Origin of the sequence: Methylobacterium planeticum (assembly GCF_008806345.1) — a bacterium.
GTDB classification, from domain to species: Bacteria; Pseudomonadota; Alphaproteobacteria; order Rhizobiales; family Beijerinckiaceae; genus Methylobacterium; species Methylobacterium planeticum.
This window is the reverse complement of the sequence record NZ_VZZJ01000001.1, coordinates 1-56,359: the sequence shown is the minus strand read 5'-3', so window position 1 is coordinate 56,359 and position 56,359 is coordinate 1. Positions and strand designations below refer to the sequence as shown.

General features: G+C 71.5%; 51 protein-coding genes and 1 tRNA gene (1 of these 52 cut by a window edge). 25 read left to right on the top strand and 27 right to left on the bottom strand.

Features of this window, described 5'->3' with window-relative positions:
- The 4 genes from F6X51_RS00265 to F6X51_RS00250 form a co-directional block, all read left to right on the top strand.
- Positions 1–833: the 3' portion of a hypothetical protein gene (locus tag F6X51_RS00265; protein ID WP_150960837.1), read on the top strand. Its footprint begins 343 nt before the window's first position; 833 of the gene's 1,176 nt are visible here — the last part of the coding sequence; the start codon falls outside the window, past its left edge; its stop codon occupies positions 831–833.
- 49 nt (positions 834–882) lie between these two features.
- Positions 883–1,194 (top strand): cupin domain-containing protein, encoded by a 312-nt coding sequence (locus tag F6X51_RS00260; RefSeq protein WP_150960835.1) that lies wholly within the window; start codon positions 883–885, stop codon positions 1,192–1,194.
- 227 nt (positions 1,195–1,421) lie between these two features.
- The gene (locus F6X51_RS00255) at positions 1,422–1,664 is read left to right on the top strand and encodes a type II toxin-antitoxin system Phd/YefM family antitoxin (protein ID WP_150960833.1); all 243 of its coding nucleotides are present in this window, start codon (positions 1,422–1,424) and stop codon (positions 1,662–1,664) included.
- Entirely contained in the window at positions 1,664–2,089 is a 426-nt protein-coding gene (locus tag F6X51_RS00250; protein WP_150960831.1) for a type II toxin-antitoxin system VapC family toxin, read from the top strand. Before F6X51_RS00255 ends, F6X51_RS00250 begins: the two co-directional genes overlap by 1 nt.
- A gap of 429 nt (positions 2,090–2,518) precedes the next feature.
- On the opposite strand, the gene guaA is transcribed toward F6X51_RS00250, so the two are convergent.
- Positions 2,519–4,075, bottom strand: coding sequence for a glutamine-hydrolyzing GMP synthase (gene guaA / locus F6X51_RS00240; RefSeq protein WP_150960827.1), 1,557 nt, complete (start codon positions 4,073–4,075; stop codon positions 2,519–2,521).
- 149 nt (positions 4,076–4,224) lie between these two features.
- Positions 4,225–5,526 carry an RsmB/NOP family class I SAM-dependent RNA methyltransferase gene (locus tag F6X51_RS00235; RefSeq protein ID WP_150960825.1) on the bottom strand — a complete coding sequence of 434 codons (1,302 nt, stop codon included), beginning with the start codon at positions 5,524–5,526 and terminating at the stop codon, positions 4,225–4,227.
- Between the two features lie 148 nt (positions 5,527–5,674).
- Between F6X51_RS00235 and F6X51_RS27630 the strand changes: the two genes are divergently transcribed.
- Positions 5,675–5,848, top strand: coding sequence for a hypothetical protein (locus F6X51_RS27630; RefSeq protein WP_191969964.1), 174 nt, complete (start codon positions 5,675–5,677; stop codon positions 5,846–5,848).
- Positions 5,849–5,861: 13 nt separating this feature from the next.
- Here F6X51_RS27630 and panE read toward each other — a convergent pair whose 3' ends face one another.
- The 6 genes from panE to F6X51_RS00205 form a co-directional block, all read right to left on the bottom strand.
- Entirely contained in the window at positions 5,862–6,812 is a 951-nt protein-coding gene (panE, locus tag F6X51_RS00230; protein ID WP_150961423.1) for a 2-dehydropantoate 2-reductase, read from the bottom strand.
- 76 nt (positions 6,813–6,888) lie between these two features.
- Positions 6,889–7,320, bottom strand: a complete 432-nt coding sequence (locus tag F6X51_RS00225) for an MAPEG family protein (protein ID WP_150960823.1) — start codon at positions 7,318–7,320, stop codon at positions 6,889–6,891.
- Entirely contained in the window at positions 7,317–7,745 is a 429-nt protein-coding gene (locus F6X51_RS00220; protein WP_191969963.1) for a type II toxin-antitoxin system VapC family toxin, read from the bottom strand. Before F6X51_RS00220 ends, F6X51_RS00225 begins: the two co-directional genes overlap by 4 nt.
- A complete protein-coding gene (locus F6X51_RS00215; RefSeq protein WP_150960820.1) occupies positions 7,745–7,990 on the bottom strand; it encodes a hypothetical protein in 246 nt (81 codons plus the stop codon). The genes F6X51_RS00220 and F6X51_RS00215 overlap by 1 nt, the downstream gene beginning before the upstream one ends.
- 110 nt (positions 7,991–8,100) lie before the next feature.
- Positions 8,101–9,594, bottom strand: a complete 1,494-nt coding sequence (guaB, locus tag F6X51_RS00210; RefSeq protein ID WP_150960817.1) for an IMP dehydrogenase — start codon at positions 9,592–9,594, stop codon at positions 8,101–8,103.
- 175 nt (positions 9,595–9,769) lie between these two features.
- Positions 9,770–10,654, bottom strand: a complete 885-nt coding sequence (locus tag F6X51_RS00205; RefSeq protein ID WP_150960815.1) for a DUF3313 domain-containing protein — start codon at positions 10,652–10,654, stop codon at positions 9,770–9,772.
- A gap of 271 nt (positions 10,655–10,925) precedes the next feature.
- Between F6X51_RS00205 and F6X51_RS00200 the strand changes: the two genes are divergently transcribed.
- On the top strand, positions 10,926–12,347 hold the full coding sequence (locus F6X51_RS00200) for an MDR family MFS transporter (protein WP_150960813.1): 1,422 nt from the start codon (positions 10,926–10,928) through the stop codon (positions 12,345–12,347).
- Between the two features lie 38 nt (positions 12,348–12,385).
- Here F6X51_RS00200 and F6X51_RS00195 read toward each other — a convergent pair whose 3' ends face one another.
- On the bottom strand, positions 12,386–12,895 hold the full coding sequence (locus F6X51_RS00195; RefSeq protein WP_150960811.1) for a DoxX family protein: 510 nt from the start codon (positions 12,893–12,895) through the stop codon (positions 12,386–12,388).
- Between the two features lie 80 nt (positions 12,896–12,975).
- A complete protein-coding gene (locus tag F6X51_RS00190) occupies positions 12,976–14,142 on the bottom strand; it encodes a multidrug effflux MFS transporter (RefSeq protein WP_150961421.1) in 1,167 nt (388 codons plus the stop codon).
- 286 nt (positions 14,143–14,428) lie between these two features.
- On the opposite strand from F6X51_RS00190, the gene F6X51_RS00185 reads away from it, so the two are divergent.
- The 3 genes from F6X51_RS00185 (at position 14,429) to F6X51_RS00175 (ending at position 18,262) form a co-directional block, all read left to right on the top strand.
- On the top strand, positions 14,429–15,826 hold the full coding sequence (locus F6X51_RS00185; RefSeq protein WP_150960809.1) for a serine hydrolase: 1,398 nt from the start codon (positions 14,429–14,431) through the stop codon (positions 15,824–15,826).
- A gap of 267 nt (positions 15,827–16,093) precedes the next feature.
- Positions 16,094–17,614: an aldehyde dehydrogenase gene (adh, locus tag F6X51_RS00180; protein WP_150960807.1), complete on the top strand. Its 1,521-nt coding sequence runs from the start codon at positions 16,094–16,096 to the stop codon at positions 17,612–17,614.
- A 222-nt stretch (positions 17,615–17,836) separates the two neighbouring features.
- A complete protein-coding gene (locus F6X51_RS00175; protein ID WP_150960805.1) occupies positions 17,837–18,262 on the top strand; it encodes a DUF779 domain-containing protein in 426 nt (141 codons plus the stop codon).
- A 15-nt stretch (positions 18,263–18,277) separates the two neighbouring features.
- Here the strand turns inward: F6X51_RS00175 and F6X51_RS00170 are convergent, their stop codons facing one another.
- From F6X51_RS00170 to F6X51_RS00160, 3 genes are all read right to left on the bottom strand, one after another.
- The gene (locus F6X51_RS00170; protein WP_150960803.1) at positions 18,278–18,994 is read right to left on the bottom strand and encodes an RlmE family RNA methyltransferase; all 717 of its coding nucleotides are present in this window, start codon (positions 18,992–18,994) and stop codon (positions 18,278–18,280) included.
- The gene (locus F6X51_RS00165) at positions 18,991–20,121 is read right to left on the bottom strand and encodes a Ppx/GppA phosphatase family protein (protein ID WP_150960801.1); all 1,131 of its coding nucleotides are present in this window, start codon (positions 20,119–20,121) and stop codon (positions 18,991–18,993) included. The genes F6X51_RS00170 and F6X51_RS00165 overlap by 4 nt, the downstream gene beginning before the upstream one ends.
- 127 nt (positions 20,122–20,248) lie before the next feature.
- Complete coding sequence (locus tag F6X51_RS00160; RefSeq protein ID WP_150960799.1) at positions 20,249–20,722, bottom strand: response regulator; 474 nt, start codon at positions 20,720–20,722, stop codon at positions 20,249–20,251.
- Between the two features lie 384 nt (positions 20,723–21,106).
- Between F6X51_RS00160 and F6X51_RS28830 the strand changes: the two genes are divergently transcribed.
- The 3 genes from F6X51_RS28830 (at position 21,107) to F6X51_RS00145 (ending at position 23,653) form a co-directional block, all read left to right on the top strand.
- Entirely contained in the window at positions 21,107–21,874 is a 768-nt protein-coding gene (locus F6X51_RS28830) for a cold-shock protein (RefSeq protein ID WP_150960797.1), read from the top strand.
- 109 nt (positions 21,875–21,983) lie between these two features.
- A complete protein-coding gene (locus tag F6X51_RS00150) occupies positions 21,984–22,244 on the top strand; it encodes a hypothetical protein (RefSeq protein ID WP_150960795.1) in 261 nt (86 codons plus the stop codon).
- A 479-nt stretch (positions 22,245–22,723) separates the two neighbouring features.
- On the top strand, positions 22,724–23,653 hold the full coding sequence (locus F6X51_RS00145; RefSeq protein ID WP_150960793.1) for an AEC family transporter: 930 nt from the start codon (positions 22,724–22,726) through the stop codon (positions 23,651–23,653).
- A gap of 22 nt (positions 23,654–23,675) precedes the next feature.
- Here F6X51_RS00145 and F6X51_RS00140 read toward each other — a convergent pair whose 3' ends face one another.
- On the bottom strand, positions 23,676–23,891 hold the full coding sequence (locus tag F6X51_RS00140) for a DUF6894 family protein (RefSeq protein WP_150960791.1): 216 nt from the start codon (positions 23,889–23,891) through the stop codon (positions 23,676–23,678).
- Positions 23,892–24,388: 497 nt separating this feature from the next.
- Between F6X51_RS00140 and F6X51_RS00135 the strand changes: the two genes are divergently transcribed.
- Positions 24,389–25,093, top strand: a complete 705-nt coding sequence (locus F6X51_RS00135; RefSeq protein WP_150960789.1) for a LuxR C-terminal-related transcriptional regulator — start codon at positions 24,389–24,391, stop codon at positions 25,091–25,093.
- Between the two features lie 787 nt (positions 25,094–25,880).
- Entirely contained in the window at positions 25,881–26,276 is a 396-nt protein-coding gene (locus tag F6X51_RS00130; RefSeq protein ID WP_150960787.1) for a hypothetical protein, read from the top strand.
- 64 nt (positions 26,277–26,340) lie between these two features.
- Here F6X51_RS00130 and F6X51_RS00125 read toward each other — a convergent pair whose 3' ends face one another.
- Positions 26,341–27,480 carry an HPP family protein gene (locus F6X51_RS00125; protein WP_150960785.1) on the bottom strand — a complete coding sequence of 380 codons (1,140 nt, stop codon included), beginning with the start codon at positions 27,478–27,480 and terminating at the stop codon, positions 26,341–26,343.
- A 563-nt stretch (positions 27,481–28,043) separates the two neighbouring features.
- Here F6X51_RS00125 and F6X51_RS00120 point away from each other — a divergent pair.
- On the top strand, positions 28,044–28,442 hold the full coding sequence (locus F6X51_RS00120; RefSeq protein ID WP_150960783.1) for a hypothetical protein: 399 nt from the start codon (positions 28,044–28,046) through the stop codon (positions 28,440–28,442).
- Positions 28,443–28,848: 406 nt separating this feature from the next.
- Here the strand turns inward: F6X51_RS00120 and F6X51_RS00115 are convergent.
- The 8 genes from F6X51_RS00115 to F6X51_RS00080 all read right to left on the bottom strand — a co-directional run bounded on the left by F6X51_RS00115 (position 28,849) and on the right by F6X51_RS00080 (position 40,219).
- A tRNA-Ser gene (locus F6X51_RS00115) sits at positions 28,849–28,938 on the bottom strand.
- A 50-nt stretch (positions 28,939–28,988) separates the two neighbouring features.
- The gene (locus F6X51_RS00110) at positions 28,989–30,053 is read right to left on the bottom strand and encodes a glycosyltransferase family 4 protein (protein ID WP_150960782.1); all 1,065 of its coding nucleotides are present in this window, start codon (positions 30,051–30,053) and stop codon (positions 28,989–28,991) included.
- A gap of 112 nt (positions 30,054–30,165) precedes the next feature.
- Positions 30,166–32,028 (bottom strand): molecular chaperone HtpG, encoded by a 1,863-nt coding sequence (htpG, locus tag F6X51_RS00105; protein WP_150960780.1) that lies wholly within the window; start codon positions 32,026–32,028, stop codon positions 30,166–30,168.
- A 245-nt stretch (positions 32,029–32,273) separates the two neighbouring features.
- The gene (locus F6X51_RS27625; protein WP_191969962.1) at positions 32,274–35,318 is read right to left on the bottom strand and encodes a hypothetical protein; all 3,045 of its coding nucleotides are present in this window, start codon (positions 35,316–35,318) and stop codon (positions 32,274–32,276) included.
- Between the two features lie 200 nt (positions 35,319–35,518).
- Positions 35,519–36,823, bottom strand: a complete 1,305-nt coding sequence (locus F6X51_RS00095) for an HlyD family type I secretion periplasmic adaptor subunit (RefSeq protein WP_407658402.1) — start codon at positions 36,821–36,823, stop codon at positions 35,519–35,521.
- A gap of 123 nt (positions 36,824–36,946) precedes the next feature.
- Positions 36,947–38,722 carry a type I secretion system permease/ATPase gene (locus tag F6X51_RS00090; protein ID WP_150960776.1) on the bottom strand — a complete coding sequence of 592 codons (1,776 nt, stop codon included), beginning with the start codon at positions 38,720–38,722 and terminating at the stop codon, positions 36,947–36,949.
- Between the two features lie 486 nt (positions 38,723–39,208).
- Positions 39,209–39,481: a YiaA/YiaB family inner membrane protein gene (locus tag F6X51_RS00085; RefSeq protein WP_150960774.1), complete on the bottom strand. Its 273-nt coding sequence runs from the start codon at positions 39,479–39,481 to the stop codon at positions 39,209–39,211.
- A 48-nt stretch (positions 39,482–39,529) separates the two neighbouring features.
- Entirely contained in the window at positions 39,530–40,219 is a 690-nt protein-coding gene (locus F6X51_RS00080; protein ID WP_150960772.1) for a PspA/IM30 family protein, read from the bottom strand.
- 108 nt (positions 40,220–40,327) lie between these two features.
- Between F6X51_RS00080 and F6X51_RS00075 the strand changes: the two genes are divergently transcribed.
- The 3 genes from F6X51_RS00075 to F6X51_RS00065 all read left to right on the top strand — a co-directional run bounded on the left by F6X51_RS00075 (position 40,328) and on the right by F6X51_RS00065 (position 42,256).
- Positions 40,328–40,960 (top strand): TetR-like C-terminal domain-containing protein, encoded by a 633-nt coding sequence (locus F6X51_RS00075; RefSeq protein ID WP_150960770.1) that lies wholly within the window; start codon positions 40,328–40,330, stop codon positions 40,958–40,960.
- A 183-nt stretch (positions 40,961–41,143) separates the two neighbouring features.
- Positions 41,144–41,419 (top strand): ArsR/SmtB family transcription factor, encoded by a 276-nt coding sequence (locus tag F6X51_RS00070; RefSeq protein ID WP_150960767.1) that lies wholly within the window; start codon positions 41,144–41,146, stop codon positions 41,417–41,419.
- A gap of 87 nt (positions 41,420–41,506) precedes the next feature.
- Positions 41,507–42,256 (top strand): glucose 1-dehydrogenase, encoded by a 750-nt coding sequence (locus F6X51_RS00065; protein ID WP_150960765.1) that lies wholly within the window; start codon positions 41,507–41,509, stop codon positions 42,254–42,256.
- A gap of 115 nt (positions 42,257–42,371) precedes the next feature.
- Here F6X51_RS00065 and F6X51_RS00060 read toward each other — a convergent pair whose 3' ends face one another.
- Together F6X51_RS00060 and F6X51_RS00055 are read right to left on the bottom strand one after the other, a co-directional pair.
- Positions 42,372–42,653, bottom strand: coding sequence for a hypothetical protein (locus tag F6X51_RS00060; protein ID WP_150961419.1), 282 nt, complete (start codon positions 42,651–42,653; stop codon positions 42,372–42,374).
- A complete protein-coding gene (locus tag F6X51_RS00055) occupies positions 42,653–42,982 on the bottom strand; it encodes a hypothetical protein (RefSeq protein ID WP_150960763.1) in 330 nt (109 codons plus the stop codon). Before F6X51_RS00055 ends, F6X51_RS00060 begins: the two co-directional genes overlap by 1 nt.
- A 317-nt stretch (positions 42,983–43,299) precedes the next feature.
- Between F6X51_RS00055 and F6X51_RS00050 the strand changes: the two genes are divergently transcribed.
- Complete coding sequence (locus tag F6X51_RS00050) at positions 43,300–44,094, top strand: lytic transglycosylase domain-containing protein (protein WP_246696544.1); 795 nt, start codon at positions 43,300–43,302, stop codon at positions 44,092–44,094.
- A 603-nt stretch (positions 44,095–44,697) separates the two neighbouring features.
- On the opposite strand, the gene F6X51_RS00040 is transcribed toward F6X51_RS00050, so the two are convergent.
- Positions 44,698–45,405, bottom strand: a complete 708-nt coding sequence (locus F6X51_RS00040) for a carbonic anhydrase (RefSeq protein WP_150960759.1) — start codon at positions 45,403–45,405, stop codon at positions 44,698–44,700.
- Positions 45,406–45,575: 170 nt separating this feature from the next.
- On the opposite strand from F6X51_RS00040, the gene F6X51_RS28420 reads away from it, so the two are divergent.
- The 3 genes from F6X51_RS28420 to F6X51_RS00025 all read left to right on the top strand — a co-directional run bounded on the left by F6X51_RS28420 (position 45,576) and on the right by F6X51_RS00025 (position 47,734).
- Positions 45,576–45,938: a hypothetical protein gene (locus F6X51_RS28420; RefSeq protein WP_246696543.1), complete on the top strand. Its 363-nt coding sequence runs from the start codon at positions 45,576–45,578 to the stop codon at positions 45,936–45,938.
- Positions 45,939–46,059: 121 nt separating this feature from the next.
- Complete coding sequence (locus F6X51_RS00030) at positions 46,060–46,485, top strand: hypothetical protein (protein WP_150960757.1); 426 nt, start codon at positions 46,060–46,062, stop codon at positions 46,483–46,485.
- A 253-nt stretch (positions 46,486–46,738) separates the two neighbouring features.
- Positions 46,739–47,734, top strand: coding sequence for a hypothetical protein (locus F6X51_RS00025; protein WP_246696542.1), 996 nt, complete (start codon positions 46,739–46,741; stop codon positions 47,732–47,734).
- A 107-nt stretch (positions 47,735–47,841) separates the two neighbouring features.
- On the opposite strand, the gene F6X51_RS00020 is transcribed toward F6X51_RS00025, so the two are convergent.
- Positions 47,842–49,179, bottom strand: a complete 1,338-nt coding sequence (locus F6X51_RS00020) for a dicarboxylate/amino acid:cation symporter (RefSeq protein ID WP_150960754.1) — start codon at positions 49,177–49,179, stop codon at positions 47,842–47,844.
- 322 nt (positions 49,180–49,501) lie between these two features.
- Between F6X51_RS00020 and F6X51_RS00015 the strand changes: the two genes are divergently transcribed.
- The 3 genes from F6X51_RS00015 to F6X51_RS00005 all read left to right on the top strand — a co-directional run bounded on the left by F6X51_RS00015 (position 49,502) and on the right by F6X51_RS00005 (position 55,983).
- Positions 49,502–51,394, top strand: a complete 1,893-nt coding sequence (locus F6X51_RS00015; RefSeq protein WP_150960752.1) for a sensor histidine kinase — start codon at positions 49,502–49,504, stop codon at positions 51,392–51,394.
- Entirely contained in the window at positions 51,391–52,752 is a 1,362-nt protein-coding gene (locus F6X51_RS00010) for a sigma-54-dependent transcriptional regulator (protein ID WP_150960750.1), read from the top strand. Before F6X51_RS00015 ends, F6X51_RS00010 begins: the two co-directional genes overlap by 4 nt.
- A gap of 216 nt (positions 52,753–52,968) precedes the next feature.
- Positions 52,969–55,983, top strand: coding sequence for a PAS domain-containing protein (locus tag F6X51_RS00005; RefSeq protein WP_150960748.1), 3,015 nt, complete (start codon positions 52,969–52,971; stop codon positions 55,981–55,983).
- Positions 55,984–56,359: the final 376 nt, after the last annotated feature.

Below are 56,359 nucleotides of genomic sequence, written 5' to 3'. Positions count from 1 at the left end.
CCTGGACCGAGGACGGGCGGGCGGTGGCCGCCCTCCTGCACCACGAGTACCAGGCGAACGAGCACCCGGGCCGCTGCCGGGCCAAGACCTACATGGCGTGCTGGTACAACACGCTGACGGCCGCGGCCTCGGCGGATGGCGGCCGCAGCTTCACCCGGGCGAGCCCGCCCGCCGTGATGGCGGCCGCGCCGTTCCGGCAGGAGGTCGACCAGGGCCGGCACCGGGGCTTCTTCAACCCCTCGAACATCGTGGCGCAGGGGCGCTACCGCTACGTGCTCGCCTCGACCACGGGCTGGGAGCGGCCGGGCAGCGACCAGGCGGGCGGCGTCTGCCTGTTCCGCACCGAGACCCCGGCCGACCCGACGAGCTGGCGGGCCTGGACCGGCACCGGCTTCACCGCGGCCTTCCCCGACCCTTACCGGGCGGGCGCCCCGCGCCCCGCCACCTGCAAGCCGGTGGCCCCCTTCCCCACCCCGGTCGGGGCGGTGGTGCGCCACCGGGGCAGCGGCGCCTTCATCGCGGTGTTCATGGCCAAGGCCGCCGACGCCTTCCCGCAACCGGGCTTCTACTGGACGAGCTCGCGCGACCTCCTGACCTGGGACACGCCGCGGCTCCTGCTCGCGGGGCCGACGCTCTACGACGATCCCTGCGGCGCGGCCGGCGGCCTGATCGCCTACCCGTCCCTCCTCGACCCCGCCGCCGAGGGCCGGAACTTCGACGACGTGGGCGACCGTGCCCTCCTGACCTACGTCACCCTGCGCAACGAGGGCTGCGACATCACCTCCGATCGCGACCTCGTGCGCCGGCCCCTGGCGATCCGGGTCTGGCCCTAGATCGACGCCGGGCCGCCGCAACGGCCTCTGGAGCCGGGAGAATCTCAGCATGAACCCGCACTGCATCGCCTGGGACGACCTGCCGGAGACGAGGGCGCCGAGCGGCGTCGCCAAGCGCGCGCTCGCGGGCGCGGGCGCCGGCCTCGTGCGCGTCGTGGTCCCGGCCGGCACGTCCGCCCCCCGGCACAGCCACGCCCACGAGCAGTTCGTGCAGGTCCTGTCCGGCACCGGCACCCTGGAGACCGGAGCGGGCCGGACCGCCTTCGGCCCCGGCAGCCTGTTCCACTTCCCGCCGGAGACCTGGCACGCGGCCGAGTTCGAGACCGAGACCGTGCTGGTCGAGACGAATTGTCGGCCCTGAGGGATGCGCTTCGATGCGCCCGGCGCACCGCTCCCTGACCAGGCACGATCGCCGACGGGCCCCGAGCGTTGCGGCACGGAAGCGGGCGATCGGGACGTGCAGGTCGAACATAAAAAATGATGTCTCGTGACTGCCTTCGGTCTTGATGAAGGACGACGTCGGGAAGCAATGCTGGGATTCTCGAGCCGGGTGGACTATATGACCATCTATATGGTCAGGAGCGCGGCATGGATGTGATCAACCTAGCGGATGCCAAGGCTCATCTGAGCGAGTTGGTCGACCGGGTCGAAGCCGGCGATTCGATCGACATCAGCCGCCGCGGCAAGCCCGTCGCGCGGCTCACCGCGGTGGCCGGGCCGCGCAAGCCGATCGATGTCGCGCAACTCCGATCGCTCACGGCGGCGATGTCGCCCCAATCCCGGAGCGCCGCCGACCTCGTGCGGTCGATGCGCGATGCCGACCGCTACTGATGCTCTATCTCGACACGTCGCTGATCGTCGCGGCGCTCTCCAACGAAGCGATGACGCCGCGTGTTCAGGCCTGGCTGGCGGAGCAGGAACCGGCGCAGCTTCTGATCAGCGACTGGACCGTCACCGAGATGTCATCGGCCGCGGCGATCAAGCTGCGGACCGGCCAGATTACGCTCGAGCAGCGCGCGGCAGTCCTCGCCATGTTCAACAAGCTCATCGCCGAGACCTTCACCGTGCTGAGCGTCAGGGGCGGGCATTTCCGGGTGGCGGCGAGATTTGCCGATCAGCATGCCCTCGGGCTCCGTGCGGGAGACGCGCTGCATCTGGCCATCGCATCGGAGCAGGGCGCCACGTTGCACACGCTCGACCAGCGACTGGCGGAGGCCGGCCCAGCGCTCGGTGTTCCGGCACGGTTGCTGGCATGATCCGGGCCTTCTCACAGCCGCTCGGATGGCAATGGGTCTGCCGCGATCAGCGCTTCGGGAGGAAGCGATGCTGTGGATCGGCCCATCGCGAATGCACAGCAATGCGCCGCACGGGCATGGGCCAAACGGCGGCGTCGCCGATCCGGCGCGCCTTCGGTCTGCGCCCGCACACTGATCCGGCCTTCATCGAGAAGATGCGCGATGTCCCGCTCCTGGCGCGGCCCGACCTATGTGCACACACTTCAACGCTACAGCTCTCACATCCTCCGGGGTCGCTTTACCGAGCTTGGGAATCGGACCCAGATCGGATGAGCACGTTGCGAGAGGGAGACCAACGCCGCTCAACGGACGTCAGCGACAGACCGAGCGGTGACGGTCCGGAACCGAGAACCACCGCCGAAACGATGCTGTTGCCGCCGCTCGTATCCGTCACTCCCACTCGATCGTGCCCGGGGGCTTCGAGGTGATGTCGTAGGTGACCCGGTTGATGCCCTTGACCTCGTTGATGATGCGCGTCGCCACGCGGCCCAGGAAGGCCATGTCGAAGGGGTAGAAGTCCGCCGTCATGCCGTCGACCGAGGTGACGGCGCGCAGCGCGCAGACGTGGTCGTAGGTGCGCCCGTCGCCCATCACGCCGACCGTCTTCACCGGCAGGATCACCGCGAAGGCCTGCCAGATGGTGTCGTAGAGGCCGGCCTTGCGGATCTCCTCGAGGTAGATCGCGTCGGCCTTGCGCAGGGCGTCGAGCTTCTCGGCCGTGATCGTGCCGGGGCAGCGGATCGCGAGGCCGGGGCCCGGGAAGGGATGGCGGCCGACGAAGGCCTCGGGCAGGCCGAGCTCCTTGCCGAGGACCCGGACCTCGTCCTTGAACAACTCGCGCAGGGGCTCGACGAGCTGCATGTTCATGCGCTCGGGCAGCCCCCCGACATTGTGGTGGCTCTTGATCGTCACCGAGGGGCCGCCCGTGAAGGACACGCTCTCGATCACGTCCGGGTAGAGGGTGCCCTGCGCCAGGAAGGCGGCGCCGCCGATCGTCTTCGATTCGGCCTCGAACACGTCGATGAACAGGCGCCCGATGGTCTTGCGCTTCTGCTCGGGGTCGCTGACGCCCTCGAGCTCGCCGAGGAACAGGTCCTGCGCCTCCACGTGGACGAGGGGGATGTTGTAGTGGTCGCGGAACAGGCGCACGACCTCCTCGGCCTCGCCGGCGCGCAGCAGCCCGTGATCGACGAAGACGCAGGTGAGCTGCTCGCCGATCGCCTCGTGGATCAGCACCGCGGCCACCGCCGAATCGACGCCGCCGGACAGCCCGCAGATCACCCGCTCGCCGCCGACCTGGGCCCGGATCTTGGCGATCGCCTCCTCGCGGTAGGCCCCCATGGTCCAGTCGCCGGTGCAGCCCGCGATGTCGCGCACGAAGTTGCGGATCAGGAGGGCGCCGTGGGGCGTGTGCGCCACCTCCGGGTGGAACTGCACCGCGTAGTAGCTGCGCGACTCGTCGGCCACCGCCGCGAAGGGCGCGTTCCGCGAGATCGCCACGGTGGTGAAGCCGTCCGGCAGCTTAGTGACGCGGTCGCCGTGGCTCATCCAGACCGGGTAGTGCTCGCCCACGTGCCAGACGCCCTTGAACAGCGGGCAATCGGCCAGGATCTCGATCTCGGCGCGGCCGAACTCGGCGTGGTGGCCGCCCTCGACCTCGCCTCCGAGCTGGGCCGCCATGGTCTGCTGGCCGTAGCAGATGCCGAAGACCGGGACGCCCGAATCGAACACCACCTGGGGCGTGCGCGGGGAGGCCTCGGTCGTCACCGATTCCGGCCCGCCCGAGAGGATGACGCCCTTCGGCTTCGTCTCCGAGAAGGCCTCGGCGGCCTTGGTGAAGGGCACGATCTCGCAGTAGACGCCCTCCTCGCGCACGCGCCGCGCGATGAGCTGCGTCACCTGACTGCCGAAATCGACGATGAGGATCTTGTCGTGGTCGGTATTCATGGCGTGGAGTTAGACGAGCGCCCGCGCGCGTGCAACGCGCATGACCCGCAAGGCTGGCCCTCCGCACGGGGAGGAGCCGGGCGCCGCCGCGGGCCGATGGGCCGCCTCATCCCGGTGCGCGAGCGCCGCCGATTCTCAGGGCGGCCGCGTCAGCCGCGCCGTTCGAGGGTCGCGACGTAGAACCCGTCCGTGCCCGTCAGGCCCGGGCTCATCTGCAGGCCGGACCGGGTCAGGCGCACCAGAGGCGCGAGCGCCGGGCTGAACTCCGCCACGACGCGCTCCGCCGGGATGACCCTGAAAGCCGCGCCCACCCGCCCGAGCAGCCCCGCGACCGCCGCGTCGTTCTCCTCGGGCAGCAGCGAGCAGGTAATGTAGGTGATGCGCCCGCCCGGCCGCGCCAGCCGGGCCGCCCGGTCGAGGACGATCGCCTGCTCGGTGAGCCGCGTCGCCAGGCTCCCGGGCCGCAGGCGCCACTTGGCGTCGGGGTTGCGCCGCCACGTCCCCGTGCCGGTGCAGGGGGCGTCGACCACCACCCGGTCCACCGTCCCGTCGAGGTCGGTCAGGACGTCGACCCGGGCCCGGCCGGCGCGCGGGGTGCGCACCTCGGCCTCCGCCCCGGCGCGGCGCAGGCGCTCGTGGATCGGCGCGAGGCGGCGGGGATCGCCGTCCGTGGCGATCAGGCGCCCGGCATTGCCCATCAGGGCCGCGAGCGCCAGGGTCTTGCCGCCGCCGCCCGCGCAGAGGTCGACGATGGTCTCGCCGGGCCTCGCCCCGCTGAGGCGGCTCGCGAGCTGCGAGCCCTCGTCCTGGATCTCGTACCAGCCGTCCAGGAACTCGGGCTCGACATGGAGCGCCGGTCCGCGCCCGTCGGCGCCGATCGGGATGCGCAGGCCGTCGGGCGCGTGCGGCGTCGGCTCGGCGTTCAGGTGCCCGAGGGCCGCAAGCGCTTCGTCGCGGGTCCGCTTCAGCGTGTTGATGCGGATGTCGAGGGGGGCGCGGCGCGCCAGGACGCGCAGCTCCGGCAGGAGGTCGTCGCCGAGGATCGCCGCGAGGGAGGGCAGCACCCAGTCCGGTGCGTCGCCGGCGATCTCGGGGGGCGCGCCGGCGAGCGACCCCTCGGCGAGGCGGGCCTGCTCGCCCGGGCTCAGCGGGTCCGGGGCGAAGCGGTCGCCCGTGAACAGGGCCGCGATGGTCGGGGCGGCGAGCCCCTGCTGCAGGCGCAGCGACCCGATCAGGATCGCCCGCGGGCTGTCCTCGCCCATGATCCAGGCGGAGGAGGCGCGGCGGCGCAGGGCGTCGTAGACGAGGCTCGCGATGGCGGCGCGGTCGCCCGAGCCCGCGAAGCGGTGGCCGAGGCCCCAATCCTTGAGGGCGTCGGCCGCCGGACGGCGGCGCTCGGCGATGTCGGACAGCACCTCGATGGCGGCGGAACAGCGGGCGGCGGGGGTCAGATCACTCTCCTGGATTTCGAGAACGGTGCCGCGATGCGGCCACGCTTCCTGCGCATGCGGGCCACATTACGGCCGAGCTTCCGGCGGGATCGGGCGTCAGAACGGCCTGCGCCGAACCCCGTCAACGTCCTAGGCTTCGAGAGACCCCATGTCCCCCGTCATCCATCTCGCCCTCGCGGGTCTCCTGACGCTCTGCGTCGCCGCCTGCTCGACGGCGCCGGCCGCCCCCGACCTGACGCCCCCGCCGCGCCGGCCGGTCGACGCCAAGACGCAGCTCGAATACGGCAACCCGCCCCCGCCGCCGCCCGGCCAGCGCTACTGAGGCCGCGGGCCGCTCACGCCGCCTCGCGGGCACGCCGCCGCTCGTAGGCCTTGAGATGGGTGTAGGCCCGCTCGAGGCCGGGGCGCCGCGAACCGGGCGCCAGCGCGTCCCCCCGCGCGATCAGGTCGCCCACCACGTGGTCCGCCTCGATCCGGGCCCTGGCCTCGATGTCGCGCAGCATCGAGGCCGTGGTCGGAGCCCCCTCCTGGGTCAGCATGGCGCGCGCCTGGGCCGCCGCCTTCTCGCGCGGCGCGTAGCCCGCCGCGGCCGCCACCGCCACGCACTCGGCGTAGAGGTCCTCGACGGCCTCGCGCCCGCCCGGCGCTCCGACGATGTCGCCGACGCTGGCCCGCATCAGGCAGGTGATCCCCGCGAGCGTCGCCAGGAACACCCACTTCTCCCACATCTCCAGGACGATCGCGGGGCTGAGCTTCGGCTGGAAGCGGGCGTCGCGCATCAGCGCCTCGATCGCCTCGACGCGGGGCATGCGGCTGCCGTCGCGCTCGCCGTAGGTCAGGGTGGCGAACTCGCTCATGTGGCGGATCTCGCCGCCGGGCCCGACCGTCGCCATGATGCCGCAGGAGCCGCCGAGCACGCGCTCCGCCCCGAAGCGGGCGTCGAGGACGTCGAGGTGGCGCATGCCGTTGAGGATCGGCAGCACGATGGTGCCGGCCCGTACGGCCGGCGCGAGATCCGCCACGGCGGCGTCGAGATCGTAGGCCTTGCAGGACAGGAGCACGAGGTCGAAGGCGCCGCCCTGCCCGGCCGCGAGGGCGTCGGCCGTGATGGTCATGGGTGCCCGCAGGTGGAGGTCGCCGAGCGGGCTCTTCACCGAGAGGCCGTCCGCCGCGAGCTTTTCGGCCCGGGCCGGCCGGACCAGGAAGGTGACGTCACGGCCGGCCTCGGCGAGGCGCGCCCCGTAATAGCCGCCGGTCGCCCCCGCCCCCACCACGAGAACCCGCATCACGTCTCTCCCCTGCCCGAATCCGGACGGGCCCTCCATGCGCGCGATGGCGCCGCGATGCAACGCGGCCGTCCGGTCAGAGCGCGAGCGGCGTCAGCAGGATGCGCCAGGCGAAGATGAGCCACATCACCCCGAGGATGACGATGCCCGCCATGAACAGGCGGAAGCGCGTCGGCACGTGGTTCGAGGTGACGAAGATGTAGGCGTGGGCCGCCCGGGTCGCCACGAAGAGCCAGGCCAGCACCACGAACAGCAGGTCCGCCTTGCGCGTGTAGAGCGCGAGCGGCACCAGGGCGAAGAACAGCAGCGGGATCTCGAACTGGTTCGAGAACGCGTTGGCGGCGGCCTGGACCTTCGGCGGCCAGTTGCGCTCGCCCAGGGCGATCTCGCCGATGCGGACCCGCCCGGCCCCGATCTCGGCGAAGCGCCGGCGCCCGAGGAAGATCAGCAACCCGAAGGTGAGGAACACCTGCACGAAGACGGGGGCGAGGATGGCTTGGATGGTCATGGCGAGCTTTGCTTGTCCCAATCCGAGAGCGCGACGACATTGCGTGCCCAGGGACTCGCGGCACAGGACCGGATGAGACGCAGATCCGCCGTTACGAGCGTCGCATTCCACTGCCCGGCCGCCGCGACATAGAGCGCATCGTAGAACGAGGCACCCGTGTCCAGCGCGAACCGCGCCGCGTCCCTGTGCAGGTCGGCGAGCGGGATCATCACGACAGATCGTGCGAGCCCCGTCAGAGCGTCCTCCATCTCGGCGAGCGGCAGAAGGTTCTCGCGGACGCGACGCGCCAGAACCTGCCCCAGTTCGGCGGAAGCGTGGGCGGGGGCCGCCAGGAGTCGGTCCTGGCCGAGAAGCGTCCGGGCCTGCTCCGAGTACGCCTCGGGATAGAACCACTTCGCCATGACGCTCGCATCGACGATGAGCATCATTCTCCGTCGCGCAGACGGCGGATCAGGATCGTGCTGTCCTCGAAAGGCTGTCCGTCGGCTGGCGGACGGGCAGCCGCCCGGATCCTGTCCGCATGCGCGAGGCGCTCGGCGGGCGACCGCATCAGTCCCCGCAGCATGGCTTCCTTGGCCACGTCTTCCGGCGACCGGCCCGTTTCCGATGCCCGCTCCATCAACAGGGTCATCAGCAACCCGCCGGTGTCGTGCAGGGTCAGATCGCCCACGGCTCCCTCCAGATCGGCGCGCCCAGACGGCACGATGCTACGTGAAGCTCGCGCCGCGGCCAAGCAAGCGCCGCGACTGAGACGAGCCGCGGGATCCTGTCCGAACGGCCTCAAGTGCGCGAGGGGTAGTTCGGGCTCTCGCGCGTGATCGTCACGTCGTGGACGTGGCTCTCGCGCAGGCCCGCATTGGTGATGCGGATGAACTGCGCCCGCTCCTGGAACTCCGGCACGGTGGCGGCGCCGACATAGCCCATGGCGGCGCGAAGGCCCCCCGCGAGCTGGTGCAGCACCGCCGCGACCGGGCCCTTGTAGGGCACCTGCCCCTCGATGCCCTCGGGAACGAGCTTGTGGGTGTCGTTGACCTCGGCCTGGAAGTAGCGGTCGGCGGAGCCGCGGGCCATGGCGCCGACGGAGCCCATGCCGCGGTAGCTCTTGTAGGAGCGGCCCTGGTAGAGGAACACCTCGCCCGGAGCCTCGTCGGTGCCGGCCAGCAGCGAGCCGAGCATCGCCACCGAGGCGCCGGCCGCGATGGCCTTGGCGAGGTCGCCCGAATACTTGATGCCGCCGTCGGCGATCACCGGCACGCCGGCGTCGTAGGACGCCTCGACGGCCTCCATCAGGGCGGTGAGCTGGGGCACGCCGACGCCCGCGACGATGCGGGTGGTGCAGATCGAGCCCGGGCCGATGCCGACCTTGATGGCGTCCGCCCCCGCATCGATCAGCGCCTGCGCGCCCTCGCGGGTGGCGACGTTGCCGGCGATGACCTGCACGGCGTTCGAGAGCTGCTTCACGCGCTTGACGCTCTCGAGCACCTTGATCGAGTGCCCGTGCGCCGTGTCGACCACGATGACGTCGCAGCCCGCGTCGATCAGGCGCTCGGCCCGCTCGAAGCCGCTGTCGCCCGTGGTGGTGGCGGCCGCGACCCTGAGGCGCCCCTGCTCGTCCTTGACGGCGTGCGGGTAGGCGACGCGCTTCTCGATGTCCTTGACGGTGATCAGGCCGATGCAGCGGTAATGGTCGTCGACGACGAGCAGCTTCTCGATGCGGAACTGGTGCAGCAGGCGCTTGGCCTCGTCCTGCGTCACGCCCTCGCGGACCGTGATGAGGCGGTCGCGGGTCATCAGCTCGGCGACGGGCTGGCCCGGATTCGTGGCGAAGCGGACGTCGCGGTTCGTCAGGATGCCGACGAGCTTGCCGCGGGAGCCATTGGGCCCACGCTCCACAACCGGGATGCCGGAGATGCGGTTGGACTTCATCACCTCGAAGGCGTCGGCCAGGGTCTCGTCGGGGTGGATGGTGATGGGGTTGAGCACCATCCCGGACTCGTACTTCTTGACGAGGCGCACCTGCTCGGCCTGCTCCGGCGGCTCGAGGTTGCGGTGGATCACCCCCATGCCGCCGTTCTGCGCCATGGCGATGGCCATCGGCGCCTCCGTGACCGTGTCCATGGCGGAGGCGAGGATCGGCAGGTTGAGGGCGATGGAGCGGGTCAGCCGGGTCGCGACGTTGACCTGGGTCGGCATCACCGAGGAGGCCGCCGGCCGCAGGAGGACATCGTCGAAGGTCAGGCCCTCGATGATGGAATCGGACGTGATGCGGGCCATGTGCCAACTTTCTTGCTGGGCGGGTGCAGGCCCGAAAAGGGCTTGCCGCGAGAGCGGGTTGGCACGGGCCAGTAACACGCGGAGGAGGCCCGCGCAAAGCGGCTGCGGGGGCCTCGCCCCAGCTTTTCCCCGCAGGGCCGCCCTGCGCCGCGCGCCGGGGACGAGCCCCCGGGGCTCAGTTGACGCGGGGCGACGCGCCCTTGTCGCCGAACTCGGGCGGCAGGCCGATATAGTCGCCGAGGATGCCGTCGACGCCCGGGGCGCGGCCGAACGCCTCGCAATCCGGGTCGAGGGGCGCCTCGCCCAGTACCGTGATGCGCAGGCGATCGTAGGTCGGCAGGGTCAGGGGCGCCTTGAACGGGTCCTGCCCGGTAGCGAGGTAGAAGCCGAAATCCTGCCCGAACTCGCCCGCGAGGTCGTAGGCGTCGCTGATCGGCGAGAAGCGCGGCTGGCTGGTGAAGGAGTTCGCCGCCCCGCCCCAGATCATCGCGGCGCGCTGCTCGTGGCGGCGGTCGAGGGCCTCGGCCTCCACCGTCAGGCTGCCGAGGCCGATCGGCACCCGCGGCACCGGGATGCGCCCGACCGCGTCCGCGAAGCCGACGCCGAGCTGCGACGCGATGGTGATCGCGCCCGACGCCGCGATCGTGGCGCCGGCGCCGGGCAGGCCGGTCAGCTCGACGCGGGTCACCGCCGCCCGCACGGTCAGGTCGGCGTCGCGCCCCGAGACCACGTCGTAGCGCAGCGACAGCTCGTAGCAGAGGGCCCGGTCGGCGGCGTTCGCCACGAGCTTGCGCTGCTTGGCGGTGATGCCGGGCCCTGAGATCGATTCCGGGAAGGCGGTCGGGATGATGCGGACGGTGCGGCTGCGCGCGAGGGCGGAGGGGTCGGCGTAGAGGCGGGCCGTGGTGGTGGCCTCGTCGCTGGTCTTGAGGCGGTCGTAGCGGGTGAGGGAGCCGGTCTGGTTCAGCAGAACGGTGCCGCAGGCCGCCACGCTCAGGCAGAGCGCGAGCCCGGCGGAGAGCCGGGTCATCGAGCGGGTCTTGGTCAGCCGAAGGCGCATCCTGTCACTTTCACGCAGCGGACATCGGGCGCGGTCGGGCGGTGCGCCGGCCGCGCCGCGGCCGCAGGATGGCGGCCGTCCCGACGCATGCCGAGCGCGCGGCAGGCCGCGGCGGTGCGGAAAGCTTAAGGGTGAGGCCCCGGGCGGGGAAGGGATCGCCCCCCGCGGGCGGGCGATCGTTGCTGCGTGTGTCCGGGGGGACACGACGCCCGCCCGGGGCCGGGCGACGAGCCGATGCAACCGAGTGCGGCGTCGGGGTTTGTCAAACCCGATGCGCCCGTCCCGAATCGTCCCCCTCGTCGTCGCCACCGCCCTGTTCATGGAGAACACCGATTCCACGGTGATCGCCACGGCGCTGCCGACGATCGCCCACAGCCTCGGGGAGGATCCGATCGCCCTGAAGCTCGCGCTGACCGCCTACCTCGTCAGCCTCGCGATCTTCATCCCGATCAGCGGCTGGATGGCCGACCGATACGGGGCGCGCACGATCTTCCGGGCGGCGCTCGTGGTGTTCATGGCAGGCTCCCTCGCCTGCGCCTTCTCGACCGGCCTGACGAGCTTCGTCGCCGCCCGCTTCCTCCAGGGGATGGGGGGCGCCATGATGGTGCCGGTCGGCCGCCTCGTCATCCTGCGCAGCGTGCCGAAGGCCGAGCTCGTCTCGGCGCTGGCCTACCTGACGATCCCGGCCCTGATCGGACCGATCATGGGCCCGCCCCTCGGCGGCCTCATCACCACCTGGCTCGACTGGCGCTGGATCTTCTTCATCAACATCCCGATCGGGATCGTCGGCATCGTGCTGGCGAGCCTCTACATCGCCGATATCCGCGAGCCCGAGCGGCCGCCCCTCGACGTCGTCGGCTTCGGGCTCCTCGGCCTCGGCCTCGCCACGCTGATGCTCGGCCTCGCCTCGACCGGCCGCCACCTCCTGCCGGACTGGCTCTCCTGGGGCTGCCTCGGCGGCGGCGCGGCGCTGCTCGCGTTGTATCTCCGCCACTCGCGCGCGGTGCGATACCCGGTGCTACGCCTCGACCTCCTGCGTTATCCGACCTTCCGGGCCGCCGTGACCGGGGGCAGCCTGTTCCGCATCGGCACCGGCGCGATCCCGTTCCTGCTGCCGCTGATGCTGCAGATCGGGTTCGGGCTCGACCCGCTGCAATCGGGGCTGATCACCTTCGCGGCGGCGGCCGGCGCCATGTTGGTGAAGATCGTCGGCCCGCGCATCCTGCGCAGCTTCGGCTTCCGCCCCGTGATGGTGACGAACGCCGTGCTGGCGGCGGGCTTCCTGGCCGTGAACGGCCTGTTCACGGCGCAGACCCCGCACTGGCTCATCGTCGGGCTTCTCTTCGTCGGCGGCTGCCTGCGCTCGCTCCAGTTCACCTGCGTCAACGCGATCGCGTATGCGGAGCTCGAATCCCGCGACATGAGCGCGGGCACGAGCCTCGCGAGCGTGGCGCAGCAGATCTCGCTCAGCCTCGGGGTGAGCGTCGGGGCGCTGGCCCTCGAAGGGGCCGCGGGCTGGCACGGGCGCGACGCGATCCTGGCCGCGGATTTCGCGCCAGCCTTCATCGCCGTGGCGCTGATCTCGGGCCTGTCCGTCTTTGCCTTCCGGCGCCTCGCGCCCGATGCCGGCGCGGAGGTGTCCGGCCGGCGCCTCGCCCCGGCGCCGCCGGCCGGGGCGCCGGGGCGGACCTAGGAGGGTTCGTACCGCGGGCGGGGGCTCGGGACGTCGCCTCAGGCCGCCGCGCGGACGGGGGCGCGGCCGGCGGCGCGCTTTGCCGGCGCGCCCGGGCGCGGCGCGGCCTTGCCGGCGGGCTTCGCCGGCTGGCGGGACGGGGCGGCGCGCCAGCCCTGCCAGCTCCAGGCGCCGGGGCCGGTCAGGGCGTAGAGCAGGAAGCCCCCGGCGAGGCCGAGATCGGCGAGGAACAGCGTGCGCTCGGCGACCGCGGCCGGGCCGGCATAGTGCCAGAACGGGTGGAGCAGCACCGCCATCGCCGCCGCGAAGGCCGCGAGGGCGAGGCCGGTGAGGCGCGGCAGCACCCCGAGAAGGAGCGCCAGCGGCCCGAAGACCTGCACGATCACGGCCGCGGTCGCGACGGCGTTCGGGGCCGGCAGGCCGGTGCCCGCGAGGGTCAGGGCGAAGCCCGAGACGTTGAGCGCCCGGGCGATGCCGGTGGGCAGCAGCGCCGCGGCGAGGAGCAGGCGCGACGAGAGAAGCAATCCGTCCTGGGCGCGGGCGATCACGGTTCGGCTCCGGTTGAGACGCGGGGACAGCCCCCACCCTCGCGGGCCCGCCTGAAGACGGGGTTAAGCGCGCCGGGTTCTCAACCGGAGATGCCGCCCCGGAACAGGCGCCCGCGCTCGGTCCAGGCGACCACCAGCAGCGCGAGGCCGCCGAGGCCCGCGTAGCCGGCCCCGATCGGCAGCGTGGTCCCGTCGAAGGCGTGCCCGATCAGGAAGCCGCAGAAGGCCCCGAGGATCGTGGTGTAGAAGCCGAGGAAGGAGGAGGCGGTGCCGGCGATCTCGCCCAATGGCTGCAGCGCCAGGGCGTTGAAGTTCGGCATGGCGAAACTGATCAGGAACTGGTTGGCGGCGAGCACCGTCAGGAACAGCGCCAGGGGCGGGTGGCCCTGGTAGGCGAGCCCGACCCCGACCTGCACCAGCGCCACCGCCACGAAGGCGGCGAGCCCCGCATGCGAGAGCGTGCGCATGCCGAGGCGCCGGACCACGCGGGCGTTGACGAGGGTCGCGGCGCCCATCGCCCCCGCCACGAGCCCGAAGGCGAGCGGGAACAGGGCGCCGAGATGGTAGAGCCCCGTGTCGAAGACCTGCTGGGCCGAGCCGACATAGCCCATGATGCAGCCGGTGAGCAGACCGAGGGCGGTGGCGTAGCCGAGGGCGACGCGGGTGCGCAGCGTCAGGCGGAGCGCCTGCCCGATCGAGGGCAGCGACAGAGGCCGGCGGTAGGCGGGATGCAGGGTCTCGGGCATCCGGGCGCCGAACCAGACCACCAGGATGCCGGCAAGCACCAGCATCGAGACGAAGACGTAGTGCCAGGAGCCGAGCGCCAGCATCATCCCGCCGATGGCCGGCGCGATCATGGGCACGATCAGGAAGACCATCATGATCAGCGACATCACGCTCGCCATCTCGCGCCCGGCGAAGCGGTCGCGCACGATCGCGGTCGAGAGCACGCGCCCGCCCGCCGCCCCGAGCCCCTGGATCACCCGGGCCGCGAGCAGCCAGCCGAAGGACGGCGCCGCCATCGCCAGGAGGCAGCCCGCCCCGTAGACCGCGAGGCTGATCAGCAGCACCGGGCGGCGCCCGAACCGGTCCGAGACCGGCCCGTAGACGATCTGCGCGAGGCCGAAGCCGATCATGTAGACGTAGACGAGGAGCTGCAGGCTGTTCGGGTCGGCGATGCCGAAGCGGGCCTGGATCACCGGGAAGGCCGGGAGCAGGTTGTCGATCGAGATCGCCGTGACGCCCATCATCAGGGCGACGATCGCCACGAATTCGGCGAAGCCCGGTCCGGTCCAGGCCGGTGCCTCGCGGGTGGCCGCGCCCAGGGTCGAGCCCGGCCGGATCGGTGCTGTCACGGGGGATGCCTTCGGAGGAACGGGCGCGGTCCTCGGGGAAACGCGCCGGGGTCTCATCGGTACCCTTCAAGGCAGAGGTGTGACGGGGCGCATGACGGGAAGGCAGGGCCGCCGCGCGACGCGCTTCGGCCGCAAATCCGGTCTAGCTCGGCCGCGGCTCCCCGAGCGGAGGATCGCCATGCCTGCCCGTCCCGTCACCGTCCTCGCCCTCCTCGGCCTCGCGGCCCTCTGCGCGCCGGAGGCTCGGGCACAGGCTCAGGCCCAGCCGGCCCTGCAGCCTCCCGCCCAGACGCGGGCGGGCTTCGCCCAGCGCGCCGACGCGCTGGTCAAGCCCTATCTCGACGCCAAGCTGTTCTCCGGCGCGGTCCTCGTCGCGCATCGCGGCCGCCCCGTGTTCCGGCGCGCCTACGGCCTCGCCAACCGGGAATGGGGCGTGCCGAACACCCCCGAGACCCGCTTCCGCGTCGGCTCGATCACCAAGCAGTTCACCGCCGCCGCGATCCTCAAGCTCGCCGAAGCGGGCCGGCTCAACCTCGACGATCCGATCCGCCGCTTCTACCCCCAGGCCCCGGCGGCCTGGGAGCGCGTCACCCTCCGGACGCTCCTGACCCACAGCTCCGGCATCCCGAGCTACACCAACCTGCCGGACTACTACGCCCGCATCCAGCGCCTCGAGATGACACCGCGCGAGATCGTGGCGCTGACGGCGGACAAGCCGCTCCTGTTCGAGCCCGGCAAGGGCTTCGACTACGACAATACCGGCTACATCCTGCTCGGCCTCGTGGTCGAGGCCGCCTCGGGCCAGCCCTACGACCGCTACCTGCGCGAGGCGATCTTCGATCCCCTCGGCCTGAAGGACACGGGCTACGACGACGCGACCGCGATCCTGCCGCGCCGGGCCTCCGGCTACCGCCTCGGCAACGGCCAGCTGCGCAACGCCATGCCGATCGCCTCCAGCATCCCGTACGCGGCGGGCGCCCACTACTCCACCGTCGACGACCTGCTCGCCTGGGACCGGGCCCTGTTCTCGGGGCGCGTCCTGTCCGACCTGTCGCGGCGCGCGATGTTCGCGGATGCGGGCTACGGCTACGGCTTCGGCTGGTATATCGGACAGTCGCACGGGCACCGGCTCTGGTCGCATGGCGGGGGCATCAACGGCTTCCTGACCATCAAGGACACCTACCCGGACGACGAGCTCACCGTGCTGGTGCTCGCCAACACCGAGACCGCCCCGGTCCAGGCCATGGCGCGGGAGATCGCGGCCCTCTGGTTCCGCATCCCCGATCCCGGAACCGAGATCGTGCTCGAGCCCGAGATCATGGACCGCTACGCCGGGCGCTACCGCCTCGCCCCCGGCCGGCTCCTGACGCTCGCCCGCGAGGGCGACCACCTCGTGGCGCAGATCACCGGGGAAGCCGCCCTGCCCTTTCTCCCCGAGGGGGACCGGACCTTCGTGTCGAAGGCCCGCAACGCCCGCATCACCCTCGACACCGAGCCGGACGGGCGCCCGACCGGCCTGATGCTCTATCGCGACGGGACCGACCGGGCCGCGCCGCGCATCGAGGTCACGCAATAGCGTCCAGTCTCGAACAGTTCCGGATTGGCTCCGGGATGCCCTCGGAGGTCGCCACCTCCCGCGATTGCGGGTACTATGGGCCCGGCCACCAAGTTGCAGTGCCACAATGACCCGCCGCGACGCTCCGAAACATTGCGGATCAGCCCTGCGGGACGAGCAATTTCCTGCACTGCATCATCGCTTTGGCCAAAAGTCCAACTTGATTTGGCGGGCCATCTGCCATTGGCTGCGGCCGAGCGGACAAAGAGCCACCCTGAGGAGACGCCAATGAACAAGCCGGAATTTCTGGGCTCCAGCACGAAGTCGCCGTTCTCGGCGCGCTACGAGAATTTCATCGGCGGCAAGTGGGTTCCCCCGGTCGCCGGGCGCTACTTCGAGAACACCTCGCCGATCACCGGCAAGGTCGTCTGCGAGGTCGCCCGCTCCGACGCGCAGGACATCGACAAGGCCCTCGACGCCGCGCACGCCGCCAAGGACGCCTGGGGCCGCACCGCGCCGGCCGAGCGCGCCCGCATCCTCAACCAGATGGCCGACCGGATGGAGGAGAACCTCGATCTGATCGCCCTGGCCGAGACCTGGGACAACGGCAAGCCGATCCGCGAGACGACCCACGCGGACATCCCGCTGGCCATCGACCATTTCCGCTACTTCGCGGGCTGCGTCCGCGCGCAGGAAGGCTCGATCTCCGAGATCGACCACGACACGGTGGCCTACCATTTCCACGAGCCCCTCGGCGTCGTCGGCCAGATCATCCCGTGGAACTTCCCCATCCTGATGGCGGTGTGGAAGCTCGCCCCGGCGCTCGCGGCCGGCAACTGCGTCGTGCTCAAGCCCGCCGAGCAGACCCCGGCCTCGATCCTGGTGGTCCTCGAGATCATCGGCGACCTGCTGCCGCCGGGCGTGCTCAACGTCGTCAACGGCTTCGGCCTCGAGGCCGGCAAGCCGCTGGCCTCCTCGCCCCGCATCGCCAAGATCGCCTTCACGGGCGAGACGACGACGGGCCGGCTGATCATGCAGTACGCCTCGCAGAACCTGATCCCGGTGACGCTGGAGCTCGGCGGCAAGTCGCCGAACATCTTCTTCGCGGACGTGGCGAACGAGGACGACGACTTCTTCGACAAGGCGCTCGAGGGCTTCACGATGTTCGCCCTCAACCAGGGCGAGGTCTGCACCTGTCCGAGCCGCGCCCTCGTGCACGAATCGATCTACGACCGCTTCATGGAGCGGGCGATCAAGCGCGTCGAGGCGATCACCCAGGGCTCGCCCCTCGACCCGACCACGATGATCGGCGCGCAGGCCTCCTCCGAGCAGCTCGAGAAGATCCTGTCCTACGTCGATATCGGCCGCCAGGAGGGCGCCGAATGCCTCACAGGCGGTGAGCGCGGCACCCGCGAGGGCGACCTCGCCGAGGGCTTCTACATGAAGCCGACGGTGTTCAAGGGCCACAACAAGATGCGGATCTTCCAGGAGGAGATCTTCGGCCCCGTCCTCTCGGTCACGACCTTCAAGGACGACGCCGACGCGCTCGCGATCGCGAACGACACCCTCTACGGCCTCGGCGCCGGCGTCTGGACCCGCGACGGGACCCGCGCCTACCGCTTCGGCCGGGAGATCCAGGCGGGCCGCGTCTGGACGAACTGCTACCACGCCTACCCGGCCCACGCGGCCTTCGGCGGCTACAAGCAGTCCGGCATCGGGCGCGAGACCCACAAGATGATGCTCGACCACTACCAGCAGACCAAGAACATGCTCGTGAGCTACTCCTCGAAGAAGCTCGGCTTCTTCTAGGCGAGCCGCCCCGAGACCCGCGACGAGATCCGCGCCCCGGCCCCTCCGGCCGGGGCGTTCTCGTCTCGGCACCGCGCCCCGGCGGGCCCGGCATCCCGGCGGCGTCGGACGGGCGCGGAGCGGTCCCGGACCCCCGCCCGGCCGCCGCCCCCTGCTTTTCCGGCGCCGGCGCGCCAGATTCCCCCGAACGCCCCAGACCGAAGCACCCGGAGATTCCGCGCCATGTCCGAGACCGCGCTCCCCGAAGCCACCACCGCCGAGCAGGCGGGCGTCGACGGCACGCCCCTGCGCGTCACCGCGACCCCGGCCGCCCTCGCGCTCATCGAGGAATTGCGGGCCGAGCACGGCCCGGTCATGTTCCACCAGTCCGGCGGCTGCTGCGACGGCTCGTCCCCGATGTGCTACCCGGTCGGCGACTTCCTCACGAGCGACGGCGACGTGCATCTCGGCCAGGTCGGCGGCGCCGACTTCTTCATCAGCCGTTCGCAATTCTCGGTCTGGAAGCACACCCACATCATGCTCGACGTGGTGCCGGGCCGGGGCGGCATGTTCTCGCTGGAGAACGGCCGGGAGAAGCGCTTCCACATCCGCTCCCGCCTGTTCACGGAGGCGGAGAACCGGGCCCTCGAGGGGGCCTGCCGCCTGTAGGGCGCGGCGGCCGCCTCACGCCTCCCCGGGCTCGGCCGCCGGGGCGCCGCGATAGCCCGTGGCCAGCACGTAGAGCTCGCTCGAATCGGCGCGGCTCGCGGGCGGCTTCACGTGGCGGACGGTGGCGAAGTCGCGCTTCAGGTCGGCGAGCAGCGTGCCCTCGGTGCCGCCCTGGAACACCTTGGCGACGTAGGCACCCCCCGGCGCCAGGATCTCGCGGGCGAAGTGGGCGGCGGTCTCGGCGAGCCCGATGATGCGCAGGTGATCGGTCTTCTTGTGGCCCGTGGTGTTGGCCGCCATGTCGGACATCACGATGTCGGCCGGGCCGCCGAGCAGGTCGGTCAGGCGCTCGGGGGCGCTGGGATCGAGGAAGTCGAGGGCGATGAACGTCACCCCGGTCATCGGCTCGATCTCCAGGAGGTCGATGCCGACGACGCGGCCCTGCGGCCCCACCACCTTGGCGGCGACCTGCGACCAGCCGCCCGGCGCCGCGCCGAGGTCCACCACCCGCTGGCCGGGCTTCAGGATGTGGAAGCGCTCGTCGATCTCCAGGAGCTTGAAGGCGGCCCGCGAGCGGTAGCCCTCGCGCTTGGCGCGCGCCACGTAGGGGTCGTTCAGCTGCCGTTCCAGCCAGCGCTTCTGCGACAGGGTGCGCCCGCGCCCCGTCTTGACCCGCTGCTTGAGCTCACCCCGGATACTGCCGCCGCCCCCTGCCCCGCGCCTCTCGCTCACCGGTAGCCTCCACGACGCCAGACGCCGTCCTCACGCATCATGTTCATCAGGAGCCCCTCGCGCAGGCCGCGATCGGCGATGCGCAGGCGCTCGGACGGGAAGGCGCGCCGGATCGCCTCGAGGATCGCGCAGCCGGCGAGCACGAGGTCGGCGCGATCGCGGCCGATGCAGGGGTTGTCGGCCCGCTGGTCGAGGCGGGTGTCGAGGAGGTCGTCGATCGCGTCCGAGACCTCGTCGTCGCTCATCCAGAGGCCGTCGACCCGGCGGCGCTCGTAGCGCGGCAGGCGCAGGTGCATGGCCGCGAGGGTCGTCACCGTGCCGGAGGTGCCGAGCAGGTGGAAATGCGGCGCGGTGGCGGCCGCCGCCGCCCGGATGGCGAAGCGCGCCAGAAGGTCGGCGACCTCCTCCACCATGCCCTCGAACATCCGCTTCGTGACCTCGGCCCCGCCGTGGCGCTCGGCGAGGGTCACGACCCCGACGGGCAGCGAATCCCAGGCGCGGATGCGCAGGGTCGGGTCGGCGGAGGGGTTCGTCGCCGCCCCGTCGAGCCAGGCGATCTCCGTCGAGCCGCCGCCGATGTCGAAGATCACCACCGATTCGGCCCGGGGATCGGCGAGCGCGGCGCAGCCCGTCACCGCGAGATAGGCCTCGGTCTGCCGGTCCACGATCTCGAGATCGAGGCCGACGTCGCGGCGCACGCGCTCGACGAAATCCGCCCCGTTGACGGCGAGTCGGCAGGCCTCGGTGGCGATGATCTTGGCGCGCATCACCCCGCGCGCCTGCATCTTGCCCCGGCAGATCCGCAGCGCCTCGACGGTGCGCTCCACCGCGGCCTCGCTCAGCCGGTCGGACTTGCCGAGGCCCTCGCCGAGCCGCACGATCCGGGAGAACGCGTCGATCACCCGGAAGCCGTGGGAGGCCGGCTCGGCGATCAGCAGGCGGCAATTGTTGGTGCCGAGATCGAGGGCCGCGTAGGCGTTGCGGCGGCCGTAGCGGGCCGGTTGGGGGGCCGGTGCCGTCCCCTGCTGCGGCGCCTGCGGGGGGCGCGCCGACGACGCGCCGTCGCGATGGCCCGGTGGGCCGGCCGCAGGGCGGGCCGGCACGGCGGCGGCACTCTCGTCCCTCATCGGCGGTGCCGAATTCCTCAACGCGTGGCCCCGGCAGACTGCCCGGCCATCATTCACCCCGAAGCGTACAAGGTCGGGTGGGAACTGCAAAGCCTCGAATCGGCGGCGGGGCGGGAGGCGGGACCCGTCAGGCCACGGCCTTGGCGCCGCCCGCCATGCGCGCGGTCGGGCGCAGCAGGCTCTTGATCTGGGAATAGGGGCGCGGCCGGTTGATGACCTCGTCGAGGCGTGACCACAGGGTCTTGGGCGAGAACGGCTTGGCGATGATCTCGTTGACCCCGAGGGAGATCGCCCGGTCCACCACGTTGCGGCGGGGCTGGGCGAGCATCAGGATGATCGGCACCGTCGGGCAGGGCGAGGTCGTCGGGGTGCGGGCGAGGCGGATGAACTCCTCGCCGGAGAGGATCGCGAGGTCCCAGTCGATGATGGTGAGATCGGGCTTGCTCTCGGCCAGGACCCCGAGCGCCTCCGCCCCGTCCGGCGCCTCGAGCACGCGCTTGATGCCGACGCGCATCAGCATGTCCCGTACGATGCGGCGGATATACAGGCTCTCGTCCACCACCAGGGCGGAGAGATCCGGGAAGGTCGGGGTCGCGATCATCGCTGCGGGCTTGTGCCGGCCCGGAACGTCCGGCGACCGCTAGCCTACGGCGCCGATCTTTGCGGTTTCCTAACGCGGGCATCACCGCCGCCGCGCCGGATCGGGCCGGGGCGCCCGTCCCATTGCGTACGCCGAAGGTCGTACACCCTTCGGTTTAAGCTTGACCGCACGGGCGGGAGGCCGGATTCGGGCCCGAAAAGCGGCCCCTCCCCGCGCCCGAGCGTGAGAAGGTCCTTGCGGTGAGGCTTGGATTGCGTCAGGACTGAGGCGTTATTCTTGGTTACCGCGACCGGGAGTAATGATAGTGCGGAGCGTGGGCTGTCTGGGATGGCACGCACGCGGTATTCGAGACGATGGTCGGCGGACGGTTTTTGCGAGCTTTCTATGGGACGTGGTCGTGATTTCAGGGGGCCGCAGAAGCGCGGCTTCGATGACGGTGCCGAGCCGCGGTGGCCGGATCAGGCACCGCCGAGCGGTGGATTCGGTGGCGGCGGCTTCGGCGGCGGTGGTTATGGCGGTGGCGGCGGTGGTTTCGACCGCGGACCCTCGCGCGCAGCTGCGGCGCCCACCGGCCCGGAGCGTGACGCCACGGTGAAGTGGTTCAACAAGGAGAAAGGCTTCGGTTTCGTCGAGCTCGGTGACGGCTCGGGCGATGCCTTCCTCCACATCCGCGCGGTCGAAGCGGCAGGCCATGCCGACCTGATGCCGGGCACCCGCCTCACGGTCCAGACGGCCCAGGGGCAGAAGGGTCCGCAGGTGACCAACGTCACCAGCGTCGACACCTCCACGGCCGAGGCGGCTCCGCCCCGGCGCGATGCGCGGCCCCCGCGCACCGGCGGCTTCGGTGGCGGCGACCGCTTCGGTGGCGGCGACCGCTTCGGCGGCGGCGACCGTTTCGGCGGCGGCGGCGGCGGCGGTGGTCGTTTCGCGTCCGGTCCCTCCGTCGAGATGACGGGCACCGTGAAGTGGTACGATCCGGCCAAGGGCTTCGGCTTCGTCTCGGTCAACGACGGCGGCAAGGACGTCTTCGTGCACCGCTCGGCGCTGTCGCGGGCCGGCCTCGAATCCCTCGCCGAGGGACAGCAGGTCACGCTCGGCGTGATCGAGGGCCAGAAGGGCCGCGAGGCCCAGAGCATCAACGTCGAGGATTGATCCCCGGACGCGGCGCGGCGGCCATGCGGTTGCCGTGTTCCTGAAGAGAGTGAAGCGGCGGTCCCTCGGGGGCCGCCGTTTCGCGTTTCCGCCAGCCTCCGGAGCCCTCATGCGCGCCGTCCTTCTCGTCGTTGCCGGCCTCGCGCTCGCGGGCCCGGCGCAAGCCGAGGATTTCTCCGGCTTCTACGCCGGCATCAACGCCGGCTACGGCTTCCAGCGCGGCGACAAGGACCGCAACGCGCCGCCCGCGCCGGCGACGGGCCCCGCCGGGGCGCCGGCCGACGGACTGCCGCCGAGCGCGACCGGGGCCGTCCGGGCGATCGCGGTCGAGCGCCTGGGCTCGCGCCGGGCGACCGCGCTCCCGCGCTGAGGCCGGGCGCGGCACGCTCCACGGATCACCGCCGCGGGGGACGCCCGCTTGCCGTCGGAGGCCCGGATGCCGTCAGAGGGATGTCTCTTCGCGCGGCGGCAGGTTGATGATCACGGGCTTGCCGGACACCGGGTCGAGGATGATGATCGTCATCAGGAACTCCTACGCTCCCCCCGTCATCCCCAATCCGCACGCGTGATGTGGCGGTTTTGTGATCCGCCGGAAGCCGTTGCCCCGGCGCTGGGGATACGGGAGGCCTCAGCCGGGCCCGTACCCCGTCGACGGATCGGTTTCGGACGAAGCGGCCGTCCCTGCGACCCGGGCGGGTTTCAAGCCCCCTTCCCTGTGCCCCGAGGCCGGCGCCCAGCTCTGTCCTTTCCGGCGCGGAACGCTTAACGAGCCGCCTGATGCCGGGGCCCGGGGCCGCGGCGCGCCCGCCCCAGAGACGCCGCCGGCGCCGCGCCCGCAGATGGATTGCCATGAACGCCGTCACGATCATTGTCCCGATCTTCGGGATCATCCTGATCGGCTGGGCGGCGGCGGTGACGGGCCTGCTCTCCGACCGGGTGAGCGACGGCCTGTCCGAATACGTCTTCGCCATCGCGGTGCCGGCGCTGATCATCGGGACGCTGACGCGGCCGGGGCTGACCGGCGAGATCGCGTGGTCCTACTGGTTCGCCTATTTCGGCGGGGCGGGCTTCTCCTGGCTCTGCGGCTCCCTGGTGGCGTGGCGCCGCCACGGCATCGAGCGCCAGGGCGCGATCCTGCACGGCTTCGCGGCGAGCCAGTCGAACACGATCTTCGTCGGCGTGCCCACCATCCTGCAGGCCTACGGGGAGGCGGGGGCCTACCCGCTGTTTCTGCTCCTCGCGGTGCATCTGCCCGTCATGATGGGCTTTGCCACCTTCCTGATCGAGGCCGAGGGCGACCGGCCGCTCCTGCAGCGCCTGCGCGGGCTGTCGCTCGTGCTCCTCAAGAACCCGATCTTCGTCTCCCTGCTGATCGGGCTCGGCATGAAGACCCTCGGCATCGTGCCGGAGGGCCCCGTCAAGGCGCTGCTCGACGCCTTCTCGGTCACGGCCTCGACCTGCGCCCTCGTCGCCCTCGGGGCCGGCCTGAAGCGCTACCGCGTCCTGTTCGACCTGCCGGGCGCGCTGGTGGTCGCGGGGCTGAAGCTCGTCGTGCATCCCCTGGTGGTGTGGCTGCTCGCGTTCCACGTGTTCGCGATGCCGGCAGCCTATGCGGGGGTGGCGACGCTGTTCGCCGCGATGCCGGTCGGCATCAACGCCTACCTGCTGGCGATCCGCTACAAGACCGAGACCGGGCTGGTCGCGGCCTCGGTCCTCGCCTCGACCCTGCTCGCGCCGCTGACCACGATCGCCTGGCTGATGATCCTCGGGCGGGCCTGAGCGCCGGGATCCCCGGACACCGTCAGCCGATCGGCAGCATCGTCAGGACCGACCGGTGGGTGTCGCGCAGGACCATGCGCCAATCCCCGCTGCCGGTGAGTTCGCCGCTGCTGCGCAGTTCCGACACCGCCAGGATCGCCTGCGCGATCGCCTCGTCGAGGTTGCGCACCGCGATGCCGGTCTCGTCGCTGAGGGTCGTCAGGCCATCCGTCAGGTCGAAAAAGATGTGTTGGTTCAAAAGAGATCTCCTTGGGATCGGACCCGTTTTGCCCGGCATGTACTTACACGACTACTTATATTTACGACGATTGGAGGATTTGTACAAATTCGACGTTTCTTAGAAAGCGCGAAAACGCACCTTCGCATTAAGATGTTGCAACGGTAAGGACTTCGCGCTAGGAATTCTGGATAGAATTTTAACTATTCGTTGATAAATAAAAGTTAAGGCGAATCGAAGGTACTAATACTGGTCGAGGAAAGTAAAACGCCTCGCCAGAGTGCGATACCAACCAAAATCGGGTGTCTCGTCTCGAAACGTGCCGACCTGTCGGGGGCACGGACCCAAGCACACCGGAGAGCGATCGCCGCCAAGATCGCCGAGCCTGCAACGAAGCGACTGACTTCACGATCTTTCCGCTTCGTGATCCTCGTGTGTTCTGCCGCCGAAGCGGCACACCTTACCGTTAGTCTGTTGAAATCTGCAGCCATGCGCTGGCATCTGTGGGGAGCATCGACATGTCGATCGTCGGGGACGTTCCGACTGCCCTCGTGGCGTCGAGTTCGTTCGTGCGGGAGGGTCTCACCTCCTTCCTGAACGGGACCCGGTTCCGGGTCGTCGCGGTGGATGCCGGCGCGAGCGAGGCCGACGGCCTCGCCCCGACCCGATCCGCCCCGGCGCTGATCCTCGCGGCGCTCGACGACGCGCACAGCATCGAGGCGGCCCGCACCTTGCGCGAGCGCTACCCCGACGCGAAGCTCGTGGTGTTCGGCCGCGCCGAGGCGCCCGCCACCCTGCCGAAGGACCTCTGCTTCGGCGCGCAGGCCGTCCTCGACCGCGACATCGGCCGCGAGACCCTGATCAAGGCCCTCGATGTCGTGATGTCGGGCGTGACCGTGCAATCCTCCGGCCTGTTCTCCTGGCTCCTCGATCGGCCGAAGGCGCCGTTCGCGGGGACGGGCGAGCGCCAGCAGATCCTCGTCGGCAGCCCCGCGGACGCCGCGGAGGCGGACGGCGCGCCCTGCCATCCCCTCTCGAGCCGGGAGCTCAACGTCCTGCGCTGCCTCGCGGACGGCGCCTCGAACAAGGTCATCGCCCTCAAGTTCGACCTCGCCGAGGCGACCGTGAAGATCCACGTGAAGAACATCCTGCGCAAGCTCAAGACGCAGAACCGCACCCAGGCGGCGATCTGGGCCCGCGAGCACGGCATCTATCCGCGCTGAACCTCGGGCCCCCCAAGCGGCAGGCGCTCGTGGCGAGTCGATGGGCCGAGCCGGGACACCGGCCCGGCCCGACCTGTTTCTGCCCGGCCGGGACGCGGCCCGCGCCGTCCGGGGGCGGCGCGCCCGCCGATCAGCCGCACCGAGGGATCCCGCCAGAACGCCCGGTCCTTCGAAGGCATCGGCCGCCCGGCGCGCGAGCCCCGCACTGGGACTTCGCCGCGCCATCGGTCGCGCGGTCGGACGCGCGCTGAAGCCGCGCCTCGCTGTCCCGCGCGAACTCGCTGCTCGGCTGGATCTTGCCGAGGGTCGGAGCCGCGTCGACGACCTTCGCGCCGGCGACGGACGCTCGGCGCGGCCTCGAGCTCGGCGGCCTGACGACCGCTCCGCGGGGGTCGGCGCGGCGATGGACGTCGGATCACGGTGGCGGCTTTGCGTCTGCCCTTCCCCTACCTCCGGCGATGCATCCGCCTGTCGGCAAGACCTCCAAGATGAGGCTGGCGAAGGTCATCGCCATTTGATATCGTGCATTTGTGCCGATCAACGCCGTACGATGGCGCACGAATTTCAATAGCGTCACATATCTCGAAAATATTCCTCGACCAAAAACGTGCGAGGACTCGAGAAAATTCGGACATTCAATCTATGGTCTTGGGTCGATTACGCTGTACGCGATGAGACCGGAGGGGTTATTGCCGAGTTTTCCCGGAATATTCTGCTACCGGTCCCTCATGAAACGCGGCCGGGCTTCGGCCCCTGAAGTCCACCAGACAGCCTGCGGGAGATCGTGATGCCTGACAGCGATGCCCTGGCCACCCTGGCCTATGACGAGCTCACCGGCGACCTTCAGCACGCGCTTGCCGCCCTCGCCGACGTCGAGTTCGCGTTCCAGAGCGCCTGCGAGCGACTGAGCGAGCAGGCGGGACCGGCACTGGGCAAGGACCGGACGCTGGAGCAGCTCGATGCGGAGCGCCGCCGCCGCCGCGAGCCGCTGGTCCGGCGCCTCGACGCGCTCGACCGGCGCATGAAGGCGCTGGTGCAGGGCCTGCCGCCGGACTGGCAGACGGCGCGGCCGCGTCCACGGAACGACCGCGTGGCCGACCTTCCGCTGCACCTGCAGGAGCGGAGCCGGTCGCTCCGGGGCGGCTGCGCCCCCGCGGCGCTTCGCGCCACCCATCGTGCGTGAGGCTCCGGGCCGGCGGCCCGCTGCGCGGTCGCGGCGGTCCATCGACGGATGAGGTCGCGTCCCGTCAGGCCGCGCTCGCGGCCTGCAGCGTGAAGGCCTTCGCGGAGGCCGAGCGGGCCAGGGTCGCGAGCAGGTCCGTCTGGGTGATGACGCCGAGGACGCTGCGGTCCGGGGCCGTGACCACGATGGCGTGCGTGCGTCCGTCCGTCAGGTTGGGGACGAGGCCGACCGCCGGGTCATCGGGCGCCGCGGTGCTCGCCTCCGACATCGCCTCCGCGAGGCCGCCGGCCTGCCGGAGCGCCAGTTCCCGCAACCCCACGGTTCCGACCAGGCGGTTGCCGGAATCGACCACCGGCAGCGTCCGGACGTTGTGGGCGAGGAGCAGATCGCGCGCCCGCTCGACGCTCTCCCCGGACCGGATGGTGATGACATCGCGCGACATCACCTCGCGGCAGCTGAGATCGCCCTGCGTGCGCATCAGGGCCTGGAACTCGACCTGCCGCAGCAGCCGGTCGAGGTCATGGCGGTCGATGTCCAGCGTCTCGTCGAGGGCGACGAGCGCCGCGTCGACGTCCTCCGGCTTGAACCCGACGCGGATCGGCGGCGGCAGGTCGGCGGTGGCGTGCGTGTTCGCCGGCACCGCGACCGGCCCGTGCGGGTAGTTGCGCCGCGAAATCTTGTGGAACGCGATCCCGAGGGCGACCAGGATCACCGAGTTGATGCAGACCGGGAACAGGGGGAACAGGTAGCCCGCGGAGGTGACGGCCGGGCCGCCGATCAGCGCCGTCAGGGCCGCCGCGCCCCCGGGCGGGTGGAGCGAGCGCGTGAGCGACATCGCGGCGATCGCCAGCGAGACGCCGACGCCGATGGCCACGACCGGATCCGCGATGAGATGGGCGGCGAGCACGCCCATGAAGGCCGAGATCGTGTTGCCGCCGATCACCGGCCAGGGCTGGGCGAGAGGGCTCGCCGGCACGGCGAAGAGCAGCACCGCCGAGGCGCCCATCGGCGCCACGATGAGGGGGATGTGTGGGCCCTCCCCGAAGAACCAGCCGCAGATCAAGCCCGTGAGGGTGATGCCCGCCAGGGCGCCGAGGCACGCCACGAGGCGCTCCCGCAGGGTCGCGCCCGCCAGGATCGGCCGGAAGACCCGAAAGCCGCGAAGGCGCCCCAGAAGCCTTGGTGAGCCGATGGTTTCGGGCATGCGAGCGCTCGCCTCGGTCGGGAGAGGAACCGTATCGTTCAAGGGCCGGCCAGGTCCGGGGCACGGCTCGCGATCGTTACCCCATCGGCATCGGTGCGCCGGCGAGCCCGCCGTCTCGTGGACCGATGCCGGGAGCGCCCGAGATCCGCGTCCGAAGCCCTCAAAGGTAGATTGTCAATGAACCTTCTACCCGCAAAGACGCCGAAATGCAAATCTGGTATGCAGTATGCCTAGTCGCGCGTCGTTTCGCGAGCAGCCGCCGTCACAGCCTCGGCCGCAAGTCTCTCAGGACCCTCGGGGATGCGGTTTGCGGCGGGTGGCGCGGCGAGAATGCTCACGTTTCGGGCTGACGCGCGCGAACCGTAGGCATCCGGGCTCCGACGCACCCGGCCTCGTCACAGGCCGGATCTCAGCCTGTCCGGCCCTTCGCATCGGAGCGTCCTGGTCGACGACGTGCCCAGCACCCTGGCACAATCCTTGCTCAATCAGGCGAGGCGTTCGCGACCCATCCAGCCGCTTCGACCTGGATCGCGGGATGTCGTTCACGGAACGGAGGGCGGGTGATGAGATCGCAGCATCGTCGCACGGCAGAGATCATCGACCGGGCCGCCTCCACGACCGGCGCGATCCTGACGAACACGCTCTACCTGACGGCGTGCTACGTCGTGGCTCTCCTGGTGTCCCAAGTCATGCTCTTTGACCGGGATGGCATCTGGTTCGGCGCCGCCTGTCCGCTCCATGCCGCGATGACCGGCACCGGGGCCTGCGCGGCTTACGTCTCGAGCGTCCACACCCTCGGCGATGCCGTCCGCTACGTCGCCCTGGAGATGAATCTCCTGGCGGCCCTCTCCGGCCTGATCCTCGCGCTCTTCGCCCTGAAGGCCGTCTCCGAGGCAATTCGGACACGGCTGAACCCGTCCGAGGCCACGCTTCGCGGGACCGCGGCTCTGTCGGGCGTCTGATCGTCCGCGCGTCCGGGACGCCCCCGTCACCCGCCGCCACCTCGACCCGCGAGAGTGGACCACCGCGCCGGCATCACTGGCCGGCCTGTCCGCGCGTGCTTGAGCGAGGTCTCGACCAGTGGCGCGCCGCCTCCGCATCATGCCACGCGGCAGAGCCCGCGCTCCGCCCGGAGAGGGTTGTCAAGCGAGCGCGGCGCATGCGCAACGTCGTCTTCGCTACGCGCGTTCGGAGCATGGCAGGACCGGACCGGGGCATAAGCTCGGACCGGAGGGCGCCGCGTGGGGTCGACTTGGTCCGCGCCCGCCAGCGGGGGACGGTTCTGTGGCCGCGTGCAGCCTGCGCACGCGTCGTGCGACAGGCCCTCGGCAGCCAGAACATTCCGTCGAGGAAGGCCGATCAGGGACGTGGCGGAGAGGGAGGGATTCGAACCCCCGATGCCCTTGCAGGCATGCCGCATTTCGAGTGCGGTGCATTCAACCGCTCTGCCACCTCTCCGCGAGGTGTCCCGATGAGACGGGCGGTCCCTAGCACGAGTGGTCCGGCTTTCACAAGCGAGTTGCGGCGGCCATGTCGCGGGCGAGGTGGGCGATGTGGCCCCGAAGCTCCGCGGCGAAGCGGGCGGGGTCGTAGAGGCTGCGGATGCGGTCGGGCGGGTTCGGGTCGGCGGCCCGGGCGACGGCGCGCAGGAGGGCCTCGGCGAGGGCGCCGGGGTCCCGGGGCGCGAGGGCGGCGAGGTCCGCGCCGGCCTCGGCCAGCATGGCGCGGTGGGCCGGGATGTCGGTCAGCGCCACCGGGAGGCCCCGGGCCAGGGCCTCGGCGAGCGCCAGGGGCTGGGTCTCGGCCTGCGACGGGAACAGGGCGGCGCTCACGCCCGCGAAGGCGGTCTCGGGGGGGCGCTCGCCCGCGAAGGTGACGGCGGCCTCGAGGCCGAGCTCGGCGATGCGCGCGCGCAGCCGCGCCGCGAAGGCGGGATCGAGCTCGGGCCCGATCAGGGTCAGGTGCGCGCCCGCGCCGCCCGCGCGCCCGCGCAGGCAGGCCAGCGCCTCGACGGCGAGGTCCTGTCCCTTCCGGGGAACGACGGCGCCGACCACGGCGAGGCCCGCGAGGCCGGTCCGGGGGGGGGCCGCGGCCGGCGGCAGGGGCAGCGGATTGCGGATCAGCCGGGAGGGCAGGCCGGGGGGCGGGGCGACGTGGGGGCTGATGACGATGCAGCCATCCGCCAGCCGCGCGCGGAGCCGGGCCGTCAGCCCCGTGCCGGCGCCGGCGTGCAGGTGCCAGAGCAGGCGCGGGCGCGGGCGCAGGGCCGCGGCGGCCAGGCCGTAGACGTAGAGGGCAGGCTCGTCGTGGACGTAGACGAGGTCGGGGCGCAGGCGCCGGAGCGCCGCGGCCTCGGCCCGCACCAGGGCGGCGAGGCGCGGCAGCACCGCGAGCTTGCGGGCGAGGCCCACGAGGGGGCGGCTCGGAAAGAACGCCCGCACCCGCTCGTCCGCCTCGACGAGCGGCGCCCGCACGGTCACGGCGTGGTCGGCCCGGAGCGCCGCGGCGGCGGCGAGGAGCACGCGCGTCGAGCCGCCATGGGTGTCGTAGAGGGTGGGAAGCAGGATCTTCATGGGCGGCGCAACCCTCCACCGGCCGGGCGGAGGGTGCAAGCGCCGCTCCGCCCGCACGGGCGGCCCCCGCGCGCGGGGACGCCCGCGCCCGCGGGCCCGCGGGCGCGCGGCCTCAGCCCGGCATCCGGCCGGCGAGCGCCGCCGCGACGGTGCGGGCGAAGGCGACGGGGTCGCGGGGCGTGTCGCCGTCCTGGATGCGGGCAAGGTCGAGGAGCGTTCCGGCGGCGGCCGGCACCTCGCTCTCCGGCCCCTCGGCGAGGCCGCGGATCAGGGGATGGCGCGGGTTGATCTCAAGCACCGGCAGGCTGCCGCCGCCGCGTCCGGCCCGGCGCAGCAGGCGCTGCATCTGCAGATCGGGGCCGCTCCCGGAGGCCGAGAGCACGACCGCGCTGTCGACCAGGCGGTCGGTGGCGCGCACGTCCGAGACGTCGGCGGCGAGCGCCGCCTTCAGGGCCGCCACCAGGGCGTCGATCCCGGCGGGCGCCTCGCCGGCCTCTCCGTCGGGTGCGAACTTCGACAGGTCGAGGCCGCCCTGCGTCACCGAGCGCAGGGGCTTGTCCTCGAAGCGGCTCAGGGAATCCGGCCAGAAGGCGTCGACGTGGTCGGAGAGCAGCAGCACCTCGAGCCCCCGGGCCCGGAAACCCTCGAGCTGGGGCGAGCGCGCCAGCGCGTCGGCATCGTCCGCCACGAGGTAGTAGATCGCCTCCTGGCCGTCCTTCATGCGCGCGACGTAATCGGGCAGCGAGGTCCAGCCCTCGACCGCGGAGGAGCGGAAGCGCAGGAGCGGCGCGATCTCGCTCCGGCGCTCGTGGTCCTCGTAGATGCCCTCCTTGAGGACCGGGCCGAAATTCTCCCAGAATGCGGCGTAGTCGGCTCCGTCCTTGGCGCGGCTCGTCAATTCCGAGAGGACGCGGCCGGTGACGGCCCGGCGGATCCGGGCGAGGACCGGGGTCGCCTGCAGCATCTCGCGCGAGACGTTGAGGGGCAGGTCCTCGGTGTCGACGACGCCCTGGACGAAGCGCAGCCAGGACGGCAGCAGGTTCGCCTCGTCGGTGATGAACATCCGGCGCACGTGCAGCCGGACCTTGCTCTCGCGCTCGGCCTCGAAGGCCTGGAACGGCTTCGCGCCGGGCACGAACAGCAGGGCGGTGAATTCGAGCTGGCCCTCGGCCCGCCAGTGCAGGGTAGCCCAGGGCTTGTCGAAGTTCATGCCGACCTGGCGGTATAACCCCTCGTAGAGCTCGGGCGTGATCTCGGATTTGGGCTTGCGCCACAGGGCGGTGCCCTGGTTGGCCGCCTCCTCCTTGCCGTCCTGCACGAGGGCGATCGGCACCGTGATGAAGTCGGCCCATTTGCGCACGACGTGATCGAGCCGGTAGGGCTCGAGATACTCGTCCGCGTCCGCCTTGAGGTGGAGCACGATGTCGGTGCCGGGCTCGGCCCGCTCGGCGCGCTCCAGGGTGTAGCTGCCCTGGCCCTCCGAGGCCCAGGTCCAGGCCTCCTCGGCCCCGGCCCGGCGGGAGGTGACGCTGACCCGGTCGGCGACCATGAAGGCCGAGTAGAAGCCGACGCCGAACTGGCCGATCAGGCTCGGGCGCGGGTCCTGGCCGTCCTCTCCGGTCTTGGTCTCGGCAGGTCTGGTCTCGTTAAGGGACTGCGAGAAGGCGCGGGTGCCGGAGCGGGCGATGGTGCCGAGATTCTGCGCCAGATCCTGCTTCGACATGCCGAGGCCGGCATCCGTGATGGTGAGGGTGCGCGCCGCCTTGTCCGGCACGATCCGGACCTTGGCATCGGGCGGCAGGACGCTCGCCGCGTCGGTCAGCGCCTCGAAGCGCCGCCGGTCCATGGCGTCGGCGGCGTTCGCCACCAGTTCGCGCAGGAAGATCTCGCGGTCGGAATAGAGGGCGTGGACGACCAGATCCAACAGGCGCCCGACCTCGGCACCGAATTCGTGCCGCTCCACCGTCTCGCTCAAGGGAATGCCTCCGCGTCACCATCGCAATCGCCCGCGATATGCCCGTGTCCCTGCGCAAATTCAATGCAGCGGACCGGGCCGGCGGCGAAGCGGGGCCCGGATCGCGGCGGCGGACGAGGGGATTTCCGGGCGCGCCGGACCCGCTCGCGCAGGGGCGCTCCGCGCGAGGCGTCGAGACGGCTCCGGCTCCGCTGCGCCCGGGCTTTAGCGCCCGGGATCGGTCGGCGGCGCGAGCGCGCCGGATCTCACGCGAGGCCGGCGTGGAACAGGTGGAGGTCGGTCGGCAATCCGATCAGCTTGACGTCGCCGGCGAGGTCCGGATGGGCGGATGCGGGTCCGGCCTCGCCCGGTCCGGGGCCGCCGCCATCGGAGGCGAACACGAGGTTGCCGTCCGCCGCCACCGTGGCGACCGGGATGCCGGCGGCGGGCGGGGATCCGGCGGGAACCGGAGCCGCGCCCGGAGGCGGCGCGCCTTGCGGAGCCGGGGCCGCCGCGGCATCGGCCGCCGGGGACTGGTGGGGCGCCTCCGGCGGGGCCGGCGTCGCGGCGGGGGCCGGCGCACCCTGCGCGGGCGGGGCGTCGGGGGCCGCGTGCACCTCCGGGACGGGGGCGAGGGCATTCGCGAGGCCGAGGAGAGCCGGGGCGCTGGCGTTGCCGTGCGCATCCGGCGCCGCCACTTCGGCCGCGTGCGGGTCGGCGAGTGTCGGAGCGCTGGCGTTGCCCTGCGCATCCGGCGCCGCCGCGGCGCCGGCATGCGGATCGGCGGGTGTCGGAGCGCTGGCGTTGCCCTGCGCATCCGGCGCCGCCGCGGCGCCGGCATGCGGATCGGCGGGTGTCGGAGCGCTGGCTGCGGCCGGATCGGACGCGTGCGCCGGGCTTCCAGTGCCCTGGCAGCCCGTGGCCGTGCCGGAACTCGCGGGCGCTGCGGGCAGGAGCGCCGCCGTCACGGCGCTCAACCCGGTGTCGTGGGCCGCCGCGGTCGAGGTCGCGGCGGCGCCCGAGGGCTCGGCGGCGGCTTCCGGGTGAGACGCCTCGGTCCGGACGGCCGGGCTGTGGACGGCCACCGGCGGGGGATCGATCGGCGTCGGCGGGTCGAGGATCACGTGGAGGGCCGTCGCGCTTCCGGACTCGGCCGGGGCCGCGGTGACCGGGGGCGTCGCGGTGGCGGGCGGGGTCGTGACGGTCGCGACGACCTCGCTGACGAGGCCCGCATGCGTGTCGCCCGCGGAGGTGCTCGCGGCGACCGGCGTGGTCGCGATGGACAGGTCGGCGGCCGTGGGATCGGTCGTCTGCACCGCGGCGGGGGCGCTCACCGGAAGGGACACCGGCACGGGCACGGGCACGGGCAAGATCACGGGGAGGACGGCCGCCACGGCCGTGGCGGTCGGTGCCGCGGCGTCGAGGTTCGGCGCGGTCGCCGCCGTGGCCGCGGCCGTCGTGACCGCGTGCGCGGTCTCCGTCGCGGTGGCGACGACGGACGCATCGGTGGCGCCCGGCAGCACGACCTTGACGGGGGTGACGGCCTGGGCGGCGGCGTGGGTCGTGGTGGCGAGGGTGGTGGCGGCGTCGCCGACCGCCGAGACCACGACCTTCACGGGCGCCGCCACGCTCGTCGACGCCAGCGCGAGGCCCTTGGAGGCGGTGTCGGTCGCCGCATGCGCGACGGCGCCGTCCGTCGCGCTGGACAGACCGGTGCCGGCGCCGGTGGAAGCGCCCTCCCCCGGACCCGTTCCGGAGCCGGTCCCGGAGCCTGTGCCGGTGCCCGTCAGGGTCGAGAGCAGCACCTTGACGGCGGCGGTGTCGGTCGCCGCGGCGGCGGCCGTGGCCTGAGCCGCGAGGCTCACGGCCGCGACGCTCGACGTGGCGGGGGTGGAGGTCGTGGCCGACAGCGCCGAGGCCGAGGACGCGGAACTCCCCGAGGACGAGGACGCGGTGCCGTCGGAGGTGGCGGGCTTCTCGCCAGAGGCCTGCAGGGCGGCGTTGGCGGTGCCGGCCTCGGTGGTGACGGTCTGGAGGGCCGCCGCGCTGGTCTTGGCGCCGCTCGTCGCGCTCATCGGGTCCGAGGCGGAGGGATGGGCCGCCACGGGGGAGGCCGGGGCGACGGAGGCCGCGGCGGTCGGGGCGGCGGCGGTCGCGGCGCTGGCCCCGTCCCGGTGCTCGGGGACGCTCGCCTTCTTGGCCGAGGACGAGGCCGCGTTGGCCGCCGGATCCGGGCCGCTGCCCTGCGAGGCCGGGGCGCTCGGGGCGTCCGGGGTCGCGGGGGCCGGGCCCTTCTCGGCATGGGCCGCGCGGGTCACGAGAGCCACGCCCGAGCCCACCTCCGACGCCTGGATCGCCCCGAGATTGCCGGGGCTGAGCTGCAGGAACTGGAGCAGGCTCGTCGAGGTCAGGCTGCCGAAATCGTGGAAGCCCGCATTCATCTGGCCGGGCGGGAGGCAGGCGGCGCTGCCCGGCCCCGGCGCGCTGTCCGGCTGGCCGGCGCAATCCACCCCCGGCCGCAGGAGGGAGGCCGATTCGGCCTGGCGCGCGGCGGCGGCGGCGCGCTCGGTCCCGGAGGCCGCGGCGGAGGCGGAGGCGTCCGCGTGCGCGACGGTGGCCAGGGCCTCGCCGGAGGCGTCGGTGGCCAGGAGTTCGGGGCTGAGCGTGTGCGCGAGGTCCGTGAAGGCGAAGGCGCCCTCGGCGATGAGCATCGCCGACAGGATGATGGTGCTGAAGTGCTTGCGCTGGTCGTCCTCGCCGCCCTCCCGGGGGACCTCCGCCTTGGCGTGGGCGGGGGGCGGCGCGTCGAGGGAGGCGACCGGGGCCGCCCCGTCCGGCGAATCGGCCGCGTGCGCCGTCCCGACCCCCTTCGAGGTCAGCTCGTGCGCGACCGCGTCCTCCGAGAAAAGGCTGAAGGCCGCGCTCGCCACGATGGCGGCGAGGAGGGCCGCCGGGTGGATGACGAGCCGGGCACCGCTCTGGGCCGGGGGAATCGGCAGAAGGGTCGGGTGCCGGGCCGCGAGCTCGTTCAGCAGGGCTCGGAAGTTCGGGCCGCGCAGGGGTGTTTCGAGGGTCTCCGAGGCGATGACGTAGGCGCTGTCGATGCGCGCGAAATGCATGATCGTGTCGCCGTCCGGGCGGCAGAACACGAACCAGGGATCGTCCTCGTCGCTGAGGCCGCACTCGCTGGTGATGCGCATCCCGGCCTGCACCAGGGCCGCCTCGACGCGGTAGAACTCGGCGAGCTCCTGCTGCGACCAATGTCCGCGCGCCGTGGGGGCCGGCCGGAAGAACGAGATCACCGCATTCATGGGCCCATCCCAATCCCGTGGTCTGCGCCGCGGGGGACGCTGCACCGAGGATCTCGCCTGCCGGACCCCTCCCGCGGCGTCGCGGTGCTTCGCGGAGGATCCGTCCCGGCGCGATGCTGATCCGATCGGGCGCCGGAGGCAACCGCAGGTAGCGTACAAAACTCCAATTCCCGGCCTGCGCGCGGGCCCCCGGTCATGATTCAGCGTTCATGGAAGCCGCGCCCCATCGCCTCGAACAGGGGCGCCACCAGGTAGTCGAGGGCGGTGCGCTCGCCGGTCGTGACCACGATCTCGGCCGGCATGCCGGCCACGAGCCGGTGCCGGATCGCGTCCGGGACCTGAATCTCGCTGATCTCGATGATGCCGAGGAAGTAGGGCTGCTTCGTCGTCTCGTCGATCAGGCGGTCGCGCGAGACCGAGGCGAGGTGCCCGAGGATCGTGGGGATCCGGCGAGAATGGAAGGTCGGGAACCGGATCTCGGCCGGCATGCCCGCCTGCACGGTCTCGAGGTCGTTCGGGGCGAACTGGACGTGGACCACGAGCTTGTCGCTCGTCGGCACGATCTCCATCAGGGGCTCGCCGGAGCGGATCACCTGCCCGACCGTGTAGACCTTCAGCGCCTGGACCACGCCGCCCCGGGAGGCCGTCACGGCGAGGCGCTTGAAGATGTCCTGTGCAACCGAAAGTTTCTCCCGCAGCTCGGAAATCTTCTGCCGGGTCTCGAGGAGCTGGCCGGCGATCTCCTCCTGCAGCTTCTGCTTCAGCTGCGCGATCTGCAGGCCCGCCTCCCCGATGGCGTTCTGCGCCTTGGCGGTGTCGGCGATCGAGCGACCGACGATGCCCTCGAGGCGGGTGCGCTCGCGCTCCATCACGAGGAGGCGCGAGAGCGGCACCAGGTTCTTGTCGCGCAGCACCCGGAGGCCGGCGAGCTCCTGGTTGATGAAGCCGATCTGCTCCTCGACGGAGGTGCGCTCGACGGCCAGCCCGCTCATCTCGGTCCGGAGCTGCGTCATCCGGGCCGCCAGAAGGTCGATCTGCGCCCGCAGGGAGGTCTGCCGCTCCTGGAGCTGGTTGAGTTGGTCGTTGATCACCCGGGCGACGGGAGGCTCGCCGGCGCGGGCGGCGATCTCCTGCGGAAGGTCGAGGCCGCTCTTGCGGTCCCGCTCGGCGATCAGGCGCGCCTCGAGGATCAGGGCGGCGTCGAGCTGCCCCTGGAACAGGTCGACGGTCGCGCGCGATTGCAGGGATTCGAGGCGCAGGAGGATGTCGCCCTCGCGCACGGACTGCCCCTCCCGGACGAGCACCTCCCGGACCATGCCGCCCTCGAAATGCTGCACGACCTTGCGGCTCGATTCGACGTTGATGATCCCGGGGCTGACCACCGCCCGGTCGAGCCGCGCCACCATGCTCCAGCCGCCGATGACCCCGAAGGTGAGGAGGATCAGCGCGTAGCCGGCGATCGCGTGGAAGCGCCAGGTCGTCACCGGAAGCGGTGCGGGCGGAATCGCCGCCGGGCCCGGGGCGGCGCCCGAGCGCGCCGGCGCGGGGTGGAGCGAAAGGGCCGCCCCCCGCCAGGACCGGGGCGGGTGTTCAGGGGGCTGCGATCCGGCGAGGCTCGCGACCATGGCTCAGCCGACCGCGCGCTGCGCGGGGACGAAGGGGGCGTCCTGGGTGGCCGCCTCGCTCGCCGTGCCGCCCGCCACGCTGACGAGGCCCCGGACCGGGCCCGGGCGCGCCAGGCCGCGCAGGACTTCGTCCGGCGAGCCCGAGCTTCGGACCGCCCCCCCCTCCAGGGTCAGGACGAGGTCGGCCTCGGCCAGGAGGTTGACCTTGTGGGTGATGATCAGGACGGTCGCGCCGCGGCGCCTCAAGTCGGACAGCGCCCGCATCAGCGCCGCCTCCCCGGCCGCATCGAGGCTCGCATCCGGCTCGTCGAGGACGACGAAGCGCGGGTCTCCGTACATGGCCCGGGCGAGGGCGATGCGCTGCCGCTGCCCGCCCGACAGGACGTAGCCGCCCGCGCCGATCTGCGTGTTGTAACCGTCGGCGAGCTCCTGGATCATGGTGTGGCACCCCGCCGCCTCGGCCACCGCGATCACGGCTTCGGCATCGAGATCCTGGAAGCGGGCGATGTTCTGCGCGACCGTGCCGGCGAACAGCTCCACATCCTGCGGCAGGTAGCCGAGATGGCGCCCGAGGGCCTGCGGATCCCAGTGCGCGAGGTCCGCCCCGTCGATGCGCACGGTGCCCCGCTGCAGCGGCCAGACCCCGGTCATCGCCCGGGCGAGGCTCGACTTGCCGGCGGCGCTCGGCCCGACGACGCCCAGGACCGTGCCGGGCGCCAGGCGGAAGCTGATCCCGCGCAGGACCGGGCTGCGCTGGCCGGGCGCCGCCGCGAAGAGGTTCTCGGCCTCGATCTCGCCGCGGGGCCGCGGCAGCGCGATCCGCTCGACCGGGGGGGCGGCCACCGCATCGAGCTGCTTCAGCCGGGCGTAGCTGATCCGGGCCGCCGCGAAGCTGCGCCAGTTCGCCACCAGCACCTCGACCGGCGCCAGGGCACGGCCGCCGAGGATCGACGCGGCGATCATCGAGCCGGGGGTGATCTCCCGCTGGATCGCCAGGTAGGCGCCGAGGCAGAGGATCATCATCTGCAAGAACATGCGGATGAACTTCGACAGGGCGACGATGAGGCCGGAGCGGTCGCTGGCGCGGGCCTGGGAGACCAGGACGTCGCGGTGGCGCCCGTTCCAGAGGGCCCGGAAGGCGGCGAGCATCCCCATCGCCTGAATGACCTCGCCGTTGCGGAGGGCCGCCTGGGCGCAGGTTCCGGCCGCGTTCCCGGCCCGGGAGGCCCGCGCCAGGGCAGTGCGCGTCGCGCACTCGTTGAGGAGAGCGAGGCTCAGGATGGCGCCGCCGCCGGCCGCGATCATCCAGCCGAACCACGGGTGGAGCAGGAAGCAGATGCACAGGAAGATCGGGGCCCAGGGCGCGTCGCAGAAGGCGAGCAGCCCCGGCCCCGTCAGGAACTCCCGGACCGTATCGATGTCGCGCAGGGCGCTGCCGTGCCCGGCCTCGGGGCGCAGCAGGTGGCCGCGATGCACCGCGCCGAAGATCGGCTCCGCGATCCGGCGGTCGAAGGCGAGGCCGCCGCGCACGAGGATGCGCGAGCGCAGCATTTCCAGGACGGCGCAGACGAGGAGCGCGACGGCGACGATCACGGTCAGGCCGACCAGCGTCACCTCGTTGCGGCTCGCCAGGACCCGATCGTAGATCTGCAGCATGTAGAGCGGGCTGGCCAGCAGCAGGACGTTGATGAACAGCCCGAAGACCAGCGCCGTGACGAGCGCCGGCCTCATCGAACGAACGCCGTGACCCAGGATCGAGGAGGCCTTGCTCGAGATCATGATGCTCAGTCTTGGATCGGGACCGGTCCAGCGCCTCCGACAGGGCGCCCATGTCGGATTTCGGCCGAGGCGCCGGAACGACCGATGGCTTCAACCGGTCATTCGGGCGCGATCGATCCAGCCTGACGCGAGACCATCATCGAAGCTGCGAATCTCTTGGGCGGATCGCTTCGTGATAGAAGTCGCGCAGCATCGAACCCTTTCGGTCCCGACCTGAGCGCTGAAGACCACGAACGCTGATCCAACATTTTCAGGACTGCACGCGAAAGGGCGGAAGTTTTGTTGCTGAAGACACTACTCCGATATCGCGCTATTACACCCCCGGTTTCCCCGATTGTCTGAGATCGCACATTTCGCCCGAAGGCCGGGGGCGATCGATTGCAGTGGAGCAAGAACAGCGCCGCGCTTTGCGCGGCGCTGTTCTTCGTGGAAGCCGCCCGAACCGTCGCGGCGGCGCCGGCGAGGGTCCCCCCCGGGCGGCTCCGCTCAGTCCTTGGTGACCGACATCAGCAGGCGCTCGGTGCGGGCATCCTCGATCCGGTTGACCATGCGCTTGCCCTCGTGGACGTCGCGCACGGTCTTCGTCATCGTGACGCAGGACTGGACGAGCATCACCACGCCCATGGCGAGGTAGCCCTTGAGCCAGATATCGATCGGCATGAACAGGATGCCGAGGCCGACCATGGCGGCGGACCCGACGAAGGACGCGTAGGTGAAGCTGACCCAGGCGCCGGAATGCTGTGCGGTCTCGTTGGTCATGGCGTGTTCTCCGTGTCGAAGGGGAGGAGGTCCGATTCGGTCGCGGTGTCAGACGGCAGCGGCCCGATCGAGGCCGGCCTTGCGGCGCAGCCGCTCGAGGATCGCCGCCTGGCTCGGGCGGGTCGGCGCGCCGAAGCCCGCCCGCTCCAGGCGCTCGGCGATGTCGGCGCCGGGCTCGGCCTCGGCCAAAGCCGCCTCGGTGTCGGCCGCCTCGGCCTGGAGGTCGCGCAAGCGCGCCAGGGTCGCCTCCGCCTCGCGGAGGGTCGCGGCATCCTGCGGGCGGGTCCCGGCGCCGAGGCGGCGCACGGCCTCGCCGGCGGCGGCGACGCGGCGGCCGCGCTCCAGTTCCGCCTGCCGGCGGCTCGCATCGGCCACCACCGCGCGGATGCGGCCGATCTCGGCCTCGAACCGGGCGCGGGCGGCCCGGATCGCGTCGTGCTCGCCCTCGAGCTCGGCGATCGCGGCGGCGGCCTCGGCGGCGAGATCCTCGCGGCCGGCGCCGAGCGCCGCGACGGCCCGCGCCTCGAGGTCCTGCGCCCGGGCCTCGGCGGCATCGCCCCGGCGCGCCTCGGCCCGGTCCCCCGCGATCGCCACCGCCAGCGCCCGGCGGCTGCGCTCGAGGGCGGCGCGGGTCTCGCGGATCTGCTGGTCGAGGATCAGGAGGGCGTTCTGGTCGATGAGTTCTTCCGTAGCCCGCGCGGCGGCACCGCGGGCGAGGATCCGAAAAACCTTGAGCATGGTTGGGCTCCCGTTCTATGAACAACGTTCACCACCTTGGCATCGCAGATCCATGAACATCGTTCAAGTGTTTTTTTGCACGTCGTGCAAAGATCGGGGCGCCGCCCCGTGACGGCGACCGAGGCCCGCCGCGCCGAGGTGCGCGCGGCACTGATCGGGGCCGCGGAGGCGGCGATCGCCGCGCATGGGCTGCCGGGCCTGCGCGCCCGCGACCTCGCCAAAACGGTGGGCTGCGCCCTCGGCGCCATCTACACGGCCTTCCCGGACCTCGACGCGCTGATCCAGCGCGTGAACCTGCGCACCCTCGCGGCCTTCGAGGGTGCCCTCGGCCCGGAAGACCGGCTCGCCCCCCTGCCGGATGCCGGCGCGGCCACGGGCGAGCTCGTGCGGATCGGCCTCGCCTATCTCGATTTCGCCCGCGCCAACCCCTTGCGCTGGCGCGCCCTGTTCCAGCACCAGCCGCAGGACGGGGCACCGCCGCCGGACTGGTACCTCGTCGAGCAGGCGCGCCTGTTCCGCTTCATCGAGGCGCCGCTCCGGGTGCTGCGGCCGGACCTGTCGCCGGCCGCCTGCGCGCTGCTGTCCCGGACCCTGTTCTCGGCGACGCACGGGATCGTCATCCTGGGTCTCGACGCGCGGCTGATGCCGCTGTCGCACGACGTGGTCCGGCAGCAGCTCGAGACCCTGATCCGCGCGATGGCGGCGGGCCTGTCGGCCGCGGATCCGGGGGACGCGGCGTGAGTTCCGGAGCGACCGGACCGAACCATGCCCCCGGACCGGGACGCGACCGGGCGCGAAGTCTCCCGGGCGCGAGGGTTCGATGACGCGCCCGGACGCGCCCACGGCCGCGCGCGATCCCGACCGACGCCCGGATCCCCGGGCCGGCGCGGGCGCGCCGACCGTCATGCGCAGAGAGTTGCCCCGATGAGCCTGACCGACACGGAATTCTCCAACATCGCCCGTGCTTTGGCGGAGCCCCGGCGCTACGAGATCCTGAAGCAGATCGCCTCCGGCGGCGGCGACATGCCCTGCGGCGCCCTGCACGACACCCAGTGCGTCAGCGCCGCGACGATCTCCCACCACATCAAGGCCCTCGAGACCGCGGGACTGATCGAGATCCGGCGCGAGGGCCGCTCCGCCCGGCTGGTGCTCCGGCGCGCGATCCTCGACGCCTACCGGGCGCGGCTCGCCGAGATCTGAGCCGGACGTCGCGGTGCCGAAGCGCACAGGCGATACTTCGATGAGTGTCTAACTGTTTGGCCGGGGGGCAACCTCGGGAGACGTCGTATGAGCAAGCTGAACGGTAAGGTCGCGGTGGTCACGGGTGCCTCGAAGGGCATCGGCGCGGGCATCGCCAAGGCCTTCGCGGCCGAGGGCGCCGCGGTGGTCGTCAACTACGCCGCGAGCCGCGAGGGCGCCGACCGCGTCGTCCGCGCGATCACGGAGGCCGGCGGCCGGGCCGTCGCGGTCCAGGCCGACGTCGCCCGGCGGGCGGATGTCGAGCGCCTGTTCGCCGAGACCAAGGCGGCCTTCGGCGCCGTCGACATCCTGGTCAACAACGCGGGCGTCTACCGCTTCGCCCCGATCGAGGATTTCGCGGAGGACGAATTCGACCGGCAATTCGGCACGAACGTGAAGGGCCTGCTCCTCGCGACCCAGCAGGCCGTCGCGGCCTTCGGCCCCGAGGGCGGCAGCATCATCAATATCGGCTCGGCCGCGACCCAGGTCGCCCTGCCGGCCACCGCCGTCTACACGGCCACCAAGGCGGCGGTCGATTCGATCACCCGGGTGCTCTCGAAGGAGCTCGGGCCGCGCAGGATCCGGATCAACACCATCGCGCCGGGCGGCGTCGAGACCGAGGGCGTCCACGATCTCGGCCTGATCGGCTCGGAGATGGAGCGCGACATGGTGTCGAAGACGCCCCTCGGGCGCCTCGGCCAGCCGCAGGACATCGCCCCGATCGCGGTCTTCCTGGCCTCGGCCGATTCGGGCTGGCTCACCGGCGAGGTCATCGTCGCCTCCGGCGGCCTGCGCTGACCCGAGCCGCGCCGGGTCCGGCGGGTTGAACGAGGCGCCGCGCCCCGGAAGCGGGGTTCTGGCGGAATCGTTCATGATTTCTTCCATGGAATCCGGCGCTCCGGCGCCGGGTTTCCTACTCGCGCGAGGCCATCAGATCGTGGCTCAGCACGCTGAGCTTGCCGATGAGGCTGACGATGTCGCCATTCGTGCACGACCATTGCGTGCCGACCGACCCGCCATCCGCCGTCACCGACACGACCGCCACCGACCGCAGCTTGCCCTCGCGCGCGAGGTTCAGCTGCTCCTGCAGCACGGCGATGATCGAGGCGATGTTCTCATCGGGCTCGACATCGGCGGCGCGCGCCGGAAGCCGGACGATGTTGCTGTTATCCAAGGAGTAATGGGTTGCCGACATCAAGCAGCCTTTCGCCGGGGAGAACGCCGCGGGCGACTGAGGGGGCCGACCAGCAGGCGCTGGATCAGCGGATCGAATTCCTCGGGGAGCGCCTCGTTCGGAGAGAGGGAATAGGTCTCCCCGAGCGCGAAGGTGACGCCCCGGATCACGCGCGCGACGGCCTGCCGATCGAGATCCTGGGCCGCCGGCCCGTCGAGGGATCGCTCGTCTGCGCACGACGCGCTGGAAGCAGTGGGTGAAGCAGACATGACGCGCTCACTGGTTTGCCCCGGATCGAAGCCAGCCTGCGCAGCGTCGCGTGGACGGAATAAGGCCGGCGCCTGCCACAAACCCATTTCCGCGGCGCCTGTGATCGTTCGGCCACAGGATCGGCGCGCTGTTCCACGCGACGCCGAGGCGTCCCGGGGCAAATCGGCGGTGGCCGACAAGCTTCAGGATTGGTTTCGTCCTGAACGGTACAAACACTGGATCTTCACAATGTCGGCCGATCAGCCTTGAGACCAAGTCTTCGCCATGCGAGGATTTGCACCGACAATGTCGATCGTCCTCCGGTCGGCATGCAACTCACCGACGACGCTCGAACGTCGCCCGTGCCGGCGAGACCATGCACCTCCGACAGACAAGCGTGCGGGAGTACCGCGCGTCCGTGACCCGGCGCGCGTTCAGGCGGGCAGCCTATCGGGCGGTCGCGCACCGGGCGCTGTCCCTCTCGATCCTGGCCGCGGCCGCGCTCGTACTCGATCCCGTCACGACCGCGCACGAAGCGAGGGGCGAGCGCGGTCCGACCGCGCACCGGGATACGGACCTCTCGGCGGCGTCGACGCCCCGGATCGTCGCCGCCACGATGGTCGGCGGACCGGTCCACGCCTATGCGCGGCAGGTGGCGTCCGCGGACAGCCCGATGCGGCTCGAGCCCTCGGAATTCCGGACGATCGAGGAGGCCTGGTCGCGGGCCTTCTTCGGCGACCGGCAGCGCATGGCGGAGTTCATCGACCATTCCGCCGTGATCAACGGATTGCCGGTCGGCTTCCTGTCGAAGCTCCTGCACCAGGAGAGCGGCCTCAACCATCAGGCGGTGAGCCGGGCCGGAGCCCTGGGGGTCGCCCAGTTCATGCCCGCAACGGCGAGCGAGCGCGGTCTCGCCGACCCGTTCAACCCCTTCGAGGCAATCCCGAAATCGGCGGAGCTGCTCAAGGAATATCGCGCCCGCTTCGGCAATCTCGGATTCGCGGCCGCCGCCTACAATGCCGGCCCGCAGCGCGTGCGCGACTGGATCTCCGGGCGCGGATCACTGCCGAAGGAGACGCGGGACTACGTCGCGAAGATCACCGGCCGAAGCGTCGAGGATTGGCGCCAGAGCGGCGATCTGAACGATTCGATGGATCGTTGGGCGCCCCTGACGGCGCAGGCCATCTTTGCCGGACCGCTTCCGTCCCGCTGACCGGACAACCCCGACGGGGGCGGCGATCCGCAGCGTCGCTCAGGCCGCGCGCGGCATCACCTTGCCGCCTTGCGCGGCGAGGCGCGAATTCCGGTATGCTGGGTCGGCCGTCACCTCGCGCCCGGTCCAGAGTGGGAGCGTGATCGCTTGATCCTCGCGCGCGCTCGATCTCCGCGAGAATGAGCCCTGATAATTTCCCTCCGAACACGTCCACGTCCCAGACGGCGCCTGAATGCGTGACCCGATAGCGGATCTTCTGCAGGTGCCGGTCGGGCTGGACGAGGGTGAAGAGCACATCACCCAAAACCCGCGAGATGGCGCACTCGTATTCTGTGCGGCTCGGCCCGCGCCGCCGGCCCTTCCAGGTGAGCGGCGTCCGATCCCGAGCCCGGCGAACGCGGATCGTGTTCTCGACCTCCGTGTAGAGATAGGCCTGAACCATGCCGACGCCGAAGCGACAATGCTCCAGCACGGCCGGCGCTGGTACGCCGCCACGCGCGCGGCCGAGCTTGTCCACGAGGATCAGATTCAGCGCCTGCTGCGCGGGTTCGCGCCGAAGCTGGTGAGAGCCGAGTCCCGAAGGCGGTCGGCTGCAGGCGAGGCTCAGGCCTCGTCGAAGAAGTCCACGCTGCCATCGTCGAGGTCGTAGCGAGCGCCGACGATCTTCAGCCTGCGCGCCTTGATGGGATCGATCAGCAGAGCCTCGGCGGTGCGCAGACGATGGACCGTCCGGCGGACATTTTCCCGAACGGCGTTGTCGACGAGGTCTCCCTCCTGCCCCTGGGCCCGCAGGACCGCGGGAACGATCGGCTCGACCATACGGCCGATGCTGCCGGGAAAGACGGTGTTCTCCTTCACGACCTGGATGGCGGCCTGGACGGCACCGCATTTCTCATGGCCGAGAACGACGATGAGCGGCACGCCGAGTTCGGCGACACCGTACTCAATCGAGCCGAGCGCGGTGGTGTCGACGGTGTTCCCGGCATTGCGCACGATGAAGAGTTCGCCGAGACCGCGGCCGAACAGGAGTTCGGGCGGGACGCGGCTGTCGGAGCATCCGACCAGAACCACGAAGGGCGTCTGGCCGCGCGCGATCTCGATGCGGCGCTCGCGGTCAGTGGTCTGGCGCCGGAACGGTGCGTCGGTGATGAAGTTCCGGTTCCCCTCCTTCAGGAGCTCCAGGGCCTGATCCGGGGTCAGGTCCGTGCGCGTGCCGCCGGCGGCGCGCGCCGGCCCGGCGTGGAGCGCCGCGAGACCGCCGAGGGGCGCGCAGCAGGCGCAGGCGAAGAAGCTGCGGCGGGTCAGGGCCATAGGGCGGACGTTCCGGTGTGTTTCGGTGATCATAGGACGTCCGGCACGGCGGGATAGTCCGGGCCACCGCACGGAAAAAGCGCGGTCCGGATGGGCCGTCGACGCCTCGAAACGCTTGCGGCCACGCTTGCGCACGCTATTCTCTGAATGGAACAAATCTGGAACGATCCATGCCGCGCCGCCCCCGTCGCGACTTCGACGCACTCACCGAAGCGCAGCTTCTGGCCGGCCGCACCACGGCCCGCCGGATCGACCCGGACCGGATCGCCCGGGCCTCCGTCGCGGCGCCGCGCGCCCAGGGCGTCGCGGATCTTCTCGATGCGATCGCCCTCGTGGCCGAGGCGGCGACCGGCGACCGGAGCTTCCTGCACCTGAAGGCCCCGCCCCAGAAGGCGGCACCGGGCCCGAGCCCGGCCCCGCCCGACATGGCGGTCGGCGCGGAGGCGCACCCGTCGCCGCTCGAAGCGCCGCCGGGCGAGGACGCTCCGGTCTCAAGCCGCGCGGGCGGGGATCAGGACGGTCCAGGCGATTGAGACCGGGGCTGCACATCGTCGCGCCGGGGCGGATCGGCTGGCCCGCGCGACGGTCGAGGCCGGTCCCCTCGCCGACAGCCGTCGTCGCGGTTCCTCCGTTCCGGCGAAAACTCCTTTCCGGATGGCGCTCTGTCTGGCGCGCGCCCGGGGCGCTAGCTCCGATGCCGGGCCGAGTTCGGCCGGGCGATGCAGCGTTGAGGAGTGTGCCCTGTCCCCGGATGCTTTCGACAAGCCGCTGACCGCACCGGTCGATCCCCGCCGTCCCGATCTCGGGAACCGCAGGATCGCGAGCGTCGCGGAAGGCCTGGCGGCGATCTACGGCTACGGACTGATCGAGGTGCGCGACGGATCGCGCAGCGCATTGTGGGATCAGGCCGCCGACGCCCTGTGCCGGGCGTCCCTCGATCCCGCCCCGGAGCGGATCGAGGCGGCCCGAACCGCGTTGGACCGCCTCCTGAAAGCCGTGGCGCCGATGACGAAGCGGCGCCGCCACGCCCTCGCGCCCGACGACCTCGCGGTCTGGTACCTGATGGGCTCGACGGCCTGAGCACCCCTTGCGGGAACTGCCCTCGACGAACACAATCTGAACTCACTATACCCCCGGCGGACGGGGGGACGATCGAGGCATGGTCAGGCAGGCGATTGGGGCGCGCGCGCTTTCGTGGTGCGCGGCATCGGCGGCTCTGCTCCTGGTCCCGGCGGCGGAACCCGCGTCCGCACAGGGATCCTTCGATCCGGGTTTCCTGCCCGCGAGGGCGCATTATGCCCGGGACGCCGCCTGCCGCCCGCTGCGCATCCGGATGCCGCCAGGAACCCACGCGCTGCCCGGCAGCAACCGGATCTCGCCGAAGCCCTCCGAGATCCCGGCGGGCCAGGGTGAGAGCGCGATCTGCTTCGCCTACGCCACCGCCGACATGATCTCGCAGCGGGTCGGCCGCGTGGTCTCGCCCCTCGATGTCGCGACGAAATTCTACTTCGCCGATCCCGATCGCCTGCCGGAGATCCGGAACCCCGCGCTGCGGGCCCATCTCCGGGCGCATCCGCGCCATCGCGCGGACATCGCCTGGAGCCGCAACGCGACCGACATCGCCCGGGAAGGGAATGCGCACCTGCACCCCTTTTTCGACAAGCTGGAAGGCGGCGAGGAGGCCGCGGCGGCCCTCCTCTACAATCTCGGCGGCCTGTGCGAGGAGCGCGACCTGCCCTCGCACGAGGGCTATGCCCACTTCCTGCGCTACTTCGCGGCCCTGCGCTTCAGCAGCGCGGTCCGGGCACCGCGCATCAGCTACGCAAGTCTCCTGGGCACGGTCCACAAGCTGCGAAGCCGGCGCGCCGACGCGTTCAACGCAGCCTGGCTCCGGCACGTGGAAGCGCGCTGCCGCAGGCAATCCCTGCCCGTCCCGCTGCTCCCGGTCTCCTACCGGGTCGCGGCCAACCAGCACGAGTTCATGGAGATGCTGGAGGCGGGACGTCCTCCGGGGAGCCGGGATGTCACGCGCATGCTGGCAATCGTCGACTACGCCCTGGCGCACCGCCGGGCGCCGACCATCGGCTACAGCTGGTACATCCTGCAGGATCGCGACCCGTCCGATCCCGACCTCGCCGCCGATCATTCGAGCACGGTCATCGCCCGCCGGCGGAGCGGGGGAACCTGCCAGTATCTCGTCCAGGACAACACCGGCGAGTACTGCACCCGGATGCGGGCCGGGATCCGCGAGCGCTGCCACCACGGGCGCATCTGGCTCACGGAGGACGAGCTGAAGCGGACCCTCTACAGCGTGATCTACCTTCGCTGACGCCGAGGCCTTGGAAGAAACGCGGGGAGGAAACGCGGGGAGGAAACGCGAAGGAGCCGCGCCGGCCCTGCGGCACGCGCGGCTCCCAAGGCATCGCGGGACGCGGCCTACTCGGCGGGCTGGAGCGCCGGGACCGCGAGGGGCTCGGGCTTGCCGGCCAGGGCTGCGGCGAGCTTGGCCTCGTCGACCTCGCCCTCCCAGCGGGCGACCACGATGCAGGCCACCGCGTTGCCGATGAAGTTCGTCAGCGCGCGGCATTCCGACATGAAGCGGTCGATGCCGAGGATCAGTGCCATGCCGACGACCGGCACGGAGGGCACCACGGCGAGCGTCGCCGCCAGGGTGATGAAGCCGGAGCCCGTGACCCCGGCCGCGCCCTTCGACGAGAGCATCGCGACGAGGAGCAGGAGCGCCTGCTCGCCGAGCGAGAGCGGGGTGTCGGTGGCCTGGGCGATGAACAGCGCCGCCATCGTCATGTAGATGTTGGTGCCGTCGAGATTGAACGAGTAGCCGGTGGGCACGACGAGGCCGACGACGGGCCGCGAGCAGCCCGCCCGCTCCATCTTGTCGATGAGCGAGGGCAGCGCCGATTCCGAGGACGACGTGCCGAGGACGAGGAGCAGTTCCTCCTTGATGTAGCGGATCAGCCGCACGATCGAGAAGCCGTTGTAGCGGGCGACCGCGCCCAGCACGACGAAGACGAAGATCGCCGAGGTGAGGTAGAAGGCGCCGACCAGGTAGGCGAGGTTGGCGAGCGAGCTGATCCCGTACTTGCCGATGGTGAAGGCCATGGCGCCGAAGGCGCCGATCGGCGCGACCTTCATGATGATGTTCACGATGCCGAAGACGGCCTCGGACAGCACCTTGACGATGTCGAGCACCGGCTTGCCGCGCTCGCCCATGAAGGCGAGGCCGAAGCCGAACAGCACCGAGAAGAACAGCACCTGAAGGATCTCGCCGCCCGCGAAGGCGCCGACCGCCGTCGCCGGGATGATGTTCATCAGGAAGTCGACGATGCTCTGCTCCTTGGCCTTGCCCGCGTAGGTCGCGATGGCCTTCGGATCGAGGGACTTCGGATCGATGTGGAGGCCGTTGCCGGGCTGCAGCACGTTCGCGACGATGAGCCCAACGATGAGGGCGAGGGTCGAGAAGGTGAGGAAGTATAGCAGCGCCTTGCCGCCGACGCGGCCGACCTTCTCGAGGTTGGTCATGCCCGCGATTCCGGAGACCACCGTGAGGAAGATCACCGGCGCGATGATCATCTTGACGAGCTTGATGAAGGCGTCGCCGAGCGGCTTCATGTCCGCGCCGAGCTGCGGATAGAGATGTCCGAGGAGGATGCCGACCGCGACCGCCACCAGCACCTGGAAATACAGCGTTCGGTAGAGGGGCTTCGGCGGGCGCGGCGGGTGCGGCGCGGTGAGTGGGGATGGTACGGCGTTCATGGCGTTTCCCTGCGGTTCCGGGTGAGACGGGGTGGCTCGTGTCCCGGCGGCCGAACGGCTGCGCGCGACGTCCACACTTGCTGTTGACCCTCGGGGGCTGGCAGACCTGCGGCGGGTGCAGGGCTGCGTTACGGTGCGGGAATGGCAACCGGTGTGCCAAGTCCGGGACGTGGCGAGCAAATTTTTAAGTCATTGAAACTGCGAGATTTTCCGGAATGAGACGCTGGCGATCCCGAAGGTGCTTGGCGGCAGGCCGCACGGGACGGGCGGAACCTGTCCGGGAATCCGCACGGGATCACGGGCCATGAGGGAGCCGCCCGGAATGGATCCGGATTTCCCCGTTCGACGTGAGCCCGTGCCCGCGGGCCCGAGCGGCGGCCCCCGCCGCTGGCAAGGCGGCTTGGCTGCCCTGGTGTGCGGCCTCCTCGTCCTCGCGGTGATCTGGGGGGCGGGGCGCGTCGCGGAGCGCTGGGCGCTCGCGGACCTGCGCCGCTCGGCCGAGACGACCCTCGGCCTTCAGGTCGGGGCGCTGCGGGCCGAGATGCAGCGCCAGAGCGCCCTGCCCCTGGCGCTCGCGGCCGATCCGGAGATCGCCGCCCTCCTGGCCCCGGCCCCCTCCCCGGCCGCCGGACTGGCCGAGCGCGTCAACGGACGCCTGGCGCAGGTCGCGGCCGCGACCGGCGCGGCGGTGATCTACGTGGTGGCTGCGGACGGCGTCACGGTGGCGGCCAGCAATGCCGGCGAGGCCCGCAGCTTCATCGGCCAGAACTACGCGTTCCGGCCCTACTTCCGGAAGGCCCTCACCGAGGGCTCGGGCTCGCAATTCGCCCTCGGGACGATCAGCGGGCGGCCGGGGCTCTACCTGACCCGCCGGCTCCCGGACGCGCGCGGCGTGGTGGTGGTGAAGATCGAGTTCGATGCCGTCGAGGAGGCCTGGCGGACCGGGCGCGAGGTCGCCTTCGTCTCCGACCCGCGCGGCATCGTGCTCGTCGCGAGCAACCCGGACTGGCGTTTTCGCAGCCTGCGGCCGGTCGCGTCCGAGGAGCGCGCACGCATCCGCGAGAGCCTGGAATTCGGCGATGCGCCCCTCTCCGCCGTGCCGATCCACCCCGTCGAGGGCAGCCCGGATCTGGTGCGCGTCGGCAACGGCGCCCTGCCGGCCCGCCCCGCCCTCCTCCTCGGCGCGCCGATTCCGGGGACCGATTGGCAGCTTCAGACCCTAACCCCGGTCGGCGCGGCGGTGGACCGGGAGCGCCTCCAGGCCCAGATCATCGCCCTGCTCGGGGCGGGCCTCGCCGGCTTCGGCCTCGCCGCGCTGGCGAACCGCCGGGCCCGGGTGCGGGCGCGGCTGGCGCAGGCCGCGGCCCAGCGCGCCGAACTCGAAGCGCGCGTGCGCGAGCGGACCCGCGCGCTCAGCGATGCCAACCGGCAATTGCGGGACGAGGTCGAGGAGCGGCGGCGCTCCGAGGCGGAGCGCGAGCGCCTCGGGCGCGAGCTGGCGCAGGCGGAGCGCCTCGCGGCGCTCGGCCAGTTCGCCGCCAGCATGGCCCACGAGATCAACCAGCCCCTGGCGGCGATTCGCTCCTACGCCGACAACACCGCGATCCTGATGCGGCGTGGGCGGGTCGAGGATGCGGCCGAGAACGTCTCGGCGATCGGCCGCCTCACCGAGCGCATCGGCACCCTGACGCGCCAGCTGAAGGGCTTCGCCCGCCGCGCCTCCGGCCGCCGCGAGCCGGTGCGGATCGCCGAGATCCTGCGCAACAGCCTCGAACTCGTCGAGGCGCGGGCGCGGGAGAGCGGCATCGCGCTGGAGATGGACAGCCCTGCCCCGGACCTTGCCGTGCTCGGGGATGGGCCGCGGCTCGAGCAGGTGCTCGTGAACCTGCTTCAGAACGCCCTCGACGCGGTCGGCGGCCGGCCGGCTCCCCGCGTCGGCGTGACCGTCACGGACCTCGGCGCGAGCGTGGCGATCGCGGTCGGCGACAACGGCCCGGGCATCGCGGAGGCGAACCGGGCCCAGATCTTCGATGCCTTCTTCACCACGAAGCCCGACGGGCTCGGGCTCGGCCTCGCCATCGCCCGCGGGATCGTCGAGGATTGCGGAGGGCATCTGACGGTGTCGGAGGGCGAGGCCGGGGGCAGCGTCTTCCGCATGGAACTCGCCCGCGCGCCGGTGCAGGCGGCGGGCGCACGAACGGAGACGATGGCGTGAGCGGTTCCGGAGAGGCGGCGCAGGATCGATCCCAGCGGATCGTCTTCGTCGACGACGAGGAGGATGTCCGCCGCGCCAACCGGCAGAGCCTCGAACTCGACGGATTTTTCGTCGAGGTCTTCCCGGCCGCCGAGCCGGCCCTGGCGTCGATCCTCGCCGACCCGCCGGGGGTCGTCGTCAGCGACGTGCGCCTGCCCGATCTCGACGGCCTCGCCCTGTTCGAGCGCATCGCCCGGGCCGATCCCGACCTGCCCGTCATCCTGATCACCGGACACGGCGACATCCCGATGGCGGTCGGCGCCATCCGGGATGGCGCCTACGATTTCCTGGCCAAGCCCTACCCGGCCGACGCCCTCGTGGCCTCGGTCCGGCGCGCCCTCGACCGGCGCCAGCTCGCCACCGAGAACCGGCGGCTGCGCGCCCGCCTCGACGCCGCGGTCGAGGCCGACCCGGCCTTCCTCGGCGTCTCCCCGGAGATCGTGCGCCTGCGCCGGCTCGTGCGCGAGGTCGCGGGCGCGGATATCGATGTGCTCGTGCTCGGGGAAACCGGATCGGGCAAGGAGGTGGTGGCCAACGCGCTGCACCGCTGGAGCCGGCGCGCGGGCAAGAACTTCGTGGCGATGAATTGCGGCGCCCTCCCCGACAGCGTCGTCGAGAGCGAGCTGTTCGGGCACGAGGCCGGGGCCTTCACGGGCGCGCTCAAGCGCCGGATCGGCCGCATCGAGCACGCCCACGGCGGCACCTTGTTCCTCGACGAGATCGAGAGCATGCCGCTGGCGCTCCAGGTCAAGCTCCTGCGCGTCCTCCAAGAGCGATCGGTGGAACCGCTCGGCACCAACGAGGTCCGGGCCATCGACATGCGGGTCGTGGCCGCCACCAAGGTCGATCTCGGTCAGGCGGCGGCGCAGGGCACCTTCCGGGACGATCTCTTCCATCGCCTCAACGTAATCACGATCGCGATCCCGCCGCTCCGCGACCGGCGCGAGGACGTGATGCTGCTGTTCCAGCACTTCCTGACCCGCGCCGCCGCCCGCTTCAACCGCGAGCCCCCGCCGGTGACGCCGGCGATGCGCGACCATCTCCTGCGCCACGGCTGGCCGGGCAACGTGCGCGAACTCGACCATTACGCCGAGCGCTGCGCCCTCGGCTTCGCGCCGGAGGGCCGGCCCGCCGCCGAGCCTGCGCCGGGCCTCAGCCTCGCCGAACAGGTGGACCGCTTCGAGCGCGGCCTCATCCGCGACGAGCTCGTCATGGCGGGCGGGGATGTTCGCCTCGCCGCCGAAGCCCTCGGCACGCCGCGCAAGACCCTCTACGACAAGATCGCGCGCCACGGCCTCACTCCGACCGATTATCGCTAGGGCCCGTCCCGGGGCGCAGCCCCGCCCTCGTCCGCTCCTGCGGGCGCGGCGCCGTCCGGGACTGTCCGCGCCAGGGCACCCGGGACCGCGCCCGCGAGGCCGCATCGCCCCGAGCCTGCGCCGTGACCATCACGCGGGTCCGCCCGAGTGCCCCACTTTCGCCGCCATCGCGGTTGTGTCACGGAACAAACCCGATGCGCCAAGCCTGTCTGTACGATGAGCAGCGAACGAACGCCTGCAGATGAAGCCGCGCGGCTGAACGCGCTCGCACGATATCGGCTCCTCGATACGCCGCGCGAGCAAGATTTCGACGACATCGCTGAACTCGCGGCCGAGATCTGCGGCACCCCGATCGCGGTGGTGAACCTGATCGGCGACGGCCGTCAATTCTTCAAGGCCGAGGTCGGCCTCGGGGTGCGCGGAACGCCCCTCGAAACCTCGTTCTGCCGGCAGGCCATCCTGCAGAACGATTTCCTGTACGTTCCCGACGCGACCCTCGACCCGCGCTTCCAGGGAAACCCGCTGGTCACCGGCGAGCCGGGGCTGCGCTTCTACGCGGGGGCCGTGCTGAAGACACAGGACGGGCACAGGGTCGGGACCGTCTGCGTCCTCGATACCGCGCCGCGCGAGCTGACCGAGCGGCAACGCAACACCCTGACGCGGCTCGCGCGCCAGACCATGGCCCAGATGGAGCTGCGCCGGGCCCTGCGGACCCAGCGCGAGGAGCGCCGCGTCCACGGGCAGATCCTCGACAGCGCGACGGATTACGCGATCATCGCCACGGACCGGGCCGGCCTCGTCACGAGCTGGAACGAGGGTGCGCGCCGGATCCTGGGATGGCACGCCGACGACATCCTCGGCCGCAGCGCCGAGGCCCTCTCCGTCCCGGAGGATCGCGCCGACGCGCGTCTCGAGGCCGAGATGGCCCGCGCCCTGGAGACCGGCAGCGCGCCGAACGAGCGCTGGCTCCTGCGCCGGGACGGCACGCAATTCTGGTCGGCCGGGCAGATGACGCCGCTTCGCGACGAGGACGGGGCGATCACCGGCTTCGTGAAGATCCTGCGCGATCGGACCGAGGCGCGCGATGCCGAGGCCGTCCTCGAGGCGAGCGAGCAGCGGTTCCGCTCGCTGGTGGAGGTCAGCCCGCAGGTGGTCTGGATCGCGGACGCGCACGGGTCCGTCACCTACTACAACCAATACTGGTACGCCTATACGGGACTGCCCATCGGGGAAACGAGCGAGGCCAGCGCGACCGGCGTGGTCCATCCGGACCATCGCGCGCGCCTCCGCGAGGCCTGGACCCGTGCGCTGGCGACGGGCGCGTCCTACGATGTCGAGGCGCTGTTGCGGCGGGGTTGCGACGGTCAGCACCGCTGGTTCCTGTCCCGCGGCGAGCCCTTGCGCGACGCGTCGGGCGCGATCCAGAGCTGGATCGGCATTTCCCTCGACATCCACGAGCGCAAGGTTGCCGAAGAGCGCTACGCGACGCTGACGAAACTCGTGCCCTCGATCATCTGGTCGGCTCACCCGGACGGCAGCCTCACCTACCTCAACGACCGTTGGGCGGAGTTCACGGGGCAGCCCGTCGAGGCGGCGCTGCCGGACGGATGGACCGCGATGATCCATCCCGAGGACGTCGACGCGCTGCAGCGGACCTGGGCGGAGGTCCGGGCGAGCGGTGCCCACTACGAGGTCGAGGCCCGCCTGCGCCGGCTCGACGGCAGCTACCGCTGGTTCGTGTTCCGCGCCGAGCCGCTCCGCGGCGAGGACGGCACGGTGCTCGGCTGGCTCGGCAGCAACAGCGACATCCACGATCGGCGCGGCGTCGAGGAGCAACTGCTTCGGACCCAGGAGCAGCTGCAGCTCGCGATGCGGGCCACCGAGATCGGCATCTTCGATTACGACCTGACGACGGGCGATCTCGGCTGGGACGACCGGGTGCGCGAACTCTTCGGCCTGCCGCCGGGAGCCCCGGTGAGCTACGGAACCTTTCTGGCGGGCCTGCATCCCAACGATCGGGAGGAGGCCGACCGTGCGGTGCAGGCTGCCCTCGAACCCACCGGGAGCGGAACCTTCGACATCGCGTATCGCACGATCGGCCTGGTGGACGGGATCGAGCGCTGGATCGCGGCCCGCGGTCAGGCGATCGTCGCCAACGGCGAGACCCGGCGCTTCGTCGGCACGGTGCGCGACATCACGCAAGCCCGGCGCGCCGAGCAGGGTTTGCGCGAGACGGAGGAGCGCTACAGACTCGCCGCCCGCGCCACGAACGACGCCATCTGGGATTGGAACCTCGCGACCAATCACGTCCTCTGGAACGAGGCCTTGGAGGCCGCCTACGGGCACGCGCTCGGCACCGTGGAGCCGACCGGCGATTGGTGGATCGGCCACATCCATCCGGACGATCGGGCCCGCATCGATGCTTCGATCCATGCGGTGATCGACGGGCCCGGCACAGCCTGGACGGACGAGTATCGCTTCCTGCGGGCGGACGGCCAGTACGCCTCGGTGCTCGATCGCGGCTACGTCATCCGGAACGAAGCGGGCGCCGCGACGCGGATGATCGGCGCCATGCTCGACATCAGCGAGAGCAAGCGCGCCGAGGAGCGCCAGCGCCTGCTGACCGGCGAGCTGCAGCACCGGGTCAAGAACACCCTGGCTCTGGTCCAGGCGATCGCGAGCCAGACCTTCCGCGGAACCACCGACCCGGACGAGGCGCGCGAGGCCTTCGCGGCGCGCCTGATCTCGCTCGGCCGGGCGCACGACATCCTGACCCAGTCGAGCTGGACGGCCGCGCCGATCACGGACGTGATCGAGGGTGCCCTGAGCGTGCATCGCCAGGCGAGCCAGGCGCGCATCCGGACGAACGGACCGAACGTCCTGCTGGCGGCCCAGCCCGCCCTGTCGCTCGCCCTGGCCCTGCACGAGCTCGCCACCAACGCCGCCAAATACGGAAGCCTGTCCAACGAGACCGGCGGCGTCGAGCTGATCTGGCACGTGGTGCACGAGGCCGAGGATCCCCGCTTCCGTCTCACCTGGACCGAGCACGGCGGGCCGCCGGTGCTCTCGCCCCCGACGCGCAAGGGCTTCGGCTCGCGCCTGATCGAGCGCAGCTTCGCGGCCGAGATCGGCGGCGACGTTCGGCTGAATTACGCACCGTCCGGCCTCGTCTGCCGGCTCGAAGCCCCCCTCGCCTCGATGCAGGAGCAGCGCGGCGAGATCGCGGCTTGAGGCACCCCGAATGCCGCCGGCCAGCCCGACCGCAGCACGTCTCGGCCCCTGGGCGCGACTTTAATCCCTGAAAACTTGGAGACGGCCGAAAATATATCGGTTGCAAAGATGATTGGCGCTCCAAATGATGTGTTCGGACGCGCCCGGAATAAAGGCTTCAGCAAGAAGTGATCCGGACCGGCCGCAAGCATTGCGTCACCGGGCGGGCCCAGAACAACGGCGTGCCTCAGGTCCTCAATGCAGGAAAAGAGGAAACGCCCGATGCCATCGTCGTCTGCTGTTCATGCGGAGCAGCGGCCCGCTGCCGGCCGCTGGCTCCAGATCGTTCTGGGTGTTGTCTGCATGGTCGCGGCGGCGAACATCCAGTACGCCTGGA

Coding starts and splice junctions, on each gene's coding strand:
- F6X51_RS00260 (WP_150960835.1), top strand. CDS start 883: ATGAACCCGCACTGCATCGCCTGGGACGACCTGCCGGAGACGAGGGCG.
- F6X51_RS00255 (WP_150960833.1), top strand. CDS start 1,422: ATGGATGTGATCAACCTAGCGGATGCCAAGGCTCATCTGAGCGAGTTG.
- F6X51_RS00250 (WP_150960831.1), top strand. CDS start 1,664: ATGCTCTATCTCGACACGTCGCTGATCGTCGCGGCGCTCTCCAACGAA.
- guaA (WP_150960827.1), bottom strand. CDS start 4,075: ATGAATACCGACCACGACAAGATCCTCATCGTCGATTTCGGCAGTCAG.
- F6X51_RS27630 (WP_191969964.1), top strand. CDS start 5,675: ATGTCCCCCGTCATCCATCTCGCCCTCGCGGGTCTCCTGACGCTCTGC.
- panE (WP_150961423.1), bottom strand. CDS start 6,812: ATGCGGGTTCTCGTGGTGGGGGCGGGGGCGACCGGCGGCTATTACGGG.
- F6X51_RS00225 (WP_150960823.1), bottom strand. CDS start 7,320: ATGACCATCCAAGCCATCCTCGCCCCCGTCTTCGTGCAGGTGTTCCTC.
- F6X51_RS00220 (WP_191969963.1), bottom strand. CDS start 7,745: ATGCTCATCGTCGATGCGAGCGTCATGGCGAAGTGGTTCTATCCCGAG.
- guaB (WP_150960817.1), bottom strand. CDS start 9,594: ATGGCCCGCATCACGTCCGATTCCATCATCGAGGGCCTGACCTTCGAC.
- F6X51_RS00205 (WP_150960815.1), bottom strand. CDS start 10,654: ATGCGCCTTCGGCTGACCAAGACCCGCTCGATGACCCGGCTCTCCGCC.
- F6X51_RS00200 (WP_150960813.1), top strand. CDS start 10,926: ATGCGCCCGTCCCGAATCGTCCCCCTCGTCGTCGCCACCGCCCTGTTC.
- F6X51_RS00190 (WP_150961421.1), bottom strand. CDS start 14,142: ATGGGCGTCACGGCGATCTCGATCGACAACCTGCTCCCGGCCTTCCCG.
- F6X51_RS00185 (WP_150960809.1), top strand. CDS start 14,429: ATGCCTGCCCGTCCCGTCACCGTCCTCGCCCTCCTCGGCCTCGCGGCC.
- adh (WP_150960807.1), top strand. CDS start 16,094: ATGAACAAGCCGGAATTTCTGGGCTCCAGCACGAAGTCGCCGTTCTCG.
- F6X51_RS00175 (WP_150960805.1), top strand. CDS start 17,837: ATGTCCGAGACCGCGCTCCCCGAAGCCACCACCGCCGAGCAGGCGGGC.
- F6X51_RS00165 (WP_150960801.1), bottom strand. CDS start 20,121: ATGAGGGACGAGAGTGCCGCCGCCGTGCCGGCCCGCCCTGCGGCCGGC.
- F6X51_RS00160 (WP_150960799.1), bottom strand. CDS start 20,722: ATGATCGCGACCCCGACCTTCCCGGATCTCTCCGCCCTGGTGGTGGAC.
- F6X51_RS28830 (WP_150960797.1), top strand. CDS start 21,107: ATGGGACGTGGTCGTGATTTCAGGGGGCCGCAGAAGCGCGGCTTCGAT.
- F6X51_RS00150 (WP_150960795.1), top strand. CDS start 21,984: ATGCGCGCCGTCCTTCTCGTCGTTGCCGGCCTCGCGCTCGCGGGCCCG.
- F6X51_RS00145 (WP_150960793.1), top strand. CDS start 22,724: ATGAACGCCGTCACGATCATTGTCCCGATCTTCGGGATCATCCTGATC.
- F6X51_RS00135 (WP_150960789.1), top strand. CDS start 24,389: ATGTCGATCGTCGGGGACGTTCCGACTGCCCTCGTGGCGTCGAGTTCG.
- F6X51_RS00130 (WP_150960787.1), top strand. CDS start 25,881: ATGCCTGACAGCGATGCCCTGGCCACCCTGGCCTATGACGAGCTCACC.
- F6X51_RS00125 (WP_150960785.1), bottom strand. CDS start 27,480: ATGCCCGAAACCATCGGCTCACCAAGGCTTCTGGGGCGCCTTCGCGGC.
- F6X51_RS00120 (WP_150960783.1), top strand. CDS start 28,044: ATGAGATCGCAGCATCGTCGCACGGCAGAGATCATCGACCGGGCCGCC.
- F6X51_RS00110 (WP_150960782.1), bottom strand. CDS start 30,053: ATGAAGATCCTGCTTCCCACCCTCTACGACACCCATGGCGGCTCGACG.
- F6X51_RS27625 (WP_191969962.1), bottom strand. CDS start 35,318: ATGAATGCGGTGATCTCGTTCTTCCGGCCGGCCCCCACGGCGCGCGGA.
- F6X51_RS00090 (WP_150960776.1), bottom strand. CDS start 38,722: ATGATCTCGAGCAAGGCCTCCTCGATCCTGGGTCACGGCGTTCGTTCG.
- F6X51_RS00085 (WP_150960774.1), bottom strand. CDS start 39,481: ATGACCAACGAGACCGCACAGCATTCCGGCGCCTGGGTCAGCTTCACC.
- F6X51_RS00080 (WP_150960772.1), bottom strand. CDS start 40,219: ATGCTCAAGGTTTTTCGGATCCTCGCCCGCGGTGCCGCCGCGCGGGCT.
- F6X51_RS00070 (WP_150960767.1), top strand. CDS start 41,144: ATGAGCCTGACCGACACGGAATTCTCCAACATCGCCCGTGCTTTGGCG.
- F6X51_RS00065 (WP_150960765.1), top strand. CDS start 41,507: ATGAGCAAGCTGAACGGTAAGGTCGCGGTGGTCACGGGTGCCTCGAAG.
- F6X51_RS00060 (WP_150961419.1), bottom strand. CDS start 42,653: ATGTCGGCAACCCATTACTCCTTGGATAACAGCAACATCGTCCGGCTT.
- F6X51_RS00040 (WP_150960759.1), bottom strand. CDS start 45,405: ATGGCCCTGACCCGCCGCAGCTTCTTCGCCTGCGCCTGCTGCGCGCCC.
- F6X51_RS28420 (WP_246696543.1), top strand. CDS start 45,576: ATGCCGCGCCGCCCCCGTCGCGACTTCGACGCACTCACCGAAGCGCAG.
- F6X51_RS00030 (WP_150960757.1), top strand. CDS start 46,060: ATGGCGCTCTGTCTGGCGCGCGCCCGGGGCGCTAGCTCCGATGCCGGG.
- F6X51_RS00025 (WP_246696542.1), top strand. CDS start 46,739: ATGCCGCCAGGAACCCACGCGCTGCCCGGCAGCAACCGGATCTCGCCG.
- F6X51_RS00020 (WP_150960754.1), bottom strand. CDS start 49,179: ATGAACGCCGTACCATCCCCACTCACCGCGCCGCACCCGCCGCGCCCG.
- F6X51_RS00015 (WP_150960752.1), top strand. CDS start 49,502: ATGGATCCGGATTTCCCCGTTCGACGTGAGCCCGTGCCCGCGGGCCCG.
- F6X51_RS00005 (WP_150960748.1), top strand. CDS start 52,969: ATGAGCAGCGAACGAACGCCTGCAGATGAAGCCGCGCGGCTGAACGCG.